We start from the raw sequence: 48,848 nt of genomic DNA, 5'->3' as shown, positions 1-48,848 counted from the left end.
AATACGGCCTATCTTTCCACAACGAAACCAGTCACGGCCAAACCAGCGTCCACTCCGGTTAAGACGACGACAAAATACGTGAATGTAAGTTCAGGTACGCTGAATATGAGGAAAAGTGGTTCCGCAAGCGCGGCAATCGTCACCGAGCTAACGAAAGGGACGAAGGTAACGGTGTATTCGGAGTCCAATGGCTGGGCAAAAATCAAGGCGAACAATAAGGAAGGTTATGTGAATACAAAATATCTTTCAACGACCAAACCGACTTCAATAGAGGAAAAGCCGGAACCTACCCCTCCAATTGAAGAAAACACGCTCATTAAATTCGTGAAGGTGAACGATGGATCTAATCTCAACATGCGATCCGCAGCCTCAACGTCTGCCTCTATCGTGGCAATGCTTGCCAATAATACGGCGGTAACGGTGTATTCTGAATCTGATGGTTGGGCAAAGGTTTCAGCAAATGGGAAAACGGGATATGTGAGCTCACAGTATTTAGTTAACACAGCTGCAGAAACTCCAGGCAATGCTCCTGGAACGGTCATTAAGAATTATACAGATTATGGCCTGACGATCGACAAGATGGTAGATTTGCAGATGGCCGTCAATGCCCAAACGGATAAAAGTTACCAAACCTACATACGTGAAGACGGTATTATTTTGACCTCTTCCACGAAAGGTACGGTCAATGGATCGGGCTGGCGAGTACGAGGAGGAGCTGGTCCGGATAACTGGGTAGTCGGTTCGGTCAGCAATAATCAGTCTCTTACAATCAAATCGAAGGTGAAAGGCTCTGACGGTTATTACTGGTATGAAGTCGATATCAATAAAACCTGGGTCAATGCGAGTCCAGAAGATGTGAAATATCATCTGAATCCAGATAATTTCGTGGATGATCCAGTTAACTCTTTTCAATTTGTTAAACTCTCTCAAAGTGCGAACCTAAATGCTGCCGAAGTGAATAGTAGAATCCTATCCGGCAAAGGGATTTTAGAAGGACAAGCAGCCACCTTCATGACGGCAGGGGATAAATATGGAGTCAATGATATTTATCTTATTTCACACGCATTATTGGAAACGGGCAAAGGGACTTCACCATTAGCAACAGGCGTTATGGTGAATGGAAAGACGGTCTATAATATGTATGGAATCGGCGCGTATGATGGAACGGCAGTAAGTAGCGGCGCGCAGTATGCCTATAATGCAGGTTGGTTCACTCCGGAAGCGGCCATCATTGGTGGTGCAGAATTCATCGCCAAAGGGTATATCTCCACAGGTCAGGACACCTTATATAAAATGAGATGGAATCCTGCTGGGGCTAGCAGTTATGGATATGCCACACACCAATATGCAACAGATATCGGCTGGGCCGTGAAGCAAGTAAAACAGATTTATAATCTGTATAGTTTATTAGATTCCTATAATCTAAACATTGAAATTCCAAAATATAAATAATATCGTAAAAACCACATGATTAGGTTCATGTGGTTTTTACGATATATAGCTTATTTCAACATGTATCTTCGGAAAGGCAATTTTATCTTCGAAATCGTCTCATATATCTTCGGAAAGAGCGGTTATATCTTCTGATTTTGCCATTATATCGATTTTTCGAAAAAATTCTTCAGTATTATAAGTAGGAAAAGGTTCAGGTATCACGCTTGGCCTGAACCTTTTACCTATCCACCTTCAGTCCAATATCGTCTCTCTTAAATAAAATATACTAGAATTTACGGACGAAGACGGAAACCCCGAAAACTCCCAAACAGGTATTCGAAACCCTTACAAAATCATTTGATAGTAGACAATTTACAGCTTTCCGGTAGGACTTACCTGTTGATAGCTTGCAGGAATCAGCGTTTCCGATGACTGTAGCTTCTACAATTGTACGAGAAGAGTGAGGCCTTAAAGGATTTCTTTCCCATAGTATCGTCACTACATCAGGAGGTCTAGGAATGGACACAGAATCAGACATGTAATTCACCTCTTTTCTACTGGTTTATATAGTTAATGCGACTTCGGACAAGTTAGCTTATCGATTTGTCATGTTTTTTTAATAAAAGGCTCAAGGATACCCATATAAAATTGGTAGTCATGAGGGATGCCTGGAAGGATTATTTTGTTTTTTAGAGAAATATTATGTAGAAAGCTGAAGAGAGAAATTGATAGAAAAAAATATTCGAATGTATACAGGGGGAATTAGATGCAAAAAAAAGCGAACCGGAAATTATACAGTTTATGGACAGGTGAGTTGACGGCAACGGTCCTTTTTGCCGCTTTGTGGTTGTTATTCATTCAGCAACAGAAATGGGCGGATCCTTACTTGATTTCGTTCCCGCCTATCTATGCCTTTGTTGTGCTGGAGTTCATCCTGCTTCAAGGGAGCCTCTATTGGTTTCTGAAATGGAAACAAGCGAAGCAAAAGAAGTTCGTCGGGCTGCCTTCTGCGCAACTACGTATTTTCCGTGCGTTTAAAAAGATTAATATGGTTCTGATCTTGATAGGATTACTCGTAGCCGTTTATCAATTCATCTTTTTTTCGGTCGGTCATTATTGGTTCATCTTTCTTTATGCATTCGCCATCATTGAACATATCAATTACTACCATATTAGGCTTTCCTATCAGACTCCGGAAGAGTTAAAGGAGTTCTTTCATCAAAAGAAATTTCGTCCTTCCATCCTGGCAAAGGAATTGGCTATGTTAAGAAGGTGAGGAGAACATGGACAAGCAACAAGTAACAACTAAAAAAACATTCGTTGAGAGTTTATTAGATAGTGTTTCGATGATTCTACTTATCATGATGTTTGTATACATATTTTTAAAGTGGCCGGTTCTACCGAATAGCATCCCTATGAGTTTTGATCCATCGGGTGCCGTATCCCAATGGGGAGATAAGAAAAGCATTTTAGGTCTGCCATTAATCGGGCTATTGGCTTTTGGTGTGTTTAGCCTTGTTGAAAGGTATCATGATTCCATCAACTTACGAATCTATAAAAGTGAAGATAAAGACAAGGAGGTAACGTACAATAGGCTGATGGTGAATATCATCAAAACGGGCATCGTCATTTGTCTGCTTCTTGCTAACTGGAGGATCATGGAAGCGGTTCTATAATAGGTACAGATTAAACGGGTGATTCTTCATGAAGAGGAATCGCTTTTTTACTATAGAGATTTTTATGGCAGAGGGAGCTGGATTTTGTAAAATGATGTAGAAAGATGCTAGAGAACAACATTTGTCAAGTTATAAAAATGTCAATATTGTGTAAAAAATCATGGATTTGATATAAATTTGGAATATTCTGTTGTATTATAGGTTATACACATATCTAGAAAAATGGATTTGTGATAATGGGATATGCTGAGATTTTCTGTTTTATGAAAGCATGTTTTGCCTTGAGTCCTCGGTGGGCATGCTAATAAAACCTTATTTCGGCATAGAAAAAGAATGGGGAGGAATTATTTTTTATGGGGAAAAAGAAAATGATTCAATTTGCGTCAGCCACCGTACTGGCCGCATCAACTATCGTCGCAGTGGCACCGGTGCCAACGGATGCTGCAACAACAAGCTTAAACAGTAAAATCAAGATAGCGAAGGCCACCATCAAAAAGCCATTCGACACGTACTTCTACTCTTCTAAACTCGCTTCCGTATCCACCATCAAGAAACAAACCAAAGCTGCAAAACAGGCGAAAAAAGACATAACCGCTACGATTAAAAAATCAACCTTAACGAAAAAACAAAAAGATGAAAAACTAAAGGAAATCAAGGCCTATGATAAATACATAACACGGGCAGAGGGTTATGTGAAAGGCTATCAAAAGGCGGAAAAGGCTAAGGTAGCCCATGATAAAGCACTTAAGTCTCTGACGAATTCCGTTATCGCCCAAAAACCGACGGAGGTTAAGAAAAAATATAACGCACTGGATGCAGCTGTGAAAAAGACCGAAAAGGACATTAAAGATACCGTGTACGGCGCCAAGATTGAAGCCCTTCTATACGATAAGTTCACCAAAGGAACGAAAAAATCCTTAAACGGGGATCTTAAAGTGCCGTACTACTATGATAAGGCCGAGTATTGGATAGCAAAAGGGGATTTGAAAACAGCTGCCAAACGGATGGACGCCGTTTCAGGCCAGTTGAAAAAGGTAAGCAAAACATCGAAGCTCGGTAAGGCCATCCATGCTTACGCGAAGAAAGTAAACGGAAAATATGAAGCGGCCCTTTATACCGAAAAGAAAAAAGCAGTAGAAAAGAAAGTAAGTGCGTACGAAAAGCTGGCAAAGGGACCACTTAAGACGAAAGCACAGATCAACGCGGCTAAACAAGCGAAAGTGGCTATTGATTTAACTGGAATCAATAAAGCGGATAAGAAGGCTTTCCAAGCAAGGATTGCAGCAGCGGATAAGTTGGTTGCAACAGCTGAAGAAGGGCTTCAATTCACCCTATCTTTGATGCATACGAATGACACGCATGCTCATTTGGATAACGTGGCCAAACGGGTGACTGCCGTTAAGGAAGTAAGGGAAAGTAAGCCAAAAGCACTTTTGATCGATGCGGGTGACGTATTCTCAGGAACCTTGTATTTCAATGAATTCAAGGGTCAGGCTGATCTTCAATTCATGAATTTAATGAAATATGACGTGATGACATTCGGAAATCATGAGTTTGATTTAGGGTCAAGTCAAGAAGGCCATCAAGCCTTGGCAGACTTTATTAAAGGCGCCAAGTTCCCATTTGTCAGTTCGAATGTAGACTTTACCAAAGACGATAAATTTAAAGGGTTATTCTCGGATCTATATTCGAGTGAACCTGAACAAGGGAAGATCTATAACGGCATCGTAAAGGATATCGATGGTGAGAAGGTCGGGTTCTTTGGCCTGACGACAGAAGAAACGAAAGACATTTCAAGCCCTGGCAGTATCGTATTCGAGAACTATCTGGAAGAAGCAGAAAAGGCCGTGAAAGCTTTCGAAGGCATGGGCGTGAATAAAATCGTCGCCATCTCCCATCTTGGGTATGATGACAATGCCGAATATGATAATGATTTAACACTGGCATCTAAGGTAAAAGGGATTGATGTGATCGTCGGTGGACATAGCCATACGCAGTTAGACGGTCCAGTTGTGATCAGTGAGGATGAAAAAGGACAAACGAAAGACCCGACTGTCGTTGTCCAAGCTTATCAATATAGTGATTATCTAGGTACGCTTGATGTGGAATTTGATAGTAAGGGGAAAATCATTGGACAAGCAGGGCAGTTAATCAAGCTTGCCGACAAACAGGATGATGCAGAAGCGGCCAAGAAGTTGGAAACCTACTCCAAGAAGATTCAGGAAGTAAAAGAAAGCAAAACGGGCGCAACCGCAGTGAAGGCAATGGAAAGTCCGCGTGATTCAGGTGACGTTACGAAACCAAGTGTCCGTAAAAATGAAACGGAATTAGGCAATTTGATCACCGATGCCATGCTGACGAAAGCGAAGGAATTTAATAAAGATACGGTCATAGCTTTCCAAAATGGTGGAGGCATCCGTGCCGGTATCGATCAAGGTGACATCACATTAGGGGATATCCTCACCGTTTTACCGTTTGGCAATACACTGGCGACGATGAAGCTAACGGGTGCGGAAATAACGCAAGCATTGGAACATAGCGTGAGCCAAGCACCGAGAGAGAGTGGCGGTTTCCTACATGTATCCGGCATGAAATTCACATATGACAGCACAAAGGATGCGGGGCAACGCGTACAAAAGGTTGAAGTGAAAGGACAAGATGGAACGTATAGCGAATTGGATAAAACCAAGCAATATACAGTAGCCACCAATGCCTTTACAGCCAAGGGTGGAGATGGCTTTACAGTCTTTGCAAAGGCCTATGCAGAAGGAAGAGTGACGGACATCGGCCTTCCTGATTGGGAGAACCTTGCGGATTATGTAAGCCAGTTAAAAACGGTCAACCCAACCATCGAGGGACGGATTACGGACGTTTCTGGGATTACACCAAATCCCTGATACAGTTAGGGCGATGCCACTTTAGATGTCACGAATCTTTCTTCCTTTAAAAATGTAGTAGTTAAAGGAGACACCACTCTTTAATAGATGGGAAGGGGAATATCTGACTCACTGACAGGTAACATCGCCAAGGTTTAATAAAAAACTGGAGGGGTTGAGTACTTGAAGAAGAATGGGATAAGTAAGATTTTCTTTGCCCTATTATTAGTTCTATCAACGATTTTGCCATATGCAGCGGTCGCAAAAGCGGAAGAGTTCCTATCTGTAGCAGAAGCCATCGCGAATAACAGTGGGAAAGGTAAAACGGTGAAAGGCTATATCGTAGGAACAGCTTCTAGTGGTACAAGCTATGTCCAAAGTGCACCTTTTACTGTGAATACCAATATAGGAATCGCAGATAGTCCGGATGAAACCGACAGTAAAAAAATCATGCCGGTTCAGCTACCTAGCGGTAACATTCGGACATCCTTGAATTTAGTGGATCACCCGGAGCTACTCAAGAAACAGGTGACGATTACCGGTTCATTGGAAGCGTACTTCAGTGTTCCTGGTCTTAAATCTCCAACTGCTTACACAATCATTAGTGATGGCGGCATACCGCCAGAGCAACCTGATGTGAAGGTTTTGGGTTCCCTTGCAGAAGCACGCACGAATACGGAAGATGTGGTGCAGATTGAAGGAATCGTTACGACGGGAGTTGGCTATTGGGGAGGAAAAGGCTTTTACATCCAAGACCAAACCGCTGGACTTTATGTGTATGGAACTTCATGGACAACGGATGTGAAGCAAGGAGATAAGGTTCGATTAATTGGAAAGGTCTCTGCTTATAGTAACGAATTACAAATCCAACCTACGACCCTTGATGTGGTTTCTTCTGGGAATGCCCTTCCTGAAACACAACGAATCGATGCGGCAGGAGTCAATGATGCCACACAAGGAGAGCTAGTCACCATTGAGAAGGCGACCATCACTGATTTGGCAGCATCGGGCACATACGGAACATTCGAATTTAAAGCAAAAGATGAGAAAGGTAATTCCGTACTCGTTCGCCATGATAACCGGAATGGTTCGAGTTATGAGGATTTCCTGAAGAGCTTTAAAGAAGGAGACCTCATTTCCGTCACTGGAATAGCGTCACAATTCAATGATGCGTATCAGCTTAAGCCAAGAGGGCTTGAAGACTATGAATTGGTGAACAAACCAGCTGTGTATACGGATGTTTATCCTGGAACGGTCAGTGAAAATACAAAAATATCCCTTGAATCTGGCTGGGAAGGAGCAAAGATTTATTATACGTTAGATGGCTCTACTCCAACCACTTCAAGCACGTTATACACAGCACCGATAACGTTAACGAAAGATACGGTCATTAAGGCAATCGCCGTGAACGACAAAACATCGGAAGTATTCACATTTGCCTATACCGTCACGAAAACGAATGACTTGAAGATTCGTGACATTCAAGGGATGAATCATTTTTCACCGTATGAAGATCAGCTTGTCTCAAATGTCGAAGGTGTGGTCACGTATGTAAAGGATGCCAATAACTTTTACATGCAAGATCCTAATCCGGACGATGATTTGACGACGTCGGAAGGAATCCTTGTCTACAACAAAGGGCATGGGTTGAAAGCGGGAGATTCCGTCTCGGTGGATGGTAAAGTTGTGGAATGGTATGTCGAAGGCTACGCTGAAATGAAAACGACGGATCTGCCAACGACTGAATTGACCAATACGACTATTAAAAAGACGGGTACTCTAGCCATTCCGAAACCGATAGTTATAGGCAAAGATGTCATCCCACCTTCTGAAAATATCGATGATGATCAATTGACCGATTTCGAACCGACAGAAGATGGAATTGATTTTTATGAGAGTTTAGAAGGAATGCTCGTTGAAGTCTATCAACCGAAAGTGGTAGCTCCCCAAGATTATGGTGAATTGGTTGTGATTCCGGGAGATATGAAAACAAACACGGCAGTGGGCGGAGTGAAAGCAACGGAAGAAGACTACAACCCAGAAAGAATCACCCTGGATATGGATGATGAAAAATTCGTCGCAAAAACAGGAGACTTCTTTACAAGTAATGTTACCGGGGTAATCAGCTACGGCTATAGCAACTATAGGGTGTTGACGGATAAAAACAAGCTGCCAACATTACAGGATGGCGGAACAGCTAGGGAAGTGACGTCGTTATCATCAGAGTCTGATAAACTATCGATTGCGTCTTATAACATCGAGAATTTCTCGACACAAACGGCTGATTCAAAGGTTACGACAATAGCAAATTCCATCATTACGAATCTAAAAGCGCCGGATATTATCGGCGTGACGGAAATGCAGGATAATGACGGGGCAACAGATAGTGGAACGACGGATGCCAGTCAAAGTGCACAGAAAGTGATCGACAAAATCAAGGCATCAGGAGGACCAGCCTATCAATATATTGATATTGCGCCAGAAGATAAAGCGGATGGCGGGGCACCTGGTGGAAATATCCGCGTAGGCTTTTTGTATAATGCAGACCGAGTGAAATTAGTTGAGGGAACAAAAGGGAAGCCGACGGAATCCGTTGCGTATAAAGGGGATAAGCTTACCTTGAACCCTGGGAGAATCGATCCTACTAATTCGGCCTTTGCTTCAAGCAGGAAGCCATTGGCTGCCCAATTTGAATTTAAAGGGGAAAGTGTAGTCGTCGTCGCCAATCATTTCAATTCCAAGGGCGGTGATCAACCATTATTCGGGAAAAATCAGCCACCTGTACTATCAAGTGAGGTTCAAAGGCTAAAAATTGCTTCCATCGTCAATCAATTTGTCAAAGGGATCACGGAAGAAAATCCTGATGAACATATTGTATTGCTCGGCGACTTTAATGACTTTGAATTCTCAGCACCACTTAAAGAGTTAAAGGGTAAAGAATTAACCAATATGATTGAGAAAGTACCGTTTGAACAACGTTACTCTTACACATACCAAGGAAACTCCCAAGTACTTGATCATATTCTTGTATCCAACAATATGGCAGAATCCACAAAAGTGGACATCGTTCATATTAACTCATCTTTCATGGAAACACATGGACGGGCAAGCGATCATGACCCTGTATTGATTCAGACCGATATATCAGCAGCTGAGGAAGAGGAACCCATCATTCCGAAAAAAACATATTACTTGAAAAACTTCAAAAAGAAACAACTGATGGTTGCCGTACCTAGCGCCTTGATTGATGTCGATGAATTCTCTACCATTGAAGAGGGCATTTACATCAAGAGTGAATATGCAAAACTGCAGGGACCGGGTTTGAAGAACACAAGGGTGATCCTTCAGCCGAACAAACAGGCTTCCATCATTGATTTCAGTGGCGCTATGGTGAAAGAAGTCATCATAGAGAATGCGAATATCAAAGAAATCAGAGGCGCTGAAAATGTTCAGAAATGGACGACCAAAAAAGGTGTCAATACGTCAGGAATCAAGTTCTTGAATGCGAAAGGGAAAGCGATTGCTTCTCCTTTTGCTCCAAAAGAGAATAAAGCCCCAGTTGTAAAGAAGAAAATAGAAAATGTAGATGTAAAAGTGGGTTCGACGGTTACTCTTAATCTACGTGAGTACTTTGAGGATCCCGATAACGATTCACTTACTTTTTCGTCTACATTCGGTTCAATAGTAGGCTCTACATTGACCCTTCCAACCGATAAAGTGGGAAATTATATTGTCGCTGTAACAGCAAAGGACAAGTCTTCAGAAGTGATTGCTAGTTTCAGCCTGAAAGTATCAGAGGATAAACCACTCGAAGCATATTACGAGAAGGCGTCCGGAAAAACGGGCAACGAATTGAAAACGACGCTCCACACCATCATTAAAAGTCAGACAAAATTGACGTACGCACAAGTATGGGATGGCATTAAGGATGCAGATGAAGATCCCAATAATCCTAAAAACGTCATCTTGCTGTACTCTGGAAAATCCATTTCGAAAAGTTCAAATGGAGGGAATTCGGGACAGTGGAACCGTGAGCATGTTTGGGCTAAATCCCATGGGAATTTTGGGACAAATGTAGGTCCTGGGACAGACCTTCATCACCTTCGTCCGGAAGATGTGTCGGTGAATAGTAAACGAGGGCATCTGGATTTCGACAATGGAGGCCAAGGCTATAGCGGATGTGACTGTAAGTTCGATTCGGATTCATGGGAGCCACCTGACAATGTTAAAGGCGATGTCGCCCGCATGTTGTTTTATATGGCCGTTCGCTATGAAGGAAACGGCGAGCTTGATTTGGAACTTTCCGATACGGTCAATACGTATCCAAAACCGCTTCATGGAAAGTTGTCAACGCTTTTGAAGTGGAATGAACTGGATCCAGTTGATGAATTTGAGAGCAACCGCAATGATGTCATTTATGAAAAATGGCAGCACAATCGTAATCCATTCATCGACCATCCTGAATGGGCCAACGAAATTTGGGGATCAGCGCAAACCAAGGATTTGAAAAAAGCGAGTTAGTTTCTTGAATCTCTGACAAACGAGTAAACAATGAAAAGTAAAAAGAGCATGTGTTTGTCACCATGCTCTTTTTGCCTTTGTTCTATTAGAAGTACTATTAATCTACTATTGTCACTTTGACTTGTTTTTTACCCCAGATTAAAGCATCCGATTGTTTAGGGATGAATACATCGATTTTATTTCCTTTGATTGCTCCCCCAGTATCGACGGCCAGTGCTTTCCCATAGCCTTCCACTTCCACTGTTGAACCTAATGGAATCACATTCGGATCGACGGCAATTACTTTTGCATCATCATATTTCTTCAAATCTACGCCCATTCTCGTAATACCCGAACACCCTTCACAACTTGCCGTGTAAGCGGTACTTGAAACCGTCAAAGTCTTCGAGCTGTTACTAACTGAATTGGCTTTCGTTTCTAGCTTACTCATGGTTTTTGCCCCGGCAATTCCGTCGGCGGTCAATCCTTTTTGTCTTTGAAATGTGGAGACAGCTTGTTTTGTACCGCTGCCGAATATACCATCAACTGTTGACGTGTATACATCCCACACCTTCAATAATTTTTGCAGATCGGCCACATGCTTACCGATGTCCCCCGTGCGAAGAACCTGTATTTTTTGATTCGTTTGTAGACCTGCTATTCCATCGGCTTTCAGGTTCGATTTTTCCTGGAATTCCTTCACGGATTCTTTTGTAATGGAACCGTAGTAACCTGTTGCCTCATGATAGGGATAGACCCCTTTTGTCAGCAATAATTCTTGTAATTCTTTTACATCACTATGGCTTGTACCTTGCGATAGCGTGCGATCTCCAAGGGCCGCTTCACCTTTAGTCGGCATCGCTAATCCTATCATGAATATCGAAACCGTGATGATCATGCATATAATGTTCTTCATGTTTGTCCTCCTTGTTGTATCTCACGTATACAATTCGTTTGGCTACCGATTCTTTCGTGCGGGGAACGGAAAAACACCTCAAAGGGACCAAAGAACTGTTAATACATGTAACGGAATCTGAGAAAACGGGGAGGTTCGATGTGATTACAAATCCCTTGTTTCATAGGATTTGGTTGTTTTTGTATAAAAAAATGTGAAAAATTGCGTGATTTCATCTTGCTCCCGGCATTTGACCGATAAAAAGCCAAGATTGACCGATAAATCGGCGAGTTTGACTGATAAAAAGCCTCCATTGACTGATATAACCTGAATCTTGACTGATACATGGATGAAACGGATAAGGGGTTACTGAAAAAGAGTCATTATCTTTTAAAATCATAAGCTAGTTTGCTAGTGAAAGATAAAAAATGTCCCAAAATCAAGGCATACAGCAAAAAGCCACCTAATTATAGTTAAGTGGCCCGCATTCTCTTATCCATTTTCATTCATGTGATTTTTGTAAAAGTTATCGACTGATTCGCAAGTTGATTAATTTTAGCAAGAATATTCCTTATAAGGCATTGTGTCTCTTTTCTTGTGTAAAAGTTGGAAAGAGTTAGATTGTATGGGAAAAGTGATGATAGTCAAGGAGCCTACCGGGCAATATTGGCTGAGCTTAGCTCACATTTTAAAAGAAAATGAGATGAAGTTTGTTGCATTTAATCCGTTACACGTAAAGAAAAGCAAGGAATCCTATTGGCGATGAAGCTTCAACAATTTCATTGTCGTCTCTTCTAATCTGTTCTCATTCTTGATTATCTGAATGATTTCCCCCTGTTTCATAAATAGAATAATGTCTCCCGTCTCGGCTGCTACATCCATCATATGGGTAGAAAAAACAATGATTGTACCATTTTTTTTAATCTGATTAAGAATTTCAACGAACTGGTTAACCCAGTAGGGATCCAATCCATTAGTGGGCTCATCCAGTAGCAAAACATTCGGTTTGGCTAAAATGGATTGCCCGAACAATAATCGTTGCCGCATGCCCTTAGACAAACTTTTTACTAGTTCACGTTTCTTATCAACAAGACCTATCAACTCGATTACTTCATTAATCCTTTCGCTTTTCACTTTCCGTAAAGATCCATAAAAATTAAGGAACTCTTCAACTGTCATCATTTCCTGGGCTTGGAAGTCATCAGGCATGAAACCGATTTCTTTTAAATAGTTCTCGCGATCATATTTAATGACTTTTCCGTTAATAGAAGTTGTACCACTAGATGGATATAGAAGACCCGCAATTATTTGTAATAATGTACTTTTGCCAGCACCATTTCCACCGCATAATACGATACAAGTTCCCTCTGTTACTTCAAAAGAACATGGATATAATGCCGTCTTTTTCTTATAAACCTTCGAGACACCATCCACTTTTAATCCTGTCATCGCCTTTTCCTCCATTCCAGCATGAGCATCGAAAATAATAACGTCAGTGACAAAAATCCAATGACATATAATATATAGATAATAATTCCGAAAGGAGAGTCTAAGAAAGTCATAAGTGAATCATATGCTTGACCAAAAACTGCCCCTGCATCAAGTGACATGACAAAGGACACCCGAATGATTTCAGCGGGATTTGCAAATAAGAAAAATTTCATCATGGGGGCAATCCAAGGATAAGGGAGCAAACCTAAGATAGCAATCAATGCAGTCGGCCAAATCATGATTAGAAAAAACCAGATAATGACGGAAATTGATAATGCCTGCCACCTTGTCGATACGATACACCCTACGGTTACCCCAAGGATGAGAAAGAAAAAAATTAGAGTAATAGAGAAAAAGTAAATAGATAAAAGCCAGTCGCTGGAAAAAATATTCCCACTCACTATCCCTATGGCCAAGCTAATTCCATAACTGAACGTGAAAACGATCGCTTGAGCCGTGAATTGACCACCTATTTTGCCCACTATGTACGACAAAGTAAATAACGGATAGGTATTCAATAACCGCCATTGTCCATTTTCCATCTCATTGGCGATTGAAAAGGAACCAATGATCAACATGAAAAGTGGGATGATATATAAAGCGACGTTGATTATAGTACCAGTCGTATTGGTATAACCAGTTAAGGAGGGGGAGCTGCTTTGCAATAAAAATAAGAGAGACAATACAGCGACCCACAAGCCCAAGAAAGAATAATACGATCGCTGTCGTACGGTCATGCGCAGTTCAGAAAACCAAATATTCCACATCTTTATTCCCTCTTTTCGAACAATCTTCTACTTCAGTATCTTATATGTCTAACATGTAGTTCACCAATCATCTCAATATATAACGGTCAGATACCTAGATACCTGATAAAGAAATAGGGGCAGCCCGAAAATGGAACTGGCCCCTATTCTTCAATGAGAACCGCTATCTTCTTCACCGTCTGAATGTGAATGGTCCTTCATATTATGTTTCTGCATCATTTCATGGTTTTGCTCCCACCCATGGTCAGCTAAATCGTTTGCAGACATTAGCTGACTGCCTTCATTTGCAGTGGCAAACTCTTCAGCTGAAGCTTTATCTTTAAATGATAGTACATTATAGGCCATTGGTGTTTTAATCGATGGATTGTATACATAAGTTGCATCTTTTCCTAAAATCCATTCTTTATCGTTGTAGTCACGGACAAATTGAGCATCAATTTGTTTGTTTTCATTAGCATGAATCCAATCATACATACAGCCTATATCATCAAAAACCATGGATTTACCATTTTCTAAAATAATTTGGGTAGCATGTTGATCGTTAATAACCGCCATATTACATGTTTCACAAGTGTCCGTAGCTTCGTTAATTGCAACAGGTTTAACCTCATCTTTCCCACATGCTGTGATAGTCATGATTATTCCTGCCAATGCAAGAAAACTAAATAGTTTTTTCTTCATCGTTTTTTCCTCCCAACTATAAATAAACTACAACTTGCTACAATCATCACTGCACTCATAAACCATAAACTAAAACTAGATGATTGTTCTTTTTTTACTTCCATGGTCATGTCCATTAATGGGGCCGAATCTATTAATAACTGTTCAAATGGACTTTTCAACATGTTTTGTAACATGATAATTCCCGGTGCTTGGAAAAACAGTTGATATTCCGGAACATCCGCTGTTAAGGTAAGAAAATATGGATCGGCAGTATAGACAATATCACTCTTGCCATTCCCATCTAAATCAACCTTACTGGCAGCGTCCCAATAATTACCGTCCACTTGATTGTTTGAGCTGTCTATTGCCTGGGCATCGTTGACATTTCCGACGAATGTATTATTCATTGCCTTATTTCCATTCGATTTTAAAAACTGTATTCCAGTAAAGTTGTCCATGATTTTATTGGCCTTCAATCGATTGTTTTCAGCCTTTTCGATAAAAATGCCTACTCGATTGGAAATAAACTCATTCCCGGTCACCTCCGTATCAGAAGCTAAATATAGTAACAGTCCTTGGGCATTCACACTATTATTATTAGAAGAAAACTGATTATTACTAACGACTGTCCGTTTTGATTCCATTAACTCCGTGCCTGTTGTATTTAATGTAGATACATTTTCGTCAAGTATATTATCATTGGAGAACATGAGATGCATACCGTAACGGGATTTTTGGATGTTATTTCCGCGTAAGATATTCTTGTCGCTTTGCTCTAAATAAATCCCATCAGAAACATTCGTTATAGTAAGGTTTTCAAACTTATTTCGGTTAGATTTCCATAAATCGATTCCATTCCCTCGATTTATGCCAATAATCTCGCTGTCTTGGATGGTCATGTCATTTGCATGGTCCAGTATAATGCCCAAATGTTTAGTCTCAATATTAAGTCTTTCCAGAATATGATGAGACCCAGTAACATAAAGAGCTGTGTCTTCTTTTTCCTTCCCACAATGTTCCACCATCATATTTTTTAGAGTAACACCCTTGTTGAGAATGGTAACTACCGGTTTATCCTCACAAGAGCGAAGAAGGACTTTACCTGTTCCTTCTAGGGTTACTGGCTTGGAGATTATTACTGTCTCCTCATACTCTCCCTCCTCTATTTTAATCGTGGCACCGTTTGGAGCTTCATCAATTTTAGATTGTAAAGTGCCTGTGGCTTCTGATACAGCTGGCAAGCAAAATGATAATAAGAGGAGAAACAAGATATAATACATTATTTTCACTTCTTTAGTCTCCTCGCTCTCGAATGGATTCACACTTTAGTCTAGCTAATAAATGTATAAATTTAATGAGGATACCAACCATGCTCATGGTGTACGGACAACATTTCCTTGAAGTGTAAATGTTCATAACATTAGTATAGACAGAATGAAAAGATTAAATAATATGATGATCATTCTATTGAAAGAGAAGGCAAGAGAAGGAATTCGAGGAATCTTAGAAGAATTGAAGACTTTCTTATTATTGGAGAAGGGAAAAATGGAGAAGAAGCGATTAAACGTACCGAAGAATTAATGCCTGATATGATCCAAATGGATATTTAAATACTTGTAATGGATGGACTAAGCGACTAAAATTCAAACCATATGTGAAAATTGTAATGATTACGGTTTCAGAGGATATCATAAATTTATTTGATGCGTTAAAAAAAAGGGGAGGAGTTTATGAGAAGTATAACGAGTGGATATTGGTAATGACAGAAATGAAATTTACAAGGTATTCATCGATCATTCCTCCAACTAAAGCAGCTTGATAGGACAAGCTGCTTAAATGTTATTTTCCATTTTGGGCAGATGAAGTGGGGAGAATTCTTCTTGTAGTATGGAGTACATGTTAAGATCTTGATGTTTTCCTTTTGCGAAGATGCCTTTTCTCAAGGTTCCTTCAAATGACATCCCTATTTTCTCCATCACCCGTGCGGATCCTGTATTCTCCACGAAACATCTTGCTTGAATTCGAACGACATTCATCCGGTTAAAGCCAAAGGCAATCACTTCATTGGCAGCTTCAGTCATGATTCCCTTTCCCCAATAATCTTGAGAAAGTACATAACCGATTTCGGCTACACGATGCGCCACCAGCCACGAGACAAAATCAATGGTTCCGATGATCTTCCTAGTCTCTTTATACTGGATTCCCCACGGAGCGACATGCTTATTCTCATATTGTGCCATGGCAAAGTCAATAAAATCTCTAGTATCAGCCAGTGTCTTATGGTTATCCCACGTGACGTATTTTGTCACTGCTTCATCAGAACCGTAAACGTGAATATCTTCAGCATCTTCCCACGTTATTTTCCTCAAGATCAGGCGTTCTGTTTCTAAAGTAGGGAAATTTTCGAATAGATTCTCCATTTTATCACCTCTTTTTCTGTTAGTTATTACCATTATATAGAAAATTTTAAAAAGATACAGAAAAAATAGCATTCAATGAAAGAATGCTACTTTACCAGTGCTGTTGCTATGAAATACTTCGTTCAAAAGCTAAAACTTCTTAGGAAATTGCTTAATAATCCCTTTGGTTAAAACATCCGCCAATTTAATGATATGGTCTTCTCCTTTATCAAAAGCCACAATTTCAGCCTCTGTGTCTTTTTTAAGTCGAGCACTCACTTGGTCTGTCAACAATTGCAGATGCATATATAATAGTTCTTTCAATTCTTCATTGCTCCAGTTCGGATTGGCTTTGCTAAGAAATAGGGCGATATCATCAGCGTTTTTATACCATTCCGTATTGTATTTCTTGAAGTTATTTTGGTTTCCGCTTTTGGCTGCCTCCACCACTTTTCCTGCTATAAGGATATGTTCCCTTAGCAGTTGGGCCAGTTTGTTACCGGCTTCCTCCCCATAATAGGGCTTAATGGCATTCCCGATATCATCCTGGTTTTGTAATAACCTTGCTAATATTTTTTCTTGGTCATCCAGGCCTGAGATGGCACTGACAATATAGCTTCTTGTCCAGATCGTATGATCGATCCAAAGCTTCCGTAAAGCACTTTGTAGTTGAACCGACGTTTCTTCCATACATTGCCTCGAAGGATTTGCTTTACCTTTGGCCTCCGTATGGAGGGGAAAGAAAACTAAGGCGAATGACATAATCAATAACGTTACCTTCATGAACAGGTTTTTAATAAAAAACATCTCCTTTATTTAAGATGAAATACTGGCTTATTATTTGATGTAATTCCAGTTTTTACTCCTAAGTCACCTGAAACTTATCCCATTCAATCAGCGTTTAAGAGAAGGAAATCACCCTTTAATAGAGAAATACATACAAAGGGGATGGTGAGATGTCAAACGATGTTTCTTCTGAATATATTAGGGTGTTTAAATGGCGGTTTAAGGATATGAAATATACAGCGGATAAGGCGATGGAGCAGCTTGATGAGGAGATGCTTTTTTGGTCACCGAATGAGCAATCCAATAGCATTGCCATCATCGTGAAGCATATGAGCGGGAATATGGTTTCCCGGTGGACGGACTTTTTATATACAGATGGGGAGAAACCGTCCAGGGACCGAGATGCGGAATTCGAGCCCGCCATTACCAGTCGAAAAGAGTTAATCGAGGTTTGGGAAAAGGGATGGAATGTCCTTCTTTATTCCTTGCATGCCATCAAGAAGGAACATCTGCTTCGAGACATATTCATTAGAAAAGAACCCCATACCTTGATTGAGGCCCTTGAGCGACAACTGTATCACTATTCCTACCATATCGGCCAGATTGTTTATATAGCCAAGCTGCAAAAGGGGGATGCCTGGAAGAGTTTGACCATCCCAAAACGAGTAAAAGGAGAGTTTTAATGAAATTTCAATCAAAGAAAGATTGGTGGACTTACCCTGTCTTCTTCGGGATCATCATCGCAGTCTTCATCCCGCTATTCACGGATCAAGATCTGACAAGTCTATATATAGGCGTGCCAGTCGCAGGTTTGATTCTTTGGATATGGTTTACGACCTATTATGTCATTGAAAGAAATAGTTTGGTCGTTCGGTCTGCATTCATTCATAAAATCATCCCGGTCTATGAAATCAAATCGATAAGAAGAACATTGAATCCACTTTCTTCGCCAGCGCTTTCACTCGATCGGTTGGAAATCCTATATGGGAATGGCAAAATGGTGCTCATTTCCCCGGAAAATCGTGAAAAGTTCCTTGAAGAATTAAAGAAATTGAATCCCTCGATTGTCATTGTCCTGAAGAAATAAAGGTCCTAAGGAATGAAAAAAATGGGAGGCGAGAAAATGAAATTAGCTTTTTTATGTCATCCAGTCAAATATTTAAAAGGTTCATCCCGTTACTATCGGGAAGTGTTGGGATTTGAAGAAGCTTGGCAGGAGGGAGACCATACGGTTGCATTAAAGCTTCCGGGTAGCGATGTACAGTTAATGCTTGAAGATGATGAGGAAGGATACTCGGCTGGTGGCGTTTTTATCGTGGACAGTGTGGACCGGTTTTACCATGAAAACAGCACATTGGATTTTGTGAAGGAACCATGTGATATTCCACCAGGTAGGTACGCCATCTTTCAAGATCGCTCGGGAAACCCGATTCGCATCATCGATAAAACGAAGTGTTGAAGGGGGACGCCCCTTTCTTATATGAAAAGAAGAGGAGGGCCAACCCATGATCAAAGGCCTATATGAAGCTCATTTACCTGTATCAAACCTTGCTCAATCCATCGAATTTTATAAAAAACTGGAGTTGGAATTAGCCTTTAAAAATGATACTCTAGCTTTCTTCTGGATCGAAAAGGGTCGTAGTTGGTTAGGCTTATGGGAAACGGATCAAGTGCAAACCCCTTATCACCCTTCGCTGAGGCATGTCGCCTTACATGTGGACAAGAAGGATATCGAGCATGCGAAAGAATGGCTGGGGGATAAGGGGATTCAGATAAAAACGGCTTTCGACTTTCCACCTGATAGGCAACCCCTTGTTTTACCGAATAACCCCCATGCCCACGCAGCCATATACTTTCAAGATCCCGATGGTAACTCCCTCGAATTGATCACCCCTTTACGATTGGATGTCGAAGAGGACTTTCCCATGATGTCCTTGGAGGAATGGAGTAAAGGAGGTAGGGTGTAATAAAAAGGTAGATGAAAATCGAATACATATAGATGTTGGGGAATATTTCTATTCAATAAATATTTTCTAACCTGTAATCTTACATTACAATTTGATTCAAAAAGTTACGATTAAATAGGAAAACTCTTTCCCATCTAAAAAGAAAAAGGCTATGTTCGTATAATTTGTTGCTGAGGATACCATGCATGTAAAAAAAGAAAATTTTACCACTGTAATTGAGATTAGAAATTTCAAATGATATATTTTACTAAAATGTCTTATTTCACTATCAGGCAGTTTAGTTCAATAAGAATACCTACCCGATGTTTTTGCTTTGTTTAAGAATAAATGGTGATTTTTGATAACTCTTCGAAATCTTACTTTCAGTTACCTGTCATATGGTAAGAGATATAGGAATAGTATATTACTGGATTAATAAAATTGAAACAGGAAGAAAAATGAGGTGATTTATTTTAGAAAAACTCAGGAAAATTAATATGAAAACTGCTGTATTTATGGGAATTATTTTTTACTCTTTGACTATCTTCATCCACTTTCTTATTATAAGCAAAAGTATTCCATTCACGTGGGTTAATGGTGGAAGGTCTGAATCATTCGCAAAACAGCTACCAATAACTGTTATGAATATCGTTATTTCTATTATTGGAGTAGTTTTTACATTGATTGTTGGTAGAATTAAACAATATAAATACAAAAGAGGAATAACCGTTATATGTTGGTTTTTTGTTGTACTTTGGTCTTTTGGATTTATACAACAATTGTTTGGAACACCTTTTGAAAAAATCGTTTGTTCGTTAGTATTGCTTATTGGAGTTATCTCGCACTTGCGTATGGCGATTGAAAAAAAATAGATGTAACTATTTAATTAATAAGTTTGTGAACGATTACACTTAAACTAAAGGGGTGCGTTAGTTTAATAGCGGAGACAGCATAAAAGCTGTCTCTTTTTTTACCTTTAGCAACAATCTTTACGAACAAAGCCAAGAAAAAAGAGCCATACTTATTCAATAGATCTAATAAGCATGGCTCTTTATTTAGTTTTTAAAGTAGTCCTTCATTAACCGTGATACCAGCCTGTTTTACAGTTAATATATACAAGTGGATGCCAATCCCCTTTTCCATCGAATTGTATATACATATCATAGTAACCTAGATCACTTTTTACTAGTTTGGTTTTATCTTTTTTGCCAACATAATTTTTCTTAATCTCGTTAATTGTTTTTGTTTTGACTCCTGGTGACCATTTATATGGATCAGCAAAGTGGAGTTCATGTGTTTTTACATATCCGTATTTCCCTTTGTATTTGATTTTGGACCAGCCATATTGTTCAGAAGAGGACCAGTTGTCCTGATCCTTACCGATAGGTACGCCGCCATATACTTTTACGATTGTCCCAACCTTAATTTTCCCCAATGTTTTATACGATGTTCCAGCAGACGATTTTACAGACAGTACTTTTGCTGCATAGGCTTTGTCATAGCTTGTGGATTTAGCTTCTGTTGAATTGAATGATAGACATAATGTTAGTAAACAAACACTTGCAAAAATCGAAATGAATTTTTTCATTCTAACAACACTCCTAATCAGTTACATAGCTTTATTTTATGGATTTTTTTCCTTTTTTTATCATATCATGTGTAGTTATTTAATACTAGGTTTTCAAAAAAAGGAATCACCTCGACCTCTCTTTCCCTTGAACTTGGCCTTTTAAAATAAAGGCGCAATTACAAACCAGATGGAAAATAAGTGGATATTATGATACGTTTATACTGGTGACTTATAGGTCAAATTCAAAAAAAGGTAGGTATACTATGTCGGAAACAGTTCTTAAGGTTCAATCCTTGAAGAAAAAAATTGGTAAAAACGTCATCGTCGATGATGTGAGCTTTGAAATCAAAAGCAATGAAATATTCGGTTTGCTTGGTCCGAATGGAGCGGGGAAAACGACGATTATCCGGATGATCACGGGTCTTATTAATCGCACGGGCGGCAGTGTCATGATCAAGGGGCATGATCTTGATAAGGATTTTGAAGGGGCGATGAACCAACTAGGGGCCATTGTCGAAAATCCAGAATTCTATAAATATATGACGGGCAGAAAGAACATCATGCATTATGCCCACATGTCACATAATAAGATTTCCCCCGAGCGGATTGAAGAAGTGATCAAGATTGTCAAATTGGAAGATGCCATCGATAAAAAGGTGAAAACCTATTCATTGGGCATGCGTCAAAGACTTGGTGTAGCACAGGCCATCTTACATAAACCATCTTTATTGATTTTTGATGAACCAACCAATGGATTGGATCCACAAGGAATACGTGAATTCCGTGACCATTTGAAGCTGCTGGCAAGTGAGGGAGTGGGCGTGTTGATTTCTTCGCATCTCCTTTCAGAAATGCAGTTAATGTGTGATACCTTTGCCATTATCGAAAAGGGTAAATTGATACATACGGAAGAAAAGAGAACAGAAGAAAAACAAGAGGACATTCATGAAGTGGCCTTTACGGTTAACGATGGGGAGCGGGCAAAAACGATTCTGCTAGAAGAGTTTCCTAGTCTTCCAGTGATCAAGCATAGTGCGGAATCCATTTCCGTATCAGCGACACGTGGACAGACGGCCCGTATAAATAGTAGTTTCATAAAGAATCAAATCGATGTCTATGAAATCGTGGTTACTAGAAAATCGCTAGAAGATAAGTTCTTTGAAATAACACAGCAGGGAATGAGGGAAACGGTATGATGTCCTTGATACGCAATGAATGGATGAAGATTTTTCAAAAAAAATCGAGCTATGTGTTTATTGGTTTCCTTCTATTAATGGTAATCGGCTCGGCGTTTATAGAAAGTAAACTGAATCCAGTCAATAAAGATGCAGACTGGAAGCAAGATGTGCGTGCAGATATAAAAGAGCAGGAAAAACAAATGAAAAGTCCGGAATTTGATGATGAAGACAAGGAATTCTTCAAGGAACAAATGGAAGTTAACGAACAACTTCTCAAGGAAAACATAAACCCAGACCTTCAAACGAACTGGACGTATATGGCGGAATGGACGACATCCATCACTTCATTCATTACTTTATTTGTCGTCATCGTTTGTAGTTCCCTCGTGTCTTCCGAGTTTTCGGATGGAACGATTAAGCAGTTGTTGATCAGGCCTTATAAACGTTGGAAGATCCTACTTTCCAAATACATTACTTCCCTATTATTTGCGGCACTATTACTTGTGATTTTACTCGCATTCAGCTATCTAATTGGTCTTTTATTCTTTGGAAGTGGTTCTTATACAGATAAAATCATGGATCCGACTTCTTTTGGATTCGCACCTGTTTTAGTTGGCGAATATGTTGTGAATATGATGGTCTATTGGATTCCGGGATTCTTGGTGATCACAGCCATCGCCTTCATGTTAAGCACATTATTTAAAAGCCAAGCCCTTGCGGTGGGGATTGCTATCTTCATTTTATTTGCTTCTTCTACGTTGACTGCGATCATTCAGTCATTTATAGAAAAAAATGAGTGGTTAAAGTTTGTCCTGTTCCCTCATCTCGATTTAAGAGGATATATCTCTGAAACGGTGAATATGTTCGATGGGGCATCCCTTGGTTTCTCAATAGGAGTGCTTGCCGTCTATTATTTCCTATTTTTAGCGCTAACCTTTTTCTTCTTTCAAAAAAAGGATATTACGAATTAATGGTAATTCGTTGGAAAAGTCGAAATCCCTTTGGGGGTTTCGGTTTTTTTTTGAAAAGGAAGAGGTAGAAGATAGGTTTAAAAAAGTAAAAAACCGTTCGCTTAACGGAACGGTCATTGTTAAATCACTCAATCACATCAAACCAGAGGGAATCCGTATCATCCACCTCGCCATTGTAATTGATGGTGATTTCCTCTCCGGCCACTATATCGGCATGTGCATAAAAGTCGATGGTCATCCGTTCTTCATTATTATCAAACCGGGCATTTGGGGTGTAGGAATGATTAAATAAGGAACCATATCCCAAGGCAAGCGCGGTATCGTCGTCTCCCCAATAGAAGCAATGCTCGAATAGTGAGGTTTTCTTTAAGTATTTCCAGTCCTTTTTTGGTGAAACGACAACAGGGGATGATTCTATCCATTCATCTTTTTTTATATCCCGTGTAGCGAATATCCCACGGCCATATTTTCCTGTGTGTTTGATGCAAATGGGGGGCACTGAGGCATCTCCTTTCTGCCAATCCTGATTCGTTTTCATGTGTTCCTTATCTAGGGTTTTTAGTTGTGTTTTTAAATAAGCATTCCGTTTGCGAATGAAGTCAAAGATGAATTCAGGTTCTTGATCGAATACATCGATCTGCCCCTTCTTATAAGGATCGAGGAGGACATGGGAGCGTAATGTTTGATGGAGGGTGTGTACTTTATCTTCCATATAATCGACCGTGAATGTTGTTTCCAGAATTTCTTCTACTATATCTTTATAGCGTGTACGAAATTCAGGAATTTGTAAGAGAAGGGCGTTCAGGTGGTTTTTCTTTACTCCTTCAATAGGCACGTACGTGTGCTCCATGACCCCACCGCTCACTTTCCGTCCCCATGTTGCATCATAGTCCCAAGGAATGATTTCGAATAACCCCGTTTTACTATTGCGATATAAGGCATAGTTGTGGGTGAATCCATCGTTATTCATCGTACAAACGGCTGCAGCTAACCAGCGTAAGTAAGAATCAATATTTATTTGCCGTGCGACGACATCATGTAATTTGGGTAAAGGGGTCGTATTGATTTTGTGGATGAAATGATGAAGGAAAAGATCGTCTGACTCGATGCCATACACTCGTTTATAACCAGAAAGAAGCGATTGTTTTGGTTTTCCATCTCTCTCCAGGGCAAAGTTTGCATCATTGCCAACGGCGTAGTAGATGGGGCCGGAAGGAAGACCTCTTTTTTCTAAAAAACATTCATCCACGGATTCCAATTGTAAATAGACGCCCTTTAAGTCATCATTACGTGTTAAATTGATAGGCTGACTTCGTGGGGATAGCACTCCGAGGTCTTCGAAGAAATCTAGGGATAGCTTATTCCGCATGAATGAGGGATCTCTATATTCAGCATTCAGATGAATCTTTCGAGCACCAAAGAATCTTTCGGGTTCGATGAAATCCACCCAATAGGACCGTTTCCGGAATTTCCGTGTATATGAGCCCCGATAGGCCATATCGATGTCATAGGTATTCTTACCAACCTTTAAATAGGCGGGGATGGGGGTGTTGCTCCAGACATTTTTTCGTAAATGATCTAAATCATTTTCTTCAATCGTCAAGAAATAAGAGGGAATAGGATAGTTCATACCATTACCTACCTTTTATACTAGTGTTGAGAAAGAAGCTTCAACTTGGTGAAGCGGCTACTAGTCACCAAGCTGAAGCAACCATCATTCATTTACCTATCTTCTATTTCTTCTCTTTCTCCTACATCCAGTCGTTGTATCTCCAGTGAAGAAATCGTCAGTGAAGGTATCTCCGGTAAATGGACTACCAGTAAACGTTCGGCCAGTGTACGTGCCACCGGTATACGTGCCACCAGTATACGTGTTGCCAGTGAATGTGCAATCAGTGGACTTGTGTCCAGTGGACTTGTTACCAGTAGACTTATGACCCGTAGACTTATGACCCGTAGAATGTTTCCCCTTTTTTCCTTTTTTTCCTTTTGGCATTCAAACCCCTCCTTTCAGAAGCTAATGGTATAGTATGCAGGGTCGTCCGAGCTTGAATGTGTTTTTGCAAAATCGGGCGAAAAATGATGAAGGGAAAGGATATTTGTCACATAACTAAGAATGGGGGCAGCTTGAAGTTACTATTAATTGACAGTGAGAATCATTATTGATTAAACTGGTTAATAGAAAGCAAATGGATGGGGGATGTGCACTATGTTCGTTCAAATGAAAAAAACAGTGGTAACAGAAGGCCATGCAGATCAAATCGTGCAAAAATTCAGTAGAGAAGGTTTGATTGAAAAGCAAGAAGGGTTCGTCGATCTAAGTGTTTTGGTCAAAAAGGTGCGACGGGGCGATGAGGAAGTAATCATCATGATTCGCTGGGAATCAGAGGAATACTGGAAGCAGTGGGAGAAGAGCGACGCACACATTGCTGGACATAAAGCCAATCTTGGCAAGCCAAAGCCTGATTATATCGTCAGGTCAGAAGGCGGATTATATGAAGTGAAAGCAGTGAAATCGACAGGAAAGTAAGATATGAGTCAGCCAGCATGTTTATGATGGCGGCTTTTTTATATACGGGAAAGGCTACTTATGCATACTCCTTCCATGATAAGACACCCTATATCATGGAGGTGAATACCACATGGATCAATCAAATTTGAAAAAAGATGAAAAGCAAAAACGTGAGGATAATTTAGTCGGCGGCGAAGACTTTACGACACAACAGCTTTTGAACGGGATGAATGGCATCTCGGAAATCTATCGTGATAATAGTGATGAAGACGAAAAAGAAACGACTGAATAAATATGGATGTATGTAAGCATAGCTGAAAAGTTATGCTTATTTCTTTGTTTATAGCGAATAAATGGGGGCAGTGGTTGAATTCATGCAACGAGTGGTCGAATTAATTGATACCGTGGTTGAATTAATCCTATTCGTGGTCGAATGAATCAAAAAAGTGAACGAATGCATCAAAAAATGAGGTCGAATGTCACTGAGCGGGATAAGTTCACTGCAGATATTTCGACTTTTTAAAACTGACCGATTGACCATTATCTATTTTTATTAGCATTTAGCAGGAAAAACCTCCTGTCACAGAGAAATCTAGGAGTACAGATGTGACGAAAAAGGAGTGGGTATGTTGAGCTTTTCCATTAATGAAGAAGACAAAATTATGGAGTTCCTCCTAGATAAAAAAGATGATTTTGAACAGCAAATTTTGGAAGAGGCAGTCAATGTTAGAGAAAAAATCGAGGAAATCCTGCTGGTTGGGAATGTGGACCTTCTGAATAATGCGCATAAGCTGGTTCGGTACATCGTGGAACAGAATGAGGCAGCCATCATTGCTTTTGCTGAACAAGAGGGAGAAGCGTGGGCCACGCACTCCTTGACGCTTTCATTCAAGTTGGAATGGGTTCAGGCCATTCGCAGAACGTTATGGAAATTCCTTTATGAATATGAACAATTACAAGATACATTCAATAATGTGGAAGTGTTTTTCGATTTAGAGAAGAAAGTGAATGAACAGGTCGACCAATTTCTTAAAGCGTTCTTCATTCGTTACTCGGATTATAAGGATCGGTTGATCTTATCGCAACAGAACTTGGTGGAGAACTTATCCGTCCCGATCATTCCAATTACCCCAAGTATCTGCATCCTGCCTTTGATTGGGGATATGGAAGAATCACGCATGTATATCATCGAGGAAAAAGTACTGATAGAGATTGGAAAACTAGGGATACAAGTTTTGATATTGGATTTATCAGGAATCGTCGATATGGAAATTTCCGTCCTTAGAAAGTTAATGAACATTCTGGATGGGACGGCGATGATGGGGTGTAAAGCGGTAATCACTGGCCTCCGTCCTGAGATCGTTACGAAAATGGTGAGATCTGGAGTGTGCTTTGGTAATAAAGCAGAAACGAAAGGAACACTGCAACAGGCGTTGCAAGATTATTTAATCGTATAAGATGAAGTGATTTCTCAATATCGGTTATATTTTGACCGGAATTACGGAGAAAAAACAAGTTCTACATGATGGAAATGCCGTTATCGATGGAGTCCAACGAGAGATTGGAAATTAGAGACTGCCCAAGAAAATGCTTGGCAGTCTCTTTATGCATTCCCCTACTTAATCAAGGAATACATATACGTATCGTGTGGGACTCCATTTTGATACATGTACTTTCGAAGGATCCCTTCCTCGGCAAAGCCTGCCTTTTTTAATAACTGACTGGATTGGACATTTTCCGTAAACACCACCGCACCGATACGCGTCAGACCGAGCTCATTGAAACCGAAGGCCGTGATTTCTTTGAGCGCCTCTGTCATATACCCTTTATGCCAATGATCCGGATGGAGTTCATAGCCAATTTCCGCTCTTCTGTTTTTGGGAAGGTAGGCGTGAAATCCTATCGTTCCAATCAGTCCAGGTATCCCTTTTCTTTCGATTCCCCAACGAATGGCCCGTTTCTCTTTATAGTTCTCAGCAAATTTTTCAATGATTTCCCTTGCCTGTTCGATACTTTCAAACGAATCTTGCCCATAAAAACGTGTAAGGTCATCATTGGAAAAGCACTGGTAGATTTCTGGGCTATCGATTTCGGTAATTTCCCTTAAGGTCAGTCTTTCTGTCTCGAGTATCGGAAACATCTGTATCATCCCCTTCCATTCTTGTTATTCGACCTTGAGAAGAGGAATCCTGCCCTATACATGTTTTTCAGTTTCCCGGACAAGATATGCTTATCCTTTACTTAAAGGGGGGATTATCATGGGTAAAAAGCATCGTAATCGCATCAGTTCACCGAAGAAGAATAACCATATTCCAGAAGAAGCCATCATTGCCGAACATGAAGCACACGGTAAAGAGTATTCTGCGGAAAAACGTAAGAGAAGCAATCCTGGCCAGAGTCAAGACTAGAACAGAACCGCTTAGCCTTAAGGGCCGAGCGGTTTTTTTATGCTTGGGGTGCAAGTAGATCGATTCGCAATCGTCGATGCACAAAGTACTTTATCTGCAGAAACGGTACATGTATGGAGTTATTGTTATTCAAAACATAATAAAAGTATAACGAAAACAAATCTAATATGTTGACAGAATAGGATGGATGATACAAAATATAATTATCTTGAAATAAAGATACATTATTTTAAAATAACTAAATATAGGATAAATGAGGAGAATATATAATGAATGTATTAGTAGTAAAAGCAAACAACCGTCCGGCAACAGAAGGAATCTCAAGCAAAATGTACGAAACGTTCATGGCTTCATTAGAAGGCAAAGACGTAAATGTAACAACGTACGATGTGTTTGAAGAAGATACACCATACTTCGGACAAGAAATTTTCAACGCGTTCGGCAAAGTGCAAACAGGCGGAGAGTTAACGGATATAGAAACACGCCTTTTGGCTGCTAAACAAAAAGCAATGGACGCAATCACTGCAGCGGACGTAGTGGTATTCGCGTTCCCATTATGGAACTTAACAATCCCGGCTAAACTGCATACATTCATCGATTATGTCTTTGCGGCAGGATTTGCATTCAAATATGATGCAAATGGGAACATGGTTCAATTAATGACTGACAAAAAAGCGATCTTCCTAAACGCTCGCGGCGGAGTTTACTCAACACCGGAAGCGGCTCCGATGGAAATGGCAGTTAACTACATGCGCAACGTATTTGGCGGCATCTTCGGCATGGAAATCATCGATGAGGTCATCATCGAAGGTCACAATGCAATGTCTGATAAAGCAAAAGAAATCATTTCTGCAGGGTTGGAAGAAGTAAAGGCTTCTGCACAACGCTTAGTAGAATTGGCTGTTAAAGCATAATAAAACTTAAGGAAAATATCAAAAAAGGCATTTGAGCATCGACTCAAATGTCTTTTTTAATATCTATCTCTGGTGGTAGAAATGGATGAGGGTAACAATTTTAAAAACAGAATTACTTAGGTTCTTAATGGAACCGAACAAATGCGAGTTTCTACCAATTCTTAATAACTTATATGATTATCTAATCCAACCGGTATAATGATATAGGTATTTAGGTATATTAAAAAAACATGTACGAAGAAATGCGAGGGAATATTTTGAGTAAACAGATGACCAAGTGTAAAGCTTGCGGTAAGGAAATTGCAAAAGGAGTAAAGAAATGCGTTCATTGTGGAAAAGATCAACGTAATTTTTTTATGAGGCATAAAATTTTCACCGGTTTTTTAGTGATCATCATCTTGGTGATTATCACTTCATTAGGCGGGAAAGATGATGATACCAAGGTAGAAAATGATAATAAAGTGGCAGAGCCAAATAAGGTAAAAGACGACAAAAAGGTAGAAGATGATAAGAAAGCAGCAGATAATGTACCAAACGAACATAAGGCGGCATTAAAGAAAGCAGAAACGTATGCGGAAAACATGGATATGTCAAAAGCAGCGGTTTATGATCAATTGGTTTCAGAGCATGGAGAAAAATTCCCAGAAGAAGCGGCACAATATGCTATCGACAATATAGAAATTGACTGGAAAGAAAATGCGTTGAAGAAAGCAAAAACGTATGTGGATGAAATGGATATGTCAAAAGCAGCGGTTTATGATCAATTGGTTTCAGAGTATGGGGAAAAGTTTACCAAAGAAGAAGCTCAATATGCTGTGGATCATTTAGAATAATATTCACATGAAATACCAACAAAAAACGTTGAATCTGATTCAGCGTTTTTTTGTTGGATTTTTTAACGATAAACAATTAATAGAGGATGCCAGTTGAGTAAACAACGTGTGCATCGACTTAATCCCATGGTCGTGGGATTGATAAGGGATATGTTTTAAGGGTAGTTTAATTATATAGAGACAAATTTTTGATTTTATTACTAGAAAAAGCAATAATCATGGTGAAGGAAGGTGTTTATATGAAAAAATTAGAAGATAAAGTGGTCTTGATTACTGGTGGTGCTGGTGGAATCGGTGCTGGTATGGCTCATGCGATGGCGAAAGAGGGCGCAAACGTAGTCATTGTCGATGTGAATGAAGAAACAGGCAGGAAAGTGGAGGCCTCGTTGCAACAATACTCACCTAATTCGATGTTCATTCGATTCGATTTAACGAAGCATGATGAGTTAAAAGGGTTAGTGGACCAGGTTGTGGAGAAATACGGAAAGCTGAATGTGCTCGTTAATAATGCTCATGTATCGAGACAAATTCCCTTTATGGAAACGACTAGAGAGAATCTGGATTTATCATTCAATACCGGATTTTATCCAACATTCTATTTAATGCAGGCGGCCGTTCCCCATCTAAAAGAAACGAAGGGAAATATTATCAACTTCGCTTCTGGGGCGGGGATTAAAGGGCAGCCGACACAAGCGGCCTATGCAGCGGCAAAAGAAGCGATTCGTGGTCTTACCCGTGTCACGGCCAATGAACTTGGCGGATTTGGAATCACCATCAATCTAATTTCTCCGATTGCCAACTCGGAAGGCGTGCAAGCTTGGGCCAAAGCGCATCCCGATATGTACGAAGGAATGCTGGCGGGTATTCCGGTGGGGCGCTTGGGTGATCCCGAGGAAGACATCGGTCGCGTGGCTGTATTTTTAGCTTCCGACGATAGTAAATATATTACTGGTCAAACGTTGATGGTAGACGGTGGATCCATCATGTTACATTAAAATGTTCGGGCGCGTTGATTCTATCGACGCGCTTTTATCATGCTTCAATACGTTCCCCTACCCACTTCGTTCATTAAACTGGTTGTTTTTTAAATGAATTGTCTAATAATTATCCATATGTTACTATTTTTGTAGATATTTTACGTGTGGGTTGTTCTAAATCTACGGGTATTTTGTCTAAGTATGATGTTTCGTTCATTTGTAAGGGGGATGTTGGGGAATGGGGAAGAAGACGAAGAATAGGTGGTTGATTGCCGTTTCTGCAGTGGGAATTCACTTGTCGATTGGTTCGGTGTATGCTTGGAGCGTATTCACGAAGCCACTTGCAAGCGAATTCGGTTGGGATTTGACTGATATTAGCTTAACATTTAGTATTGCGATTTTGTTTCTTGGGTTATCGGCTGCATTTCTTGGTCATTTTGTTGAAAAATATGGACCTAGGAAAGCGGGAATCCTCTCGGCGATTTTTTTTGGTTTAGGTATTACGGGGTCCGGTGTAGCGATTCATCTGGAATCCTTGCCTCTCCTTTATATTTCTTATGGCGTTTTCGGTGGGATCGGGCTCGGTGTAGGCTACATAGCACCGGTATCGACCTTGGTGAAATGGTTTCCAGATCGCAGGGGTCTAGCGACTGGCCTAGCCATTATGGGCTTTGGGTTTGCGGCACTGATTAACTCGCCAATCATCCAGGGTCTGATTGAATCGGTAGGAATTGCTACTACCTTTTTCATCCTTGGCACCGCTTACTTTATCATCATGATCGCTTCCTCTCTTTACTTGGAGCCTCCAGAGAAAGGCTGGCTACCTGTGGGGTATAAAGAGAAAATCAAAACGGGCAAAGTGAAGGCATTGCAAGATCTTTCGCAGTTGACCGCTAACGAAGCAGTTAAAACAAAACGGTTTTATTATCTATGGATCATGCTGTTCATTAATATAACTTGTGGGATTGCCATCATTTCAGCTGCCTCCCCGCTTGCCCAGGAAAGTATTGGGTTAAGCGCCGCGGCAGCTGCAGCACTAAGTGGGCGTGCTCGGTGCCTTCAATGGTCTTGGACGGATTGGCTGGGCATCTGTATCGGATTTTATTGGTCGCCCGAATACGTATACCATATTTTTCACGATACAGGTCATTGCCTTCCCGCTCTTGATCATTACGGATAACCCGGTTATCTATCAAATTTTATTAGCGATTATTTATACATGCTATGGTGGAGGATTCGCTTCCATTCCAGCGTATATTGGAGATTTGTTCGGTACGAAGCAGTTAGGGGCCATTCATGGATATATTCTAACGGCATGGGCAGCTGCTGGGCTCGTGGGTCCGATGTTTGCTTCATGGATCAGGGAAACAACCGGGAGTTACTCCCAAAGTTTAATCGTATTCACTGGTTTTTTCGCCGTTGCATTGATTGTTTCCTTATTGATTCGTCTGGACATAAACCGATTGAAAAAAATCCAGACGAACGAAAGCCAGGATATCAGTGTTTAACTGTAAGTAGTTTGTATAATGATAGAATAAGAAACTCGCTGATTTCTTCCTCAGCGGGTTTTTTAAGAAAGTATGAAAGGATATTCATTTTGCCTAAACGATGAAACCGATTTATCTCCTTATTCAAACGATTATTCAGGATCTTTTTCAGTTCCTTCTTTTCAGACCCATTCTTTAGACCCTTAGATAACTTGCATGCCCAAACCCTTGGTATCACTGGGTTTTGGAGCTACTTCTTTTATCACTTACGGCTACCTATTCACAATCCACATATACCATCCACAACTCACATCCTATCAGCCGACATCCACAGGCGGATATCCACAATCCACAAGCGAAATTCTTTAATTCACAGCCACGTCTTCTTATCCACAGCCGCTTTAAAGGACAAAAAAAAGAGAGCGGAATCCGCTCCTGTTATGAATCTATGTAAATGATGAAAAAGGGCAGGGGAAAAAACACTAGCTTAGGAAGGTAGTGTGATGTTAAGAAGGCGATGCAGCAAAGGCATCGAGCCGACCACGTTGTATGGCGAAATAGGATTGGATGGTTTCCTTTTTCCTCGTGAGTGTATATTGCTGGTTGGACGGTGATACAGCCGCGTTGCCGAACTTTCCGATTAAAGCGAGCAGTTTGTCCAATTGATCATATGTATCATTTCTAAGCGCTATGATATATTCCGAAGCGGTCCTTGTGGGTACCGGGTTGGTTGTCGGTGCAGTCATTTCCTCTTCTGTTTCGATTGTCTCGGTCGCCGTCTTCACGCGGGATATGAGCCACTCTTCGCACCAGCCGTTCAGTATGGAATAGATGAAGTCCGCTTGCTGAAACTTGAGGCGGATCGGTTCGATGTGTTGGTTCACTTCCATATAGTTCACTTCCCGGCCAAGTGCCTTCTCTGAAATCTCTTTATGAAAATGTTCACGGTCAAGCAGGGACTTGATGGACTCGGCCTGGTGGGCATACTTCGCCATTTGTTCTAATGTTTCATTATAAACAATCGTGCTTAAATAAGCCGATGCCTGTTTTGGTTCAGTGAGCAATGGTTTGTTGGCACGCAAGGCCTTGCCGAATTTCTTGAGTGCTTGTGAATAGACGAATCGCGCAAGGGTCAGCAGTTCCTTTTGCGTATCGCTCGGAGTTTCCGCTTTTTTTGCATCTTTAAGAAACGAGCGGAAAATGTACTTCCCGACCCGTTCCAACTCCATGCAGACGGCATCGCTGATATGGCCAGGAAAGCCCGCATTGAAAATGGTCCGGCGCAGTCCTGCCCGCTCGCCACGGTTTTCGCGATACTCTCCAAGCGTCCCTTCCTTAAAGGTAAACATCATCACTTCTTTCTTGGAGAAAGCCTTACTTGTGAAAGCAATCGTAACGAGATCGCCTAAGCCTGCTTCATAGATGGCATCCATCGCTTCGAACAGGCGCTGTCTTGTGAATAGGGAAGTGGAGTCCGAAACGAATTCATGATAATCGAACATCACTTCTTCCGATTTTGAAACCGACATCCGGTAAGCGGCCATCAGCAACAGACGTTTTGCCGAAATCGTCAACCCTTTGAAAGCCTCATGATAAAAGAAACGGTATTTCTTGCAATAACGATCGGTCTTATGGTTAAAGCCAAGGTTACTTGTTGGTCCAAGGTTGAACTTATATAAAGCATCCCCATCTTGTTGAACGGATACGAAAACCTGCGGAAGGTCTCCTTTTGGTGACGTGAATTTCCTGATGATCTGCTTCAAATATTTTTCCGATGTCCCCAAACTGCTTGCCATTGCATGAAGCGGGCTCTGAATGACCCCATCCCAATCACTATGCAGCAAAGAGTACAAACACGCATCAAATTCAGTGGAGGATACATGTTTCAATAAGTAATGGTACGTTTCTTCATAAATCATCCGGTTCCGTCTCCTTTTAGTATCCGCCTACATCCATTGGGCAGAGGGTATGATCTAACCAAATTGTTCTTCATCTTATTGAAGCTTTCGAAAAGATTCACTTCACCGTCTATATAAACTTTAAAAAGGAAAAAGTAGCATGCTCTAAAAATATTTTTTTTGAAAATGTATAGGTTTGTAGGGGAGAGGCAAAAGAGGCTGATTAGTTGTGTTAAAATTAGGTAGAATTAGAAAAATAGATAAAGGGAGTTTTTTTGTAATCATGATATTTTCATTACTAGCATTTATCTTAAAAGGGATCGTGACGAAGCTTCCGTTTGCTTTATTGGGACTTTCCCTCATTCCGCAAAGGTGGTCCATAGCCGTCAGGAAAAAAGATTGGCTCTTTTTCACTGAACAGGTTCTGCGGCTATTACTGGCCGCTGTCATTTTATTTTTTATCATCGATATTAATCTACTAGACCAAACGGTTGAAGCGTTCTTTTCCAACTTGGCCATAGTATTTGGGTTGTTCCTTATCGTGGATGCAAGCTTGTACCTATCGAGGGATAAAGAACCTTCCCTAAAAAGACGTGACCGGGAACAAGGCGTTTCGAAGCGAGTGAGAACGCCTTGGAATGTCCATGCCATGTATATCATCGGTTTATTGCTGATTGCCACTTGGGTGATCATGCTGTTTTATCCCCTTACGATTGCCGGGAGCCTTCATGGGTTAGCCGATGTCGTAAAGAAGAATAAACTAGAGGAAGTCCAAGATATTAAAACGATGCCACTAGTGACGGTGAAAATGGCTGATGCAAAGGGCGATGCTGCCATTAATAAAATCCAGAATGCCTCATATTTCACGGAAGGTGAATACCGTCTGACCAATATCAATGGCGAATTGACGTATACCTCTCCCATTGAAATGGACGGATTCCTGAAAGCTGGAAAAGCCGAATACACGCCAGGATATAACTTGATTTCGGCCATAGCGACCGATAAAGGTGCGAGCACGGTGAAAGGGAAGATGCTGTATGCCCCGTCACAGTATTTGGATTATGATGTAGATAGACAGATTCATAAGGCGTATCCAACCAAAGTCATCTACGATTCATACCTGGAGCCAGATGAAGAAGGCAAGCCTTTCTTTGTAGCTTCGGTTGGCCATTACTTGAAATACAGAAGTGGGTCCGTCGTGGATGGGGTGGTAGTGGTGAATCCGGAAACGGGTGACACGACCTTCTATCCATTAGGAAAAGAACCGAAATGGGTGGACAGAACCTTCACTGAGGAAACGGCTCTAGAGTATTGGAGCTATTGGGGAAAATATGTTCACGGGTGGAAAAACCAATCACTCATCGGTCCGAAAAAAGATGTCTTGATTCCGAATGAGGAAAATATGCAAGTCACCTTTAATGATAAAGGCGAGTTGATTTATGTCGTAGATTTCACGAGGGCCAAATCAAAAGGGAACTCGAAAACGCTGGTAGGTTACGGTGTGTTCAACGCCAAGACGGGTGAAATGACATATTATAAAGGCGTGACATCCGTTTTGACCGGTAAAGAAGCAAAATCGAATGCCAATGCGAGTGAATTCTTATCCAAATATCCAGGATGGAAAGCGACCAATGGCGTGTTCTATACGATATACGGGGCACCGACCTATGTGATCCCCGTTACAAAAGGAAGCAAGTTCCAAGGGGTGGCCATCGTGTATGCCAATAGCGACAATCCTCAAGTAGCTTTCGGGAAGAACAAAGATGAAGCATTCCGGAACTATAAGAAACTGATCGCCTCCTTAGGGAAAGTCAATGGAGTGACGCCCCAAAAAGGATTTGAAATGAAAGAGGTCAAAGGGAAAGTCATCAGAATCAATGATGCCAATCTTTCGAGTGGGTATGTGTTCTATCTTATTGTAGAGGGCAGCAGCAAAAGGTTCTCGATTGATCCTTCCGTTCAAGGATTGTCCGATGTAGTCTTGACCAAGGTAGGAGACCGGGTCATCTTGAACGTGATGGACATGGAAGAAGAGATTGTTCCCGTCGATCAGTTCACGAATGTAGATTTGCCGAAGAAATAAAAGAAGCCGTGCATACTCCTTGAAAGGAGCGCACGGCTTGTTCAATGAAAAAAACTGTACCTCCGATTGTTAGGTGTGTCTAACAAAGAAGGTGCAGTTTTTTTCTTTATAATTCCCCTTGTTGAATCCGTTTAATTACCTCATCAAGCCAGTAAATGGTGTGATCTGCTCTGGATGAAAAGTATTCACCTAAATATTCCACTAGCTTTTCTTTATCATGGTCTTTTTCCATCTTCATCTGTTTTTCAAAATCCGAAATTTGTTCCCACTTTGCAAGGAACTTCTTTTTGTTGTTTTTCAGGATTTCGACTACCTTATCACGGTCTACATATTTGAGGTATGCAAGTCCCACCACCATATCACTAATGGAACTGGCATTTTCAAACAACTTATAGATTTTCTTCGGAAGTTCTTCACGGCCTTTAGCCGTAATCCCGAATACTTGTTTATCAGGTCGATGATCTTCTTTAATGATTTCGACTATCTCGATTAAGCCTTGTTTGACTAGCGAATCAAAATGGTAATACAGCTTACTTTCCGTCAGCCCACCCAGTTGATCGAAAGGGATGGGTTCAGACAGCTGCTTTTTTAATTTATATGGATAATTATTATCCTTCATCAGTTTGCTCAATATGAAAACTTGAATGGGCATCTCTAAGCTCCTTCAGAAAATGGTTATCCTTATTATAGCAAACGAAGCGGGAATTTAAGCGGTCTTTGCAGCTTCCGTTTCCGGTTGTACCACTTGATTATCTAATGGAACTTTTTTGTGGACAAAGGCCACGATGAGCATGTTGATGAACATGGCACCCAGGCCGACGGCTACCATGGACCAAATAAACGGACTTGGACTCGTGGTGCTATATAGGTTGGCAAAGTATGCTTGCACCGAGTAATACATAGGTGAAATGTGGCTCATCCATTCATACGGCGCATACATCATATCACGTGACACGGTGGCACCATTTGCGATGGTTTGTGTTAATAAGATCGGGATGTTTAACACCATACCACCATCTCCAACCAAGAATACCAAAATGGCTGTAAAGTTGAAACATACCATATAGTTCAAGATTTGTTGACCTAGCGTGCTGAGGAATAGATCTCCACTTGGTTCATTCACTAAATAAGTGATGCCTAGGGCAACGAATGATGAAACAACGGCAACCAATAAGGCAGTCATTTGTACATACATGAATAGTCGTGTCTTGCTCGCTTTTCCACGGCTCTGTCTGAATGAGGTCACTAATTGCATCGCACCGATCATGGCACCTACATATCCTGCCATCGTCAAGAACATCGGTAACATATTGTGGTGCATGCCATCTGGCACTTCATTGATCGTGACGATGTTTCCTGAATACGCCGTTTCGATTTGTTTCGCCATTTCAGCCGCTTTTTCTTCCGGTAAATTGAAGTTCATCAATACGCCTTGAGCGGTTTGTTGTGAGAATTGTGCGCTCAACTGATTGTTAATTTCCGTAACGACGGAAGTCATAGTTGAGGAAACAACGGTTGGTCCTGCTTCATTCACTGTAAAGTCAATGCTTGATGACGTTTCGCCATTTTGCATATCCGCAGAGAATGTTTTCGGGATGTGTACGACTAGCGCTAAATCATTCTTATTTAAATCTTTTAACGCTTGTTTATTTGTTACATCTGTTTCGATTTCTTTAAACGGTAAGTTTTCTTTCAATTGGCTGGCAATCTTGTCTCCGTATTCACCAACATCATCATTGACGATGGCAACCGGCAATTGATCGATATTTCCTGGAATGGCCGAATAACCAGGTAAGAATATGCCTAGCATACAAAGGCCATAGAAAATCCCCATGAAAATGGCAGCAATGGAACCTTGTGTCTTTAAGAAATGTTTATATTTAAACTTCATTTGTTGCATCCATCCTTCTTCAAATATATTCTGGTTTAACTACTTTAATTTGAGTACTTTAATTGAACCGCTTCATCAGTCTACTCGAATCCTTTTTTAAAGTCAATAAAAAATTACGATACTAAACATCAGGAAAGTCTCCATTATGTCGCTGGTGCCAAGCGTGAGTGTATATGTATGTAAGTATGGTTTTTACAGTATGGTTACTGTTTTGCTTTTGTGTATAATGGGATTATATGTAAAATATTTCGGGTAGGGGGAGCTTTTTTGAAAAGTAAAATCGCTTATATAGCTTGTTTAGTGTGTTTACTCGTGATTAGTGGATGTACCTCATCCAAGGGGCAAGAACCGGAGAAAACAGACGAGGTAAGCGTGATTGATGAGACTCCAAGTTTCGTAACGGATAAAGACCTAAATCAAATTGATTGGGAGCGGAAAGCTGTCGAATTTCGTACATCGACAAACGCCAAGGTAATCGGTAACGAAAACAGGCTTGGCATCATAGGGCCTGAATTAAAGGCAAATAAAGTGGAGAAATGGTTGTGGCACTTTTGGGGAATGGATAAGGGCGTAGCGACATTCGTCGGATATCATCGGAACACGTCAACCATCCATTCCGTATTAATTGATGGAGAGTGGTCCAGAAGCTTGACGGGGAGTAGTGCCGTGAATGGAGCCGATGGGAGTGTACCTTCGAATGTCATGTTGCCGGATGCGGGTGAATGGGCCATTTTGGTTTATTCGGATGGTGAATTATTCGATACATTGGTGATGGATGTGAAGGAGGAACAGCACACAAGTCATAAATGATTCTCGAAGGAGTGGACGATTCGGAACACAAGGGGATTTTTGAACAAATAAAAAAGATCACCGAATAAGTGGTCTTCTTTGATGAATCCTATGGAACGAATGCCCTCGTTAGGGGAAGTCATCGTTTTACCGACTTGCCAGGTCAGTGGTCTACCTATTCATCATAAGGATAAATACTAGCACGACGATGACAAAGGCTATGATAACGGATAGCCATCCAATTTTCACTTTTGCTAATAGACGGTCAACAATAAAGAATGAGATGGCAGAAACAAGACTTAGGATTTGTAAGACGAATCCGAATAAACAGTGAAATAAGAAGGAGAGAATTTCGCGAGTGTAAGCCTTTTTAGAAATCTGCCTACTCAGCCAGTCACTAAAGAAGGAAGTGATCACTCCGTAGATAATGACAATCATAAGATTTAAATAATATAAATTCATAAATGCATAAATGCATTCAAATCAAAGCCACCAAGCGATGAAAGGACCAATGCAAATAACAAACTACTAAGAAAAGCAGTCAATAGTTTTCTCTTTAAAATAATAGGAATGTTCTCCTCTCTGATTTCGATTGCTCCAACAGCAACCCATGTAATATCTATATCTAGCCCTTCTTTTATTACCGTTCGTTCATCGGTAATAAAACCAAAATAAAAAAAGACTGAAGAGAGGGGTTTGATCTCAGCTTTTGGGAGGATGCTTTCCCAAAAAGCCTACCTCTTACCTCTACTTACAGTTTGAAGGCACACCGGCATTGAAGTTTTTGTCTAGATCTGTTTCTGTTTTCTCATCCATTGTGTCGCTACCCATTTTTCTCCTGTTATGACCGGGGCTCCACCGTGTAAGGTTTGTTCATTTACATGTTGATCATCATAGAAATACTCGAAGTACACGGCCATTCCCTTTTGGGGAGATACAGAGAGATTTAGTTTAGGAAAGAACGTTTCCCCGCCTTCCTCCACATCATTCAAGTACATGATGATGGTGCTAATTCTATTATTTTTTGCAGCTTTACTGGAAGAGGCGAAAAAATCATAATGGGCTTTATACTCTTGACCAGGTGTATACTTTAGAATTTGAATACCGTCCCCATGTTCAACGGGTACATTCATTATAGAAGAAACTCTTTTTTCAATGGTCGTGATGAGGTCATTTTCCTTGTCCTGGAAGTACATGCTACTGCTTGTCCGCATCTCATTTACTTCGCGTGTATCACCGATTTTGGAACGGTTCAGTTTATCTTTGGACAAGCTGATTAATTCGTCACATTCTTCGTCACTTAACACATTCCCCAAAACGGCGATGAGCGGTTCTTCTAATCTAGTAAGGATCGTAATCTCTCTATCTTCTGTTTTGATTGTATTTCCCTTATGGGTGAAAATAGTCTGTTCTTTGTTATCCATGGTCGTTCACTCCCTTAATGAATGAATTTTCGGAAAAATCCATCAGTCTATTTGGCTTTTTAGCGATAAATGATTATATCACGAACCTTTCGAATAACGGAAATTTTTTACTTTGGTATATATTATTAGTACGAAAGGTTTTTTGTGGAACGATGGTGTGAATCCCCACCATCGTTTTTCATGCATTCAAATGGGTTTTCCGCGCAGTTCGTATGCCTTTCCCCAATGTAACGACTCCCACCATCAAAAGGAGCAAAGGCAGTCCAAATAATAGGTGACCGATTCCAGGAGCAAATAGTGTAACTGTAGATAAAGGACCGAATAGATAAGGGAAATTGATTAAAATACTCAACGGAATCAGCCAGTAAACCATGACGAGGAACATCATATGGAGAATACGTAGGAATCCGTGTACTTCTCGTGGTTTAGGTTTGAATATTCTATAGATTGACCAGACAATCAGGGTCACGAATCCCAATATAATCAGATCAATCACTGCATATTTCATAAATGGGTGGTCAGTGGGGCTAGGGGGTTCTTCATGATGTACGAGCTTGTTCACTCCGCTTATGATCGAATCATATTCATTGAGGTTGAAATAATCCATTGAATTAATCTGTAGGCTGATGCCATACTGCCCGTCTAAGATCACTTTTGAGTAGGTGTTTTCTGTCCATCCATTATGGGAGACTTCATCATCCTTCACTTCCCATCCCATTGCGTAGTACGTATCATCCCCTATGTATGATGATGGCTGATGCAAGGTGTTCATGCCATTCTTCGATAAAATGCCTTTTCCATTGAATGTGCCATGATTCAATTGGGCGATCATATAATTTGCCATATCTTCCGCACTAGAAATGATGTAACCGGAAGGAACCGATCCCTCGTGTTTCAATTGCTTGGTCGGTAGCTTCCATCCAAATACCGTCTGATAACCGCCCGCAATGGCATGGTTTGCAACATCTTTAGGGTCACCGTAGGTATTCTTCATTTCAAGCGGCTTGAATATGAATTCATTTAGATAGTCTTTATATGATAGATTTGTCACTTCCTCAATGACTAAACCTAAGATGTCGTAATTTAGATTCGAATATTCATAGCGGTCACCGGCAGGGTGCTTCAATTCAATCTCTGCCAAGCCTTTGACATGTTCTTTCAATGTCTTATCTCCCTGTGAGATAGCCACTTGGCCGTCATATGTGGAAAGACCGCTCGTATGATTCAGTAAGTGCTGAATCGTGATTTTCCCAGAAGCCTCCTTATCGGCAAGATGAAACCAGGGGATATACAATTGCACGGGATCTTGTAATCGTATTTTTCCCTGATCCACTAACTGCATAAGGGCAAGTGCCGTAAATGATTTACTGACGGACCCAAGAACGATGGGGGTTTCCGAAGTCATTTCAGTTCCATTTTGGTTGGCCACACCATATCCTTGCACGTATTCCACCCGATCTCCCTCTACGATGGCCAATGAAGCTCCCTGAATCTTGAGACGCTCGATTTCATTTGCCATAAACTCATCAATAGCGGAAGAATCCAGTTTTCTTGACGCCTGTTCGTTTCCCAACACAACTCCGGAAACACTTGTCAGGACGAGCAGTATGGTCAGTATGAAACTAATTATCTTATGTCTTTTTCGCATCTTCTCATTTTCCTTTCTCTATCAAGTGCAAAATATCTTTCTTGAATCATTGTAAGGATTTAACAAAAGTGGGTCAATGAATTCCAGATAAATAGATTCGTTGATGGCTCGTGCACTACTTTGCTGTTCGCCTTTGATAAGTAAATATTCCGTGAAGATTTCGGGGGAACGCATGAAAATGGGCATCTGAATCAGTAGCAATACCCATTCCGAGTACATATTTTGTGTGGAGAGAGTACTTGGAGGATAGGGAAAATCTATAGGCCATTTTTTCCGTACTCCTTCGTTATTTTTGATTAATTTAAATATGGAGGTTTTATACATGAATGAGTTTCAAAATCAGCTTCAAATGTTGAATGTCGACCCACAATTCCAGGCCAGTCAGCCGGTCCCTTGGGATCCGAATCAATTTCAGCATCAGCATTCCATGGAAGATTCCCGTCTTATCCCGTTAGGGTGTTTTGGTTGCCTTGGTTGTTTCGGATGCTTTTTCTTCGGAGGCATCGGAGGGTGTGGCGGATGTGGACGTTGCGGAGGGTGTGGACGTTGCGGTCGTTGCGGTCGCTAATCGATTTTCAGAGAAGAACCGACCCCTGCAGAATGCCTGCAGGGGCTTTTCTCCATGGAATTAGACATAAGAGACAAATTGTCATACATACGATTAGAGGGATAGCTGAGTAAAGCTTGTTGGTTAGGAGGTTCGAGATGAAGAATTTGACCCCTTCTATGCGTCTGAAAGTGAATAGGGATACGTTTTTTCTCCCTGAACCAAACGGGGGAGTGTATTTTCGGAATAATGTAAGTTCTTTCCGTATGGAAGGACGTACCATCGTTCAATGGATTGAACAGTTAATACCCATGTTTAACGGGGAACATGCATTGAGTGATTTGACGGATGGATTGCCTGGGCCATACCGGAATCGGGTCATGGAGATTGCCGAAGTTCTGTACAAGAACGGGTTCGTTCGGGATATCAGTCAAGATGCCCCACACCAATTGACGGATCGGATTGTGGATAAGTATGCGTCTCAGATTGCGTTTTTGGATAGTGTCGGCGATTCGGGAGCCCGTCGTTTTCAGGATTATCGTCAGCTGAAAGTATTGGCGATTGGTTCAGGTCCGTTTTTCGTATCACTGGTATCCGCGTTGCTTGAATCTGGATTGCCTGCTTTTCATATTCATATAAAGGATTCGGAATCGACGAATAGAAAGCGACTGAATGAAATTGTTGCCCATTTCCGTACAACAGATGAGGACGTGGCGGTGGAGGAGGTTTCCCAGAGTCAGGAGGGGGAAAGAGCTTGGCAGGAAATAATCCGGCCATATGATTATATCGTGTCTGTGTCACAAGATGGAGAGGTGGAGGAACTGCGGGCGCTGCACGCGGCTTGCAGGCAAGAAGAGAAGATGTTTTTCCCTGCACTGAGTCTGAATCAAATTGGTCTTGCCGGTCCGATGGTGAACGGGGAATCGCTTTCCTGCTGGGAGTCTGCCTGGCGCCGTTTACATCAGTCTTCCCTGATTACCGATCAAGAGGCTGCCTCTTTTTCCTCCACGGCGGGTGCGCTCCTCGCAAATGTACTGGCGTTCGAGTTATTCAAAAGGAGTACGGGAGTGAGCGAATCGGATCAGAGCAATCAACTTTACCTGCTTGATATGGAAACCTTGGAAGGAAGCTGGCACACCTTTTTGCCCCACCCGTTTGTCACGGGCACGGCGGCTGCAAGATGGGTGACGGATTTCGACTTGAGATTGAACCAGCAATCAAGCCGAGGCGAACGGGGTAAGTTGTTTATGTCCTTTGGCCGAATGACTTCCAGCCAATCGGGCATCTTCCATAGCTGGGAAGAAGGAGAACTGAAGCAACTGCCGTTAGCTCAATGCCGTGTCCAAGTGGTTGACCCGATGTCTATGGGTCCAGCTGAATTGTTGCCAGCGATCATTTGCTCGGAATTATTGCATGAAGAAGCGAGGAGGGAAGCGGGCTTAACGGGAGTCGAAGTGTATGCCACGGAAACGGTCAGCCATCTTGGTCCGACTTTACCTCAATGGGATGGAGTAGGTGTAGAAGGATTCGTCGGAGTTGGTACGGGAGAGACGTTCGCGGAGTGTATGTGCCGGGGGTTGTACAAGTGTTTGGACGAGGAATTAACCAAGCGAAGCAACGAAAAGCACGCCTGTGGTCGAATTCAGTTGGAGGTCATAGACGATGAGCGCTGCCGGTATTACTTGCAGGCGTTGACTAGAATGGCAGGTGACCCCGTGATTGCGTTAGGAGAGGAAGTATTCGGTTTCCCTGTCGTATGGGTCGGTACGGGGGATGAGTGGTACGGATGTGTAGGGCTGAATAGTACGCAGGCTTTACGGAATGCTTTACAGCAGGCACTCATGGCCATTCAAAACGAAAAGGGGGGCTACAAGAAGCAGGGTTTGAGAGCTTCATCCGTACTAATGGAAAAAAGGACGCCGTTGACACTTAGGATTGCGTCGTATGAAGGATCAAGAGAATCGGAAGTGCTACAGGAGGCCTTGCAAGTGCTGGATTGGAACGGAAAGCGGCTATTGGCCTTCGAACTGGAATTGGAACCTGTTTTGAAAGAGGAGCTGGCAGGGGTATTTGGTGTGTTGCTGCGAGAGGAGGGATCAAGGTGAAGCCTGTCATCTTGATGGTCGGAGAAGGAGTGCTGGCGGACCTGGTGTACGGAATATTGTCAGTCCAATACGAAATCATTCACCAGGTCGACTTTTTGACAGAGATACCCGAAACGGCTGAACTGGCTCTCGTGCTGCAGGATGCCTGGGATCCTTCTGCCCACCTAAAGGCGGAGGAAGTCCTCGACATTCCATGGTTACGGGGCTTTGTGTCATTTGGTGAAGGGATGGTTGGGCCACTAGTGCGGATGGAGAAGGAAGGGTGCTCGCAATGCGCGGATCTACGGCATCTCATGGCGGGGCGCGATCGGAAAGAAATGTGGGCCATCCAAAAGCAATTGCAGGAGAATGGAGGGAAGCAAGATGACCCGGCGGCATCGCGCACGGGACTGTTACAAATGGCTTACCTGATTGGAGAAGAGGTGCAGCGGGTGACGGAAGGGACTGGGGCCCGGTCGGAATATGCTGTAGCCTTGATCAACATGAAGACACTGAATATTTCCTGGCATCCTTTTTTAGCGGATCCAATCTGCCCGGTCTGTAGTCCCATTCCCGATGATTCTTCAAGGGCGGCCCGAATTTCGTTACAACCAAGTCCGAAGGTGGATCCCGATGGCTACCGCACCCGTTCAATGACTGAGCTAAGTCAGGTGCTGGCCAAGGATTATCTCGATCCCCGGATGGGTTTTCTGAATAATAAGATGGTCGATCTTGTGCCGCCATTTGCCGATGTCAGTGTGAGTCTTCCTTTGTTCATGGGGGATGAAGGGACAGCGGGGAGGACGAATTCCTACGCGGTTAGCGAGATGACTGCGATTTTGGAAGGATTGGAGCGGTACTGTGGCCTTGAACCCCGGGGAAAGCGGACCGTTGTCCATGACAGCTACAATAATCTGAAAGATGAGGCCCTGGATCCCAGAAAGCTTGGTGTCCACACCGATGAAATGTATGAAATGCCTGGTTTTCCTTTCAAGCGTTTTCATCCGGATTCCCCAATCAACTGGGTTTGGAGCTATTCTTTTTTACAAGAGCGTCCAATTTTGGTTCCAGAGCTGGTGGCTTATTATAGCTTGGGCTGCGGGGAGGGGTTTGTTTATGAAACGTCCAATGGCTGCGCGTTAGGAGGCAGTTTGGAAGAGGCGATTTTGTACGGGATTTTCGAAGTGGTGGAACGCGATTCCTTTCTATTGACCTGGTACGCTAAGCTCCCGCTTCCCCGCCTTGACCCGTATTCGGCGAATGATGAAGAACTGGCATTGATGATGGACCGGGCACGTGCAGCGGCGGGATATGACATCCATTTGTATAACGCGACGATGGAACATGGCATTCCAAGTGTCTGGGCGATGGCGAAAAACAGGAAACGAAAAGGATTGAACCTCATTTGCGCGGGTGGTGCCCATTTGGATCCCGTCCGGGCGGCGAAAAGTGCGATTCATGAGTTGGCGGGCATGATGCTGACCCTTGACGATAAATTCGAGGCCAATCAGGAAGAGTATGAGAAGATGCTCGCTGACCCGTACCTAGTCCAGCAGATGGATGATCATGGCATGCTGTTTGGGTTACGGCAAGCGGAAGAACGGTTGCACTTTTTATTGGATGATCGACGGCCGTTGCATACGTTCGACGAGGAGTTCTTGGCCGGGGTGAAACATGCCGACTTAATGGATGACCTACAGGACGTGCTTTTACAGTTGCAACAGCATGGCCTTGATGTGCTTGTCGTGGATCAAACGACACCGGAACTGAAAAAGAACGGGTTACATTGCGTGAAAGTGCTGATACCGGGCATGCTGCCGATGACATTCGGTCATCACCTGACCCGCGTTACAGGACTCGATAGGGTTTTGCAGGTTCCCGTGGAACTAGGATATGCGAAGCAGCCGCTGACAATCGAACAGCTTAATCAAGATCCGCATCCATTTCCATAAGCGGTGGTAAGGAGGCAGGGGATGAATCTAGATCAATTTTTGCATAATCTTCAGTTTGACACAGCGAAGGTCAGACCGCCTGACTGGGAAGTGGATTGGGAGGATGCGCCACTTTCCTATAAACTTTACCGTGACTTGCCTGTGTTCCCTTTTTCGCCGGACGTGCCGCTGACATTGGAAGCCTGCCAAACATCATCCCAGCCTGACTTCAAGGCTATCGGTCACTTTCTTTGGTATGTATTCGGCCTTGCTCAAGTGAGCCAGTTCATGAATGATCCGGAACAAATGGACTTCATGCAGTCGTTCCGCCGTTTTGCGCCTTCAGGGGGAGCATTGTATCCAAACGAACTGTACATCTACCTGAAAATCGAGGAGTTGCCTGCTGGCGTGTACCATTATGATGTGGCACACCATCGTTTGGTATTAGTGCGGGAAGGTAATTTTGATGACTATCTGGACCAGGCACTTGGCGGTCGTTGCGATATGACAACGTGTTTCGGAACGGTCTTCGTGTCGACGATGTTTTGGAAAAACTTCTATAAGTACCACGATTTTTCCTATCGCCTGCAAGGATTGGACGCAGGTGTCCTGATGGGTCAGTTATTGGAGGTGGCGAAGAGGTTAGGCTTCTCGACTGGCGTGTCCTTTCAATTCCTGGACCGGGCCATTAATCACTTAATTGGATTATCTGAACAAGAAGAAAGCACATATGCCGCCATTCTTTTATCTGTGGAAGGTACAAATGGAGTCACGTTTGGAAGTAAAATAGATCGTGCTGTCACGGCGGTTGAATTATGTAGAGAGCTGCCTGCCATATCACATACCCATTACGTTCGGTCACAGACAATCATAGAGTATCCAATGTTGATTCAGATGAATGAAGCATCCATGATTGACTCCACTCGATCCATTCGGAAAATCGAAGCAAAGGAAGCGCGAAGTGGAAAAGGTATGGGGAGTATAGATTTGCCAGCAGTGGAGCGGTTGTCGTATGACCTGGCTACTATTTGCCGTAAGCGGTTTTCCCCGGAAATGGATTTCGTTTTAGGGAAGGTGAGCAAGATTCAACTCGCCACACTGTTGCAAGAGGCTTCGGCATCTTTTTCGTATACCAATGATGTGGATGAGACGCAAGAACACGACGTCTCCATCTATGCCTGTTTGCATCAAATGGAAGATATTTCAGATGGTGCTTATGTTTATGATAGAGCAAATCATGCATTACGGCTTGTGCGACAAGGTGATCAGCGAACTCAGTTGCAATACGCCATGTCACTGGATAATGTGAATTTACTGCAAGTTCCAATCTGCCTGCATGTGGCAGGGAATAGAGATCACCGCAAAAAGGAGCTAAGCTACAGGGGATACCGCATCCAACAGATGGAAGCGGGAATGCTCGTCCAACGATTACTTTTAGTAACGACAGCCTTGGATATGGGAGGTCATCCTTTGCTTGGGTTCGATGTGAACGTATGTGATGACATTTATAAAAAAGGACTGCATGAAAAAACAACGCTCATCCAAATCCCAATCGGACCGTATCGAGGGCGACCTTGGCTAAAAGGCAGCTTGCATGGTTAGCTTATGGATGGAGGAGTGTAGGAAAAATAAACTCTTGAATACCAAATGAATGGATCCAACTCAACCCCTACTTTTTTCATAAAGAGGGGTTTTCTTTATTATGAAGAGATAGAGAGTTTGTCCAATCCAATTGATTTCTCCACTCATAAGATAGTGAGAAACTATTAAAGGAGTGAAGAATATTGAGTAAGAGTAAATGTAGTAAATGTGGACATGAAAATTGTCGTTGCAAATCAAAGAAGTGCAAGGATTGTGGGCACAAAAAATGCCGGTGCGAAGGAAACTCAAAACAAAGTATCAAACAAAATGTAAAAGTTAGTGTTTCTGCAGGAGTAGGGGCAACAGGAGCCACGGGAGCAACAGGAGCAACCGGAGCAACCGGAGCAACAGGGGCCACGGGAGCAACAGGGGCCACGGGAGCAACAGGAGCAACAGGGGCAACAGGGGCCACGGGAGCAACAGGGGCAACAGGGGCCACAGGAGCAACAGGAGCAACAGGAGCAACAGGAGCAACAGGGGCCACGGGAGCAACAGGGGCAACAGGAGCAACAGGAGCAACGGGAGCAACAGGAGCAACAGGGGCAACAGGAGCAACAGGGGCAACAGGAGCAACAGGAGCAACCGGAGCAACAGGGGCCACGGGAGCCACGGGAGGAGCACAAGGCTGA

Annotated in this window: 45 protein-coding genes and 2 pseudogenes; 28 read left to right on the top strand and 19 right to left on the bottom strand. The window is 41.9% G+C overall.

Features of this window, described 5'->3' with window-relative positions; all coding sequences use genetic code 11:
* Positions 1-1,452: SH3 domain-containing protein (locus tag ACIQXH_RS16340; RefSeq protein ID WP_403124728.1), on the top strand; the 1,452-nt coding region annotated here is incomplete at its 5' end.
* A gap of 268 nt (positions 1,453-1,720) precedes the next feature.
* On the opposite strand, the gene ACIQXH_RS16335 is transcribed toward ACIQXH_RS16340, so the two are convergent.
* Complete coding sequence (locus ACIQXH_RS16335; protein ID WP_402874120.1) at positions 1,721-1,972, bottom strand: hypothetical protein; 252 nt, start codon at positions 1,970-1,972, stop codon at positions 1,721-1,723.
* A gap of 228 nt (positions 1,973-2,200) precedes the next feature.
* Between ACIQXH_RS16335 and ACIQXH_RS16330 the strand changes: the two genes are divergently transcribed.
* The 4 genes from ACIQXH_RS16330 (at position 2,201) to ACIQXH_RS16315 (ending at position 10,507) form a co-directional block, all read left to right on the top strand.
* Positions 2,201-2,710 carry a hypothetical protein gene (locus tag ACIQXH_RS16330; RefSeq protein WP_403124725.1) on the top strand — a complete coding sequence of 170 codons (510 nt, stop codon included), beginning with the start codon at positions 2,201-2,203 and terminating at the stop codon, positions 2,708-2,710.
* A 7-nt stretch (positions 2,711-2,717) separates the two neighbouring features.
* Positions 2,718-3,110: a DUF1648 domain-containing protein gene (locus ACIQXH_RS16325; RefSeq protein ID WP_403124722.1), complete on the top strand. Its 393-nt coding sequence runs from the start codon at positions 2,718-2,720 to the stop codon at positions 3,108-3,110.
* A gap of 353 nt (positions 3,111-3,463) precedes the next feature.
* A complete protein-coding gene (locus ACIQXH_RS16320) occupies positions 3,464-6,007 on the top strand; it encodes a 5'-nucleotidase C-terminal domain-containing protein (RefSeq protein WP_403124720.1) in 2,544 nt (847 codons plus the stop codon).
* Between the two features lie 162 nt (positions 6,008-6,169).
* Complete coding sequence (locus ACIQXH_RS16315; RefSeq protein WP_403124718.1) at positions 6,170-10,507, top strand: endonuclease; 4,338 nt, start codon at positions 6,170-6,172, stop codon at positions 10,505-10,507.
* A gap of 97 nt (positions 10,508-10,604) precedes the next feature.
* Here ACIQXH_RS16315 and ACIQXH_RS16310 read toward each other — a convergent pair whose 3' ends face one another.
* The 5 genes from ACIQXH_RS16310 to ACIQXH_RS16290 form a co-directional block, all read right to left on the bottom strand.
* Positions 10,605-11,402 carry a peptidoglycan-binding protein gene (locus ACIQXH_RS16310; RefSeq protein WP_403124715.1) on the bottom strand — a complete coding sequence of 266 codons (798 nt, stop codon included), beginning with the start codon at positions 11,400-11,402 and terminating at the stop codon, positions 10,605-10,607.
* 732 nt (positions 11,403-12,134) lie between these two features.
* The gene (locus ACIQXH_RS16305; protein ID WP_403124713.1) at positions 12,135-12,830 is read right to left on the bottom strand and encodes an ABC transporter ATP-binding protein; all 696 of its coding nucleotides are present in this window, start codon (positions 12,828-12,830) and stop codon (positions 12,135-12,137) included.
* Positions 12,827-13,639 (bottom strand): ABC transporter permease, encoded by an 813-nt coding sequence (locus ACIQXH_RS16300; RefSeq protein ID WP_403124710.1) that lies wholly within the window; start codon positions 13,637-13,639, stop codon positions 12,827-12,829. The genes ACIQXH_RS16305 and ACIQXH_RS16300 overlap by 4 nt, the downstream gene beginning before the upstream one ends.
* Positions 13,640-13,789: 150 nt before the next feature.
* On the bottom strand, positions 13,790-14,320 hold the full coding sequence (locus tag ACIQXH_RS16295; protein WP_403124707.1) for a nitrous oxide reductase accessory protein NosL: 531 nt from the start codon (positions 14,318-14,320) through the stop codon (positions 13,790-13,792).
* Positions 14,317-15,582, bottom strand: a complete 1,266-nt coding sequence (locus ACIQXH_RS16290; protein WP_403124852.1) for a right-handed parallel beta-helix repeat-containing protein — start codon at positions 15,580-15,582, stop codon at positions 14,317-14,319. Before ACIQXH_RS16290 ends, ACIQXH_RS16295 begins: the two co-directional genes overlap by 4 nt.
* Before the next feature lie 154 nt (positions 15,583-15,736).
* On the opposite strand from ACIQXH_RS16290, the gene ACIQXH_RS16285 reads away from it, so the two are divergent.
* On the top strand, positions 15,737-15,883 hold the full coding sequence (locus tag ACIQXH_RS16285) for a hypothetical protein (RefSeq protein ID WP_403124704.1): 147 nt from the start codon (positions 15,737-15,739) through the stop codon (positions 15,881-15,883).
* 251 nt (positions 15,884-16,134) lie between these two features.
* On the opposite strand, the gene ACIQXH_RS16280 is transcribed toward ACIQXH_RS16285, so the two are convergent.
* Together ACIQXH_RS16280 and ACIQXH_RS16275 are read right to left on the bottom strand one after the other, a co-directional pair.
* Positions 16,135-16,722 carry a GNAT family N-acetyltransferase gene (locus ACIQXH_RS16280; protein WP_403124701.1) on the bottom strand — a complete coding sequence of 196 codons (588 nt, stop codon included), beginning with the start codon at positions 16,720-16,722 and terminating at the stop codon, positions 16,135-16,137.
* Between the two features lie 129 nt (positions 16,723-16,851).
* Positions 16,852-17,499, bottom strand: coding sequence for a glycosyltransferase (locus ACIQXH_RS16275; protein ID WP_403124850.1), 648 nt, complete (start codon positions 17,497-17,499; stop codon positions 16,852-16,854).
* A gap of 158 nt (positions 17,500-17,657) precedes the next feature.
* Here ACIQXH_RS16275 and ACIQXH_RS16270 point away from each other — a divergent pair, with 158 nt between their 5' ends.
* The 5 genes from ACIQXH_RS16270 to ACIQXH_RS16250 all read left to right on the top strand — a co-directional run bounded on the left by ACIQXH_RS16270 (position 17,658) and on the right by ACIQXH_RS16250 (position 20,305).
* Positions 17,658-18,170, top strand: a complete 513-nt coding sequence (locus tag ACIQXH_RS16270) for a DUF1572 family protein (RefSeq protein ID WP_403124698.1) — start codon at positions 17,658-17,660, stop codon at positions 18,168-18,170.
* Positions 18,170-18,574, top strand: coding sequence for a PH domain-containing protein (locus ACIQXH_RS16265; RefSeq protein ID WP_403124696.1), 405 nt, complete (start codon positions 18,170-18,172; stop codon positions 18,572-18,574). Before ACIQXH_RS16270 ends, ACIQXH_RS16265 begins: the two co-directional genes overlap by 1 nt.
* 36 nt (positions 18,575-18,610) lie before the next feature.
* The gene (locus tag ACIQXH_RS16260; protein WP_403124693.1) at positions 18,611-18,946 is read left to right on the top strand and encodes a VOC family protein; all 336 of its coding nucleotides are present in this window, start codon (positions 18,611-18,613) and stop codon (positions 18,944-18,946) included.
* Positions 18,947-18,992: 46 nt separating this feature from the next.
* Positions 18,993-19,454, top strand: coding sequence for a VOC family protein (locus ACIQXH_RS16255; protein ID WP_403124690.1), 462 nt, complete (start codon positions 18,993-18,995; stop codon positions 19,452-19,454).
* A gap of 476 nt (positions 19,455-19,930) precedes the next feature.
* Positions 19,931-20,305 carry a hypothetical protein gene (locus ACIQXH_RS16250; RefSeq protein WP_403124687.1) on the top strand — a complete coding sequence of 125 codons (375 nt, stop codon included), beginning with the start codon at positions 19,931-19,933 and terminating at the stop codon, positions 20,303-20,305.
* Positions 20,306-20,511: 206 nt separating this feature from the next.
* Here ACIQXH_RS16250 and ACIQXH_RS16245 read toward each other — a convergent pair whose 3' ends face one another.
* Complete coding sequence (locus ACIQXH_RS16245) at positions 20,512-21,021, bottom strand: SH3 domain-containing protein (protein ID WP_403124685.1); 510 nt, start codon at positions 21,019-21,021, stop codon at positions 20,512-20,514.
* Between the two features lie 245 nt (positions 21,022-21,266).
* Here ACIQXH_RS16245 and ACIQXH_RS16240 point away from each other — a divergent pair, with 245 nt between their 5' ends.
* Positions 21,267-22,199 carry an ABC transporter ATP-binding protein gene (locus ACIQXH_RS16240; protein WP_403124682.1) on the top strand — a complete coding sequence of 311 codons (933 nt, stop codon included), beginning with the start codon at positions 21,267-21,269 and terminating at the stop codon, positions 22,197-22,199.
* Positions 22,196-23,152 carry an ABC transporter permease gene (locus tag ACIQXH_RS16235; RefSeq protein ID WP_403124679.1) on the top strand — a complete coding sequence of 319 codons (957 nt, stop codon included), beginning with the start codon at positions 22,196-22,198 and terminating at the stop codon, positions 23,150-23,152. Before ACIQXH_RS16240 ends, ACIQXH_RS16235 begins: the two co-directional genes overlap by 4 nt.
* 124 nt (positions 23,153-23,276) lie before the next feature.
* Here the strand turns inward: ACIQXH_RS16235 and ACIQXH_RS16230 are convergent, their stop codons facing one another.
* The 3 genes and pseudogenes from ACIQXH_RS16230 to ACIQXH_RS16220 all read right to left on the bottom strand — a co-directional run bounded on the left by ACIQXH_RS16230 (position 23,277) and on the right by ACIQXH_RS16220 (position 25,148).
* Positions 23,277-23,690, bottom strand: coding sequence for an SET domain-containing protein (locus ACIQXH_RS16230; RefSeq protein WP_403124848.1), 414 nt, complete (start codon positions 23,688-23,690; stop codon positions 23,277-23,279).
* 12 nt (positions 23,691-23,702) lie between these two features.
* Positions 23,703-24,782: pseudogene (locus ACIQXH_RS16225) on the bottom strand (CotH kinase family protein); the annotation flags it as partial.
* Positions 24,783-24,878: 96 nt separating this feature from the next.
* Positions 24,879-25,148, bottom strand: a complete 270-nt coding sequence (locus ACIQXH_RS16220; RefSeq protein ID WP_403124676.1) for a hypothetical protein — start codon at positions 25,146-25,148, stop codon at positions 24,879-24,881.
* Between the two features lie 213 nt (positions 25,149-25,361).
* Here ACIQXH_RS16220 and ACIQXH_RS16215 point away from each other — a divergent pair, with 213 nt between their 5' ends.
* From ACIQXH_RS16215 to ACIQXH_RS16205, 3 genes are all read left to right on the top strand, one after another.
* Positions 25,362-25,682, top strand: a complete 321-nt coding sequence (locus ACIQXH_RS16215) for an antibiotic biosynthesis monooxygenase family protein (RefSeq protein ID WP_403124673.1) — start codon at positions 25,362-25,364, stop codon at positions 25,680-25,682.
* Positions 25,683-25,794: 112 nt separating this feature from the next.
* Positions 25,795-25,956 (top strand): hypothetical protein, encoded by a 162-nt coding sequence (locus ACIQXH_RS16210; RefSeq protein WP_402874171.1) that lies wholly within the window; start codon positions 25,795-25,797, stop codon positions 25,954-25,956.
* A 334-nt stretch (positions 25,957-26,290) separates the two neighbouring features.
* On the top strand, positions 26,291-27,121 hold the full coding sequence (locus ACIQXH_RS16205) for an STAS domain-containing protein (protein ID WP_403124670.1): 831 nt from the start codon (positions 26,291-26,293) through the stop codon (positions 27,119-27,121).
* A 158-nt stretch (positions 27,122-27,279) separates the two neighbouring features.
* Here ACIQXH_RS16205 and ACIQXH_RS16200 read toward each other — a convergent pair whose 3' ends face one another.
* Complete coding sequence (locus ACIQXH_RS16200; RefSeq protein WP_403124667.1) at positions 27,280-27,804, bottom strand: GNAT family N-acetyltransferase; 525 nt, start codon at positions 27,802-27,804, stop codon at positions 27,280-27,282.
* 118 nt (positions 27,805-27,922) lie between these two features.
* Between ACIQXH_RS16200 and ACIQXH_RS16195 the strand changes: the two genes are divergently transcribed.
* The 5 genes and pseudogenes from ACIQXH_RS16195 to ACIQXH_RS16175 all read left to right on the top strand — a co-directional run bounded on the left by ACIQXH_RS16195 (position 27,923) and on the right by ACIQXH_RS16175 (position 32,304).
* Complete coding sequence (locus ACIQXH_RS16195) at positions 27,923-28,072, top strand: hypothetical protein (RefSeq protein ID WP_402874177.1); 150 nt, start codon at positions 27,923-27,925, stop codon at positions 28,070-28,072.
* A gap of 269 nt (positions 28,073-28,341) precedes the next feature.
* Positions 28,342-28,986, top strand: a complete 645-nt coding sequence (locus tag ACIQXH_RS16190) for an FMN-dependent NADH-azoreductase (protein WP_402957339.1) — start codon at positions 28,342-28,344, stop codon at positions 28,984-28,986.
* A gap of 269 nt (positions 28,987-29,255) precedes the next feature.
* Positions 29,256-29,819 (top strand): Ltp family lipoprotein, encoded by a 564-nt coding sequence (locus ACIQXH_RS16185; protein WP_402957675.1) that lies wholly within the window; start codon positions 29,256-29,258, stop codon positions 29,817-29,819.
* A 239-nt stretch (positions 29,820-30,058) separates the two neighbouring features.
* Positions 30,059-30,814, top strand: a complete 756-nt coding sequence (locus ACIQXH_RS16180; RefSeq protein ID WP_402957341.1) for an SDR family NAD(P)-dependent oxidoreductase — start codon at positions 30,059-30,061, stop codon at positions 30,812-30,814.
* A gap of 220 nt (positions 30,815-31,034) precedes the next feature.
* Positions 31,035-32,304: pseudogene (locus ACIQXH_RS16175) on the top strand (L-lactate MFS transporter).
* Between the two features lie 485 nt (positions 32,305-32,789).
* On the opposite strand, the gene ACIQXH_RS16170 reads toward ACIQXH_RS16175, so the two are convergent.
* Positions 32,790-34,202, bottom strand: a complete 1,413-nt coding sequence (locus tag ACIQXH_RS16170; RefSeq protein ID WP_402957345.1) for a hypothetical protein — start codon at positions 34,200-34,202, stop codon at positions 32,790-32,792.
* 262 nt (positions 34,203-34,464) lie between these two features.
* On the opposite strand from ACIQXH_RS16170, the gene ACIQXH_RS16165 reads away from it, so the two are divergent.
* Positions 34,465-36,264 carry a hypothetical protein gene (locus ACIQXH_RS16165; protein ID WP_403124664.1) on the top strand — a complete coding sequence of 600 codons (1,800 nt, stop codon included), beginning with the start codon at positions 34,465-34,467 and terminating at the stop codon, positions 36,262-36,264.
* A 106-nt stretch (positions 36,265-36,370) separates the two neighbouring features.
* Here ACIQXH_RS16165 and ACIQXH_RS16160 read toward each other — a convergent pair whose 3' ends face one another.
* Together ACIQXH_RS16160 and ACIQXH_RS16155 are read right to left on the bottom strand one after the other, a co-directional pair.
* Positions 36,371-36,916 (bottom strand): PadR family transcriptional regulator, encoded by a 546-nt coding sequence (locus ACIQXH_RS16160; protein ID WP_402874197.1) that lies wholly within the window; start codon positions 36,914-36,916, stop codon positions 36,371-36,373.
* A 54-nt stretch (positions 36,917-36,970) separates the two neighbouring features.
* Positions 36,971-38,155 carry a YhgE/Pip domain-containing protein gene (locus ACIQXH_RS16155; RefSeq protein ID WP_403124661.1) on the bottom strand — a complete coding sequence of 395 codons (1,185 nt, stop codon included), beginning with the start codon at positions 38,153-38,155 and terminating at the stop codon, positions 36,971-36,973.
* Positions 38,156-38,422: 267 nt separating this feature from the next.
* Between ACIQXH_RS16155 and ACIQXH_RS16150 the strand changes: the two genes are divergently transcribed.
* Positions 38,423-38,965 carry a hypothetical protein gene (locus ACIQXH_RS16150; protein ID WP_403124659.1) on the top strand — a complete coding sequence of 181 codons (543 nt, stop codon included), beginning with the start codon at positions 38,423-38,425 and terminating at the stop codon, positions 38,963-38,965.
* Between the two features lie 150 nt (positions 38,966-39,115).
* On the opposite strand, the gene ACIQXH_RS16145 is transcribed toward ACIQXH_RS16150, so the two are convergent.
* The 3 genes from ACIQXH_RS16145 to ACIQXH_RS16135 form a co-directional block, all read right to left on the bottom strand.
* Positions 39,116-39,406: a hypothetical protein gene (locus tag ACIQXH_RS16145; protein ID WP_403124657.1), complete on the bottom strand. Its 291-nt coding sequence runs from the start codon at positions 39,404-39,406 to the stop codon at positions 39,116-39,118.
* Positions 39,407-39,732: 326 nt separating this feature from the next.
* Complete coding sequence (locus tag ACIQXH_RS16140) at positions 39,733-40,368, bottom strand: 2OG-Fe(II) oxygenase (protein WP_402987094.1); 636 nt, start codon at positions 40,366-40,368, stop codon at positions 39,733-39,735.
* A 178-nt stretch (positions 40,369-40,546) separates the two neighbouring features.
* Positions 40,547-42,016, bottom strand: a complete 1,470-nt coding sequence (locus ACIQXH_RS16135) for a serine hydrolase domain-containing protein (RefSeq protein WP_403124653.1) — start codon at positions 42,014-42,016, stop codon at positions 40,547-40,549.
* A gap of 322 nt (positions 42,017-42,338) precedes the next feature.
* Here ACIQXH_RS16135 and ACIQXH_RS16130 point away from each other — a divergent pair, with 322 nt between their 5' ends.
* From ACIQXH_RS16130 to ACIQXH_RS16110, 5 genes are all read left to right on the top strand, one after another.
* Positions 42,339-42,584 carry a hypothetical protein gene (locus ACIQXH_RS16130; RefSeq protein ID WP_402874214.1) on the top strand — a complete coding sequence of 82 codons (246 nt, stop codon included), beginning with the start codon at positions 42,339-42,341 and terminating at the stop codon, positions 42,582-42,584.
* A gap of 137 nt (positions 42,585-42,721) precedes the next feature.
* On the top strand, positions 42,722-44,668 hold the full coding sequence (locus tag ACIQXH_RS16125; protein WP_402874217.1) for a putative thiazole-containing bacteriocin maturation protein: 1,947 nt from the start codon (positions 42,722-42,724) through the stop codon (positions 44,666-44,668).
* On the top strand, positions 44,665-46,599 hold the full coding sequence (locus ACIQXH_RS16120) for a TOMM precursor leader peptide-binding protein (protein WP_403124651.1): 1,935 nt from the start codon (positions 44,665-44,667) through the stop codon (positions 46,597-46,599). Before ACIQXH_RS16125 ends, ACIQXH_RS16120 begins: the two co-directional genes overlap by 4 nt.
* Before the next feature lie 21 nt (positions 46,600-46,620).
* The gene (locus tag ACIQXH_RS16115; protein ID WP_403124648.1) at positions 46,621-48,180 is read left to right on the top strand and encodes a SagB family peptide dehydrogenase; all 1,560 of its coding nucleotides are present in this window, start codon (positions 46,621-46,623) and stop codon (positions 48,178-48,180) included.
* 182 nt (positions 48,181-48,362) lie between these two features.
* Positions 48,363-48,848 carry a hypothetical protein gene (locus ACIQXH_RS16110; RefSeq protein WP_403124645.1) on the top strand — a complete coding sequence of 162 codons (486 nt, stop codon included), beginning with the start codon at positions 48,363-48,365 and terminating at the stop codon, positions 48,846-48,848.

The sequence above is a fragment of the Peribacillus sp. NPDC097225 genome, assembly GCF_044761955.1.
Classification (GTDB): Bacteria; Bacillota; Bacilli; order Bacillales; family DSM-1321; genus Peribacillus.
Note: the sequence above shows the minus strand (reverse complement) of the source record. Positions and strands in the feature narration are given on the sequence as shown.

Coding starts and splice junctions, on each gene's coding strand:
- ACIQXH_RS16335 (WP_402874120.1), bottom strand. CDS start 1,972: ATGTCTGATTCTGTGTCCATTCCTAGACCTCCTGATGTAGTGACGATA.
- ACIQXH_RS16330 (WP_403124725.1), top strand. CDS start 2,201: ATGCAAAAAAAAGCGAACCGGAAATTATACAGTTTATGGACAGGTGAG.
- ACIQXH_RS16325 (WP_403124722.1), top strand. CDS start 2,718: ATGGACAAGCAACAAGTAACAACTAAAAAAACATTCGTTGAGAGTTTA.
- ACIQXH_RS16320 (WP_403124720.1), top strand. CDS start 3,464: ATGGGGAAAAAGAAAATGATTCAATTTGCGTCAGCCACCGTACTGGCC.
- ACIQXH_RS16310 (WP_403124715.1), bottom strand. CDS start 11,402: ATGAAGAACATTATATGCATGATCATCACGGTTTCGATATTCATGATA.
- ACIQXH_RS16305 (WP_403124713.1), bottom strand. CDS start 12,830: ATGACAGGATTAAAAGTGGATGGTGTCTCGAAGGTTTATAAGAAAAAG.
- ACIQXH_RS16300 (WP_403124710.1), bottom strand. CDS start 13,639: ATGTGGAATATTTGGTTTTCTGAACTGCGCATGACCGTACGACAGCGA.
- ACIQXH_RS16295 (WP_403124707.1), bottom strand. CDS start 14,320: ATGAAGAAAAAACTATTTAGTTTTCTTGCATTGGCAGGAATAATCATG.
- ACIQXH_RS16290 (WP_403124852.1), bottom strand. CDS start 15,582: ATGTATTATATCTTGTTTCTCCTCTTATTATCATTTTGCTTGCCAGCT.
- ACIQXH_RS16285 (WP_403124704.1), top strand. CDS start 15,737: ATGAAAAGATTAAATAATATGATGATCATTCTATTGAAAGAGAAGGCA.
- ACIQXH_RS16280 (WP_403124701.1), bottom strand. CDS start 16,722: ATGGAGAATCTATTCGAAAATTTCCCTACTTTAGAAACAGAACGCCTG.
- ACIQXH_RS16270 (WP_403124698.1), top strand. CDS start 17,658: ATGTCAAACGATGTTTCTTCTGAATATATTAGGGTGTTTAAATGGCGG.
- ACIQXH_RS16265 (WP_403124696.1), top strand. CDS start 18,170: ATGAAATTTCAATCAAAGAAAGATTGGTGGACTTACCCTGTCTTCTTC.
- ACIQXH_RS16260 (WP_403124693.1), top strand. CDS start 18,611: ATGAAATTAGCTTTTTTATGTCATCCAGTCAAATATTTAAAAGGTTCA.
- ACIQXH_RS16255 (WP_403124690.1), top strand. CDS start 18,993: ATGATCAAAGGCCTATATGAAGCTCATTTACCTGTATCAAACCTTGCT.
- ACIQXH_RS16250 (WP_403124687.1), top strand. CDS start 19,931: ATGAAAACTGCTGTATTTATGGGAATTATTTTTTACTCTTTGACTATC.
- ACIQXH_RS16245 (WP_403124685.1), bottom strand. CDS start 21,021: ATGAAAAAATTCATTTCGATTTTTGCAAGTGTTTGTTTACTAACATTA.
- ACIQXH_RS16240 (WP_403124682.1), top strand. CDS start 21,267: ATGTCGGAAACAGTTCTTAAGGTTCAATCCTTGAAGAAAAAAATTGGT.
- ACIQXH_RS16235 (WP_403124679.1), top strand. CDS start 22,196: ATGATGTCCTTGATACGCAATGAATGGATGAAGATTTTTCAAAAAAAA.
- ACIQXH_RS16230 (WP_403124848.1), bottom strand. CDS start 23,690: ATGAAAACGAATCAGGATTGGCAGAAAGGAGATGCCTCAGTGCCCCCC.
- ACIQXH_RS16220 (WP_403124676.1), bottom strand. CDS start 25,148: ATGCCAAAAGGAAAAAAAGGAAAAAAGGGGAAACATTCTACGGGTCAT.
- ACIQXH_RS16215 (WP_403124673.1), top strand. CDS start 25,362: ATGTTCGTTCAAATGAAAAAAACAGTGGTAACAGAAGGCCATGCAGAT.
- ACIQXH_RS16210 (WP_402874171.1), top strand. CDS start 25,795: ATGGATCAATCAAATTTGAAAAAAGATGAAAAGCAAAAACGTGAGGAT.
- ACIQXH_RS16205 (WP_403124670.1), top strand. CDS start 26,291: ATGTTGAGCTTTTCCATTAATGAAGAAGACAAAATTATGGAGTTCCTC.
- ACIQXH_RS16200 (WP_403124667.1), bottom strand. CDS start 27,804: ATGTTTCCGATACTCGAGACAGAAAGACTGACCTTAAGGGAAATTACC.
- ACIQXH_RS16195 (WP_402874177.1), top strand. CDS start 27,923: ATGGGTAAAAAGCATCGTAATCGCATCAGTTCACCGAAGAAGAATAAC.
- ACIQXH_RS16190 (WP_402957339.1), top strand. CDS start 28,342: ATGAATGTATTAGTAGTAAAAGCAAACAACCGTCCGGCAACAGAAGGA.
- ACIQXH_RS16185 (WP_402957675.1), top strand. CDS start 29,256: ATGACCAAGTGTAAAGCTTGCGGTAAGGAAATTGCAAAAGGAGTAAAG.
- ACIQXH_RS16180 (WP_402957341.1), top strand. CDS start 30,059: ATGAAAAAATTAGAAGATAAAGTGGTCTTGATTACTGGTGGTGCTGGT.
- ACIQXH_RS16170 (WP_402957345.1), bottom strand. CDS start 34,202: ATGATTTATGAAGAAACGTACCATTACTTATTGAAACATGTATCCTCC.
- ACIQXH_RS16165 (WP_403124664.1), top strand. CDS start 34,465: ATGATATTTTCATTACTAGCATTTATCTTAAAAGGGATCGTGACGAAG.
- ACIQXH_RS16160 (WP_402874197.1), bottom strand. CDS start 36,916: ATGCCCATTCAAGTTTTCATATTGAGCAAACTGATGAAGGATAATAAT.
- ACIQXH_RS16155 (WP_403124661.1), bottom strand. CDS start 38,155: ATGAAGTTTAAATATAAACATTTCTTAAAGACACAAGGTTCCATTGCT.
- ACIQXH_RS16145 (WP_403124657.1), bottom strand. CDS start 39,406: ATGAATTTATATTATTTAAATCTTATGATTGTCATTATCTACGGAGTG.
- ACIQXH_RS16140 (WP_402987094.1), bottom strand. CDS start 40,368: ATGGATAACAAAGAACAGACTATTTTCACCCATAAGGGAAATACAATC.
- ACIQXH_RS16135 (WP_403124653.1), bottom strand. CDS start 42,016: ATGCGAAAAAGACATAAGATAATTAGTTTCATACTGACCATACTGCTC.
- ACIQXH_RS16130 (WP_402874214.1), top strand. CDS start 42,339: ATGAATGAGTTTCAAAATCAGCTTCAAATGTTGAATGTCGACCCACAA.
- ACIQXH_RS16125 (WP_402874217.1), top strand. CDS start 42,722: ATGAAGAATTTGACCCCTTCTATGCGTCTGAAAGTGAATAGGGATACG.
- ACIQXH_RS16115 (WP_403124648.1), top strand. CDS start 46,621: ATGAATCTAGATCAATTTTTGCATAATCTTCAGTTTGACACAGCGAAG.